The organism is Mycobacterium sp. Soil_C_30, assembly GCF_057656995.1.
Genome location: NZ_JBDGJH010000021.1, coordinates 1 through 57671, shown reverse-complemented (window position 1 = coordinate 57671; position 57671 = coordinate 1). Strand labels below are relative to the sequence as shown.

At 66.8% G+C, this 57671-nt stretch carries 50 protein-coding genes and 1 tRNA gene (1 of these 51 running past the window's edge); 33 read left to right on the top strand and 18 right to left on the bottom strand.

All coding sequences use genetic code 11. The features are described 5' to 3' along the window. Together AC3A6P_RS28645 and AC3A6P_RS28640 are read right to left on the bottom strand one after the other, a co-directional pair. Positions 1-664, bottom strand: partial view of an isochorismate synthase gene (locus AC3A6P_RS28645; protein WP_487695674.1) — the 5' portion only. The gene continues 446 nt to the left of window position 1, outside the view; 664 of the gene's 1110 nt are visible here — the first part of the coding sequence; its start codon is at positions 662-664; its stop codon lies beyond the left edge, outside the window. Next, a complete protein-coding gene (locus AC3A6P_RS28640) occupies positions 661-1269 on the bottom strand; it encodes an acid phosphatase (protein WP_487695672.1) in 609 nt (202 codons plus the stop codon). The genes AC3A6P_RS28645 and AC3A6P_RS28640 overlap by 4 nt, the downstream gene beginning before the upstream one ends. Before the next feature lie 103 nt (positions 1270-1372). Here AC3A6P_RS28640 and AC3A6P_RS28635 point away from each other — a divergent pair, with 103 nt between their 5' ends. Further along, positions 1373-2167 (top strand): ParA family protein, encoded by a 795-nt coding sequence (locus tag AC3A6P_RS28635; RefSeq protein ID WP_487695794.1) that lies wholly within the window; start codon positions 1373-1375, stop codon positions 2165-2167. 2 nt (positions 2168-2169) lie between these two features. Here the strand turns inward: AC3A6P_RS28635 and AC3A6P_RS28630 are convergent, their stop codons facing one another. Genes AC3A6P_RS28630 through AC3A6P_RS28620 form a run of 3 tightly spaced genes read right to left on the bottom strand, consistent with a single transcriptional unit; the run spans position 2170 to position 5646 of the window. Next, positions 2170-2862 (bottom strand): GAP family protein, encoded by a 693-nt coding sequence (locus tag AC3A6P_RS28630; protein WP_487695671.1) that lies wholly within the window; start codon positions 2860-2862, stop codon positions 2170-2172. Positions 2863-2877: 15 nt separating this feature from the next. After that, positions 2878-4104 carry an Rv3212 family protein gene (locus AC3A6P_RS28625; RefSeq protein WP_487695670.1) on the bottom strand — a complete coding sequence of 409 codons (1227 nt, stop codon included), beginning with the start codon at positions 4102-4104 and terminating at the stop codon, positions 2878-2880. A gap of 15 nt (positions 4105-4119) precedes the next feature. Further along, positions 4120-5646 carry a DEAD/DEAH box helicase gene (locus AC3A6P_RS28620; RefSeq protein ID WP_487695668.1) on the bottom strand — a complete coding sequence of 509 codons (1527 nt, stop codon included), beginning with the start codon at positions 5644-5646 and terminating at the stop codon, positions 4120-4122. 336 nt (positions 5647-5982) lie between these two features. On the opposite strand from AC3A6P_RS28620, the gene AC3A6P_RS28615 reads away from it, so the two are divergent. Then, on the top strand, positions 5983-6681 hold the full coding sequence (locus AC3A6P_RS28615; protein ID WP_487695793.1) for a ferritin-like fold-containing protein: 699 nt from the start codon (positions 5983-5985) through the stop codon (positions 6679-6681). Between the two features lie 6 nt (positions 6682-6687). On the opposite strand, the gene AC3A6P_RS28610 is transcribed toward AC3A6P_RS28615, so the two are convergent. Further along, entirely contained in the window at positions 6688-7512 is an 825-nt protein-coding gene (locus AC3A6P_RS28610) for a hypothetical protein (RefSeq protein ID WP_487695666.1), read from the bottom strand. Positions 7513-7749: 237 nt separating this feature from the next. Between AC3A6P_RS28610 and AC3A6P_RS28605 the strand changes: the two genes are divergently transcribed. Next, the gene (locus tag AC3A6P_RS28605) at positions 7750-8010 is read left to right on the top strand and encodes a DUF3107 domain-containing protein (RefSeq protein ID WP_487695665.1); all 261 of its coding nucleotides are present in this window, start codon (positions 7750-7752) and stop codon (positions 8008-8010) included. On the opposite strand, the gene fasR is transcribed toward AC3A6P_RS28605, so the two are convergent. After that, positions 7997-8683, bottom strand: a complete 687-nt coding sequence (gene fasR / locus AC3A6P_RS28600) for an HTH-type transcriptional activator FasR (RefSeq protein ID WP_487695663.1) — start codon at positions 8681-8683, stop codon at positions 7997-7999. The two genes, AC3A6P_RS28605 and fasR, sit on opposite strands and share 14 nt — an antisense overlap. A gap of 168 nt (positions 8684-8851) precedes the next feature. Between fasR and AC3A6P_RS28595 the strand changes: the two genes are divergently transcribed. From AC3A6P_RS28595 to AC3A6P_RS28585, 3 genes are all read left to right on the top strand, one after another. Beyond that, on the top strand, positions 8852-9895 hold the full coding sequence (locus AC3A6P_RS28595; protein ID WP_487695661.1) for a DUF3152 domain-containing protein: 1044 nt from the start codon (positions 8852-8854) through the stop codon (positions 9893-9895). Between the two features lie 165 nt (positions 9896-10060). Next, positions 10061-11236 carry an adenylyltransferase/sulfurtransferase MoeZ gene (gene moeZ, locus AC3A6P_RS28590; RefSeq protein WP_487695660.1) on the top strand — a complete coding sequence of 392 codons (1176 nt, stop codon included), beginning with the start codon at positions 10061-10063 and terminating at the stop codon, positions 11234-11236. Positions 11237-11502: 266 nt separating this feature from the next. After that, positions 11503-12357: a TIGR02569 family protein gene (locus tag AC3A6P_RS28585; RefSeq protein WP_487695658.1), complete on the top strand. Its 855-nt coding sequence runs from the start codon at positions 11503-11505 to the stop codon at positions 12355-12357. On the opposite strand, the gene AC3A6P_RS28580 is transcribed toward AC3A6P_RS28585, so the two are convergent. Beyond that, positions 12354-12650 (bottom strand): MGMT family protein, encoded by a 297-nt coding sequence (locus tag AC3A6P_RS28580; RefSeq protein WP_487695791.1) that lies wholly within the window; start codon positions 12648-12650, stop codon positions 12354-12356. The genes AC3A6P_RS28585 and AC3A6P_RS28580 overlap by 4 nt on opposite strands. Continuing rightward, the gene (locus AC3A6P_RS28575) at positions 12650-13426 is read right to left on the bottom strand and encodes an alpha/beta fold hydrolase (protein WP_487695657.1); all 777 of its coding nucleotides are present in this window, start codon (positions 13424-13426) and stop codon (positions 12650-12652) included. Before AC3A6P_RS28575 ends, AC3A6P_RS28580 begins: the two co-directional genes overlap by 1 nt. A 59-nt stretch (positions 13427-13485) precedes the next feature. Between AC3A6P_RS28575 and AC3A6P_RS28570 the strand changes: the two genes are divergently transcribed. Both AC3A6P_RS28570 and AC3A6P_RS28565 read left to right on the top strand, forming a co-directional pair. Next, complete coding sequence (locus tag AC3A6P_RS28570; protein WP_487695655.1) at positions 13486-16641, top strand: ATP-dependent helicase; 3156 nt, start codon at positions 13486-13488, stop codon at positions 16639-16641. Further along, positions 16641-19970, top strand: coding sequence for an ATP-dependent DNA helicase (locus AC3A6P_RS28565; RefSeq protein WP_487695654.1), 3330 nt, complete (start codon positions 16641-16643; stop codon positions 19968-19970). Before AC3A6P_RS28570 ends, AC3A6P_RS28565 begins: the two co-directional genes overlap by 1 nt. Here AC3A6P_RS28565 and AC3A6P_RS28560 read toward each other — a convergent pair. Next, entirely contained in the window at positions 19936-20334 is a 399-nt protein-coding gene (locus AC3A6P_RS28560; RefSeq protein WP_487695652.1) for a DoxX family protein, read from the bottom strand. The two genes, AC3A6P_RS28565 and AC3A6P_RS28560, sit on opposite strands and share 35 nt — an antisense overlap. A gap of 107 nt (positions 20335-20441) precedes the next feature. Here AC3A6P_RS28560 and AC3A6P_RS28555 point away from each other — a divergent pair, with 107 nt between their 5' ends. Together AC3A6P_RS28555 and nudC are read left to right on the top strand one after the other, a co-directional pair. Beyond that, positions 20442-21536: a potassium channel family protein gene (locus AC3A6P_RS28555; protein WP_487695651.1), complete on the top strand. Its 1095-nt coding sequence runs from the start codon at positions 20442-20444 to the stop codon at positions 21534-21536. After that, positions 21529-22461, top strand: a complete 933-nt coding sequence (nudC, locus tag AC3A6P_RS28550; RefSeq protein ID WP_487695650.1) for an NAD(+) diphosphatase — start codon at positions 21529-21531, stop codon at positions 22459-22461. Before AC3A6P_RS28555 ends, nudC begins: the two co-directional genes overlap by 8 nt. Here nudC and AC3A6P_RS28545 read toward each other — a convergent pair. Both AC3A6P_RS28545 and AC3A6P_RS28540 read right to left on the bottom strand, forming a co-directional pair. Then, complete coding sequence (locus AC3A6P_RS28545; protein ID WP_487695648.1) at positions 22430-24475, bottom strand: MFS transporter; 2046 nt, start codon at positions 24473-24475, stop codon at positions 22430-22432. The genes nudC and AC3A6P_RS28545 overlap by 32 nt on opposite strands. A 92-nt stretch (positions 24476-24567) precedes the next feature. Beyond that, positions 24568-24825, bottom strand: coding sequence for a mycoredoxin (locus AC3A6P_RS28540; protein WP_487695646.1), 258 nt, complete (start codon positions 24823-24825; stop codon positions 24568-24570). Between the two features lie 63 nt (positions 24826-24888). Here AC3A6P_RS28540 and AC3A6P_RS28535 point away from each other — a divergent pair, with 63 nt between their 5' ends. The 3 genes from AC3A6P_RS28535 (at position 24889) to AC3A6P_RS28525 (ending at position 27871) form a co-directional block, all read left to right on the top strand. Further along, the gene (locus AC3A6P_RS28535) at positions 24889-26985 is read left to right on the top strand and encodes an ATP-dependent DNA helicase UvrD2 (protein ID WP_487695645.1); all 2097 of its coding nucleotides are present in this window, start codon (positions 24889-24891) and stop codon (positions 26983-26985) included. A 241-nt stretch (positions 26986-27226) separates the two neighbouring features. Continuing rightward, complete coding sequence (locus tag AC3A6P_RS28530) at positions 27227-27454, top strand: hypothetical protein (RefSeq protein WP_487695643.1); 228 nt, start codon at positions 27227-27229, stop codon at positions 27452-27454. 147 nt (positions 27455-27601) lie between these two features. Then, complete coding sequence (locus AC3A6P_RS28525; RefSeq protein WP_487695642.1) at positions 27602-27871, top strand: WhiB family transcriptional regulator; 270 nt, start codon at positions 27602-27604, stop codon at positions 27869-27871. A 74-nt stretch (positions 27872-27945) separates the two neighbouring features. Here the strand turns inward: AC3A6P_RS28525 and AC3A6P_RS28520 are convergent, their stop codons facing one another. The 3 genes from AC3A6P_RS28520 to AC3A6P_RS28510 are packed head-to-tail and all read right to left on the bottom strand — an operon-like array spanning position 27946 to position 31600. Further along, positions 27946-29277, bottom strand: coding sequence for a macrolide-binding ATPase MABP-1 (locus AC3A6P_RS28520; RefSeq protein ID WP_487695641.1), 1332 nt, complete (start codon positions 29275-29277; stop codon positions 27946-27948). Between the two features lie 43 nt (positions 29278-29320). Beyond that, positions 29321-30157 (bottom strand): cyclodehydratase, encoded by an 837-nt coding sequence (locus AC3A6P_RS28515; protein WP_487695640.1) that lies wholly within the window; start codon positions 30155-30157, stop codon positions 29321-29323. Between the two features lie 36 nt (positions 30158-30193). Further along, entirely contained in the window at positions 30194-31600 is a 1407-nt protein-coding gene (locus AC3A6P_RS28510; RefSeq protein ID WP_487695638.1) for a zinc-dependent metalloprotease, read from the bottom strand. 133 nt (positions 31601-31733) lie between these two features. Between AC3A6P_RS28510 and AC3A6P_RS28505 the strand changes: the two genes are divergently transcribed. The 7 genes from AC3A6P_RS28505 (at position 31734) to AC3A6P_RS28475 (ending at position 42586) form a co-directional block, all read left to right on the top strand. Then, a complete protein-coding gene (locus AC3A6P_RS28505; protein ID WP_487695636.1) occupies positions 31734-32756 on the top strand; it encodes a YlbL family protein in 1023 nt (340 codons plus the stop codon). A gap of 91 nt (positions 32757-32847) precedes the next feature. Next, positions 32848-35868 (top strand): UPF0182 family protein, encoded by a 3021-nt coding sequence (locus tag AC3A6P_RS28500; protein WP_487695634.1) that lies wholly within the window; start codon positions 32848-32850, stop codon positions 35866-35868. Positions 35869-35972: 104 nt separating this feature from the next. After that, positions 35973-39389: an ATP-binding protein gene (locus AC3A6P_RS28495; RefSeq protein ID WP_487695633.1), complete on the top strand. Its 3417-nt coding sequence runs from the start codon at positions 35973-35975 to the stop codon at positions 39387-39389. A 118-nt stretch (positions 39390-39507) separates the two neighbouring features. After that, positions 39508-40905 carry an FAD-binding oxidoreductase gene (locus AC3A6P_RS28490; protein ID WP_487695632.1) on the top strand — a complete coding sequence of 466 codons (1398 nt, stop codon included), beginning with the start codon at positions 39508-39510 and terminating at the stop codon, positions 40903-40905. A gap of 119 nt (positions 40906-41024) precedes the next feature. Then, positions 41025-41098 (top strand) — tRNA-Met (locus tag AC3A6P_RS28485). Between the two features lie 705 nt (positions 41099-41803). Then, positions 41804-42061 carry a transposase gene (locus AC3A6P_RS28480; RefSeq protein WP_487695631.1) on the top strand — a complete coding sequence of 86 codons (258 nt, stop codon included), beginning with the start codon at positions 41804-41806 and terminating at the stop codon, positions 42059-42061. A 120-nt stretch (positions 42062-42181) separates the two neighbouring features. Beyond that, the gene (locus tag AC3A6P_RS28475) at positions 42182-42586 is read left to right on the top strand and encodes a hypothetical protein (protein WP_487695630.1); all 405 of its coding nucleotides are present in this window, start codon (positions 42182-42184) and stop codon (positions 42584-42586) included. Positions 42587-42646: 60 nt separating this feature from the next. On the opposite strand, the gene AC3A6P_RS28470 is transcribed toward AC3A6P_RS28475, so the two are convergent. After that, on the bottom strand, positions 42647-44362 hold the full coding sequence (locus AC3A6P_RS28470) for a phytoene desaturase family protein (protein WP_487695628.1): 1716 nt from the start codon (positions 44360-44362) through the stop codon (positions 42647-42649). Between the two features lie 197 nt (positions 44363-44559). On the opposite strand from AC3A6P_RS28470, the gene AC3A6P_RS28465 reads away from it, so the two are divergent. Both AC3A6P_RS28465 and AC3A6P_RS28460 read left to right on the top strand, forming a co-directional pair. Then, positions 44560-45093, top strand: coding sequence for a TetR/AcrR family transcriptional regulator (locus tag AC3A6P_RS28465; protein WP_487695626.1), 534 nt, complete (start codon positions 44560-44562; stop codon positions 45091-45093). 124 nt (positions 45094-45217) lie between these two features. Beyond that, positions 45218-46051 (top strand): shikimate dehydrogenase family protein, encoded by an 834-nt coding sequence (locus tag AC3A6P_RS28460; RefSeq protein WP_487695624.1) that lies wholly within the window; start codon positions 45218-45220, stop codon positions 46049-46051. A 37-nt stretch (positions 46052-46088) separates the two neighbouring features. On the opposite strand, the gene AC3A6P_RS28455 is transcribed toward AC3A6P_RS28460, so the two are convergent. Then, the gene (locus AC3A6P_RS28455) at positions 46089-46640 is read right to left on the bottom strand and encodes a P-loop nucleotide/nucleoside kinase family protein (protein ID WP_487695623.1); all 552 of its coding nucleotides are present in this window, start codon (positions 46638-46640) and stop codon (positions 46089-46091) included. Further along, positions 46637-47284: a bifunctional 4-hydroxy-2-oxoglutarate aldolase/2-dehydro-3-deoxy-phosphogluconate aldolase gene (eda, locus tag AC3A6P_RS28450; protein WP_487695621.1), complete on the bottom strand. Its 648-nt coding sequence runs from the start codon at positions 47282-47284 to the stop codon at positions 46637-46639. Before eda ends, AC3A6P_RS28455 begins: the two co-directional genes overlap by 4 nt. A 166-nt stretch (positions 47285-47450) precedes the next feature. Between eda and AC3A6P_RS28445 the strand changes: the two genes are divergently transcribed. From AC3A6P_RS28445 to AC3A6P_RS28395, 11 genes are all read left to right on the top strand, one after another. Beyond that, positions 47451-48431: a Gfo/Idh/MocA family protein gene (locus tag AC3A6P_RS28445; RefSeq protein WP_487695620.1), complete on the top strand. Its 981-nt coding sequence runs from the start codon at positions 47451-47453 to the stop codon at positions 48429-48431. Beyond that, on the top strand, positions 48424-49407 hold the full coding sequence (locus AC3A6P_RS28440; protein ID WP_487695618.1) for a LacI family DNA-binding transcriptional regulator: 984 nt from the start codon (positions 48424-48426) through the stop codon (positions 49405-49407). The genes AC3A6P_RS28445 and AC3A6P_RS28440 overlap by 8 nt, the downstream gene beginning before the upstream one ends. Then, positions 49404-49976, top strand: coding sequence for a VOC family protein (locus AC3A6P_RS28435; protein WP_487695616.1), 573 nt, complete (start codon positions 49404-49406; stop codon positions 49974-49976). The genes AC3A6P_RS28440 and AC3A6P_RS28435 overlap by 4 nt, the downstream gene beginning before the upstream one ends. A 2-nt stretch (positions 49977-49978) precedes the next feature. Further along, on the top strand, positions 49979-50881 hold the full coding sequence (locus tag AC3A6P_RS28430) for a sugar phosphate isomerase/epimerase family protein (RefSeq protein WP_487695789.1): 903 nt from the start codon (positions 49979-49981) through the stop codon (positions 50879-50881). Beyond that, entirely contained in the window at positions 50878-51879 is a 1002-nt protein-coding gene (locus tag AC3A6P_RS28425) for a Gfo/Idh/MocA family protein (protein ID WP_487695615.1), read from the top strand. Before AC3A6P_RS28430 ends, AC3A6P_RS28425 begins: the two co-directional genes overlap by 4 nt. 192 nt (positions 51880-52071) lie before the next feature. Then, positions 52072-52608: an MFS transporter gene (locus AC3A6P_RS28420; RefSeq protein ID WP_487695613.1), complete on the top strand. Its 537-nt coding sequence runs from the start codon at positions 52072-52074 to the stop codon at positions 52606-52608. A gap of 277 nt (positions 52609-52885) precedes the next feature. Beyond that, a complete protein-coding gene (locus AC3A6P_RS28415) occupies positions 52886-53563 on the top strand; it encodes an ABC transporter permease (protein ID WP_487695788.1) in 678 nt (225 codons plus the stop codon). 33 nt (positions 53564-53596) lie between these two features. Beyond that, complete coding sequence (locus AC3A6P_RS28410) at positions 53597-54649, top strand: ABC transporter substrate-binding protein (RefSeq protein ID WP_487695611.1); 1053 nt, start codon at positions 53597-53599, stop codon at positions 54647-54649. Next, positions 54643-55446: an ABC transporter ATP-binding protein gene (locus tag AC3A6P_RS28405; RefSeq protein WP_487695610.1), complete on the top strand. Its 804-nt coding sequence runs from the start codon at positions 54643-54645 to the stop codon at positions 55444-55446. Before AC3A6P_RS28410 ends, AC3A6P_RS28405 begins: the two co-directional genes overlap by 7 nt. Beyond that, a complete protein-coding gene (locus AC3A6P_RS28400; protein WP_487695608.1) occupies positions 55439-56401 on the top strand; it encodes a Gfo/Idh/MocA family protein in 963 nt (320 codons plus the stop codon). The genes AC3A6P_RS28405 and AC3A6P_RS28400 overlap by 8 nt, the downstream gene beginning before the upstream one ends. A 38-nt stretch (positions 56402-56439) precedes the next feature. After that, on the top strand, positions 56440-57462 hold the full coding sequence (locus tag AC3A6P_RS28395; protein WP_487695607.1) for an LLM class flavin-dependent oxidoreductase: 1023 nt from the start codon (positions 56440-56442) through the stop codon (positions 57460-57462). Positions 57463-57671 lie beyond the last annotated feature (209 nt).

Here is a 57671-nt window from a genome sequence, read left to right as displayed (position 1 = left end):
CCTCCACCACCAGTCGGTGCTCGTGCCGGTTCTTGCCTGACGCGGCCAGTGCCGCGCCGTTGGCGCGGTCGATGTCGGGGTCGGCCGAGCGGGGCGCCGAGCCGGCAAACGGCCTGCAGCGCACCTGATTTCCGAAACGGGCCACCAGCAGTTCCGGGCTGGCTCCCACCAACACCGTCCCGGCATGGGGCGCGCCAGCCGGTGCCAGGTCGGCCAGGTAGCCGTACGCCGCCGGGTCGGCGGCGCGCAGCCGGGTGAGCACCGCGCGGACGTCCCAGCCGGTGTCGGCCACCATGCGCAGGGCGCGGGCGAGCACCACTTTGTCGAGGGTCGACCCCGGTGCACGCAGCCGCCGGACCGCTTCGGCCACCCGGTCGCGGTGCGCCTGCGGTGACGGCACCGACTCGTCGACCCGGACACCGGTGGGCGCCGAGGACGGCCACTCGGGCAGCCCGTCGGTGAACACCACCCGTTCGGGGGTGTGCAACGCGGCCGGGTTGGATACGTCAAAAGGAAACGCGCCCAACACAATCTGTGCAGAACCGGTGCGCAGTGCGGCGTCGGCGGCGGCAACGTCGGCGTAGCCGGTGCGGATACCGTCGGCCAGTACCGTGCCGGTGGGGCCGGACAACACGAAGGAGGGATCGGTGAAACCCGGGCTCACGTCGCGACCGGTTCGCGGTGGGCGGTCAGGCCCAGCGATTTGAGTTGACGCAGGCCGTATTCGAATCCGCAGACAGCAACCGATGCGGGGCCGAACCCGTAGCGGGCCCCTTCCCGCAGCGGCTGTTCCACCCAGCGGGTCAGCACCGAGCGGGAGAAGTGGCCGTGGCCCACGAACACCACGTCCCGTTCGGCCATGTGCTCGAGCGCCAAGCTCACGGCCTGGTCGGCGCGCATGCTGACCTGATCGACGCTTTCGCCGCCGGGGCATCCGTAAGTCCACAGCAGCCACCCGGGCACATCCTTGCGGATGTCGTGGGTGGTGACGCCCTCGTAGTCGCCGTAGTTCCATTCCGACAGCAGCGGAGTGACTTCGTCGACCGTCAGACCGGCCAGCTCGGCGGTGTCGAGTGCGCGTTTGCGTGGGCTGGAGAACACCTTGGGGTTCTTCAGCCCCAGGTGGTCGAGGGCCCGCGCGGCCAGCGCGGCCTGCTCTCGGCCGTTGTCGGTGAGCTCCAGGTCGGTGGTGCTGGTGTGCTGCCCGGACAGCGACCATTCGGTTTCGCCGTGCCGAAGCAGGACCAGGCGATGCATGCCGACGCTCACGCTCGTCGATTCTGCCCCATGCCGACGCTTTTCCCGGAGATGGCGCCCTCCAAGTGACGGCCTCCAGGACGAGAGCCGTCTCACATGCCAGGATGGACCCGTGGTGACACATGTGTTGGCTGTGGCCAACCAAAAGGGCGGGGTGGCCAAGACCACAACGGTGGCGTCGCTGGGCGCGGCGATTGCCCAAAATGGTAAGCGGGTGTTGCTGGTCGATCTCGACCCGCAGGGCTGTTTGACGTTCTCGCTGGGGCAGGACCCGGACAAGCTGCCGGTATCGGTCCACGAGGTGCTGCTCGGCGACGTGGAACCGAACGCCGCCCTGGTGCAGACCGACGAAGGTATGACGCTGCTGCCGGCGAATATCGACCTGGCCGGTGCCGAGGCGATGCTGCTGATGAGGGCCGGCCGCGAGTACGCGCTCAAGCGGGCGCTCGCCAAGGTCAACGACGACTTCGACGTGGTGATCATCGACTGTCCTCCGTCACTGGGGGTGCTGACGCTCAACGGGCTCACCGCCGCCGACGAGGTGATCGTGCCGCTGCAGTGCGAGACGCTGGCGCACCGCGGAGTCGGCCAGTTCCTGCGCACCGTTACCGACGTGCAGCAGATCACAAACTCGGAGCTCAAGCTGCTGGGCGCGCTGCCCACCTTGTACGACTCGCGCACCACGCACAGCCGCGACGTGCTGCTGGATGTGGCCGACCGTTACGACCTGCCGGTGCTGGCTCCGCCGATCCCGCGGACCGTGCGGTTCGCCGAGGCCAGCGCGTCAGGGGCCTCGGTGATCGCGGGCCGCAAGAACAAGGGCGCCGTGGCGTACCGGGAGCTCGCCGATGCCCTGCTCAAACACTGGAAATCGGGCAAGAAGCTGGCCACCTTCACCCCGGAGCTCTGAGCTCACCACAGCGCACTGTGATGGATCACGGCGTCGACCAGGAGCGCGACGCCGGCGACCAGGAACAACGCACGCACACCGATCGGCCCGTAACGGGTGACGTTGCGCACCACCCAGCGCTGCGCCCGCTGGGCCTGCATGTTTCGGCTGGTCGACAACGCCAGCACCGACGCGCACGGCAACACCACGATGGAGCAGTAGCCGACCACCAGCAGCGGCCACAACATGGGCCGCGGGTCTGAGGCCACGATCATGGCCAGCCCGGTCAGGTAGGGGACAGCGGTCGGCGCCTGGCCCAGGCCGACGGCGGACCCGACGAAGCCGAGCAGGTAGGGCCGTCGCCGCATGGTGCCCAGGGCTCCCAACGCCCAGCCCGGCGCGGTGGTCTGGGCGGTCAGCGGGAAGAAGGCGAACGCGATCAACCCGATCCCGAGCAGCAGTTCGGCCCGGTAGCGCATGGTCGGGCTGATCTCGAGGTCGATGAGATCGGTCAGGAAGCTCAGCCCCAGCACCACGCAGATGCCGAAGGTGATCAGCACCCCGAAAACTCCGGTGATGTAGCTCAGCCCGCCGGGGACAGGGGAGCGGCGGTTCAACCGGCTGTCGTAGACGATCGCCGACACCGCGCCGATGTTGAGCACGTTGAGAGAATCCAGCAGCGCCAGGCCGCACAGAGCCAGAACGAGTGCAGTCATCGAGGAAAGGGCCCGCTACTCGCCGAGCGCCGCCAGGGTGCGGCCGCGTTGTTCCAGGATGGTGTTCCCGACGACGGCAGGCACGATGGCGGTATCAGCAGGTGGCCGATCAACGGCGAGGATGCTCTCCCGGGCGCCGGTGGCCGGGTCGTACACCCCGAGTCCGCCGGTGACGGGGACCAGGAGTTTCTCGGCCATCATGACGCCGGGTCCGAGCGGCACCACGGGACCGGATCTCTCGATGGTGTACCGGTATGCGATGTCGGTGTTGGAGAACACCATGACGGAGTCGCCGGTCCACCACGTGATCAGATCGCCGGTCTTGGACACCGATCCCTCGGGAAACGCGGACGACGGCGGCTTGGCCAGTGGGTAGTTGCCGATCTCGTTGCCGGTGTCATCGACCACCTGCACATGGGGTTCGGGAACCGGGATGTAGGCCGCGGTGGTGGATCCGGACACCGCCAGCACCTGCGCTCCGGAGTCCGCCAGGACACCGGGTTCGGGGACGTCGCGCACTTCGGGTTCGTCGTCCTCGTCGGACGCCCGCACCAGTGAGAGTTTCAGGTCGGTCTCGCCGGGGCAGAACCGCAACACCGACACCGCGTCGGTGCTGGAGGCTGCCGACAACAGCGCGCATCCGGCCCCGGTGCCCACGTGCACCGGTTTGACGCGGGCATCCACTTCGCCGAACCCGATCACCCGGACCATGTCCGAGCGCCAGAGTTCGAGTCTCGACCCACCCACCGACAGGATGGTGGTGCCGTCCGCGGAGAGGTCGACGTGGGGGCTGGCCACACCGGAACGTGCCGGGCCGCGCTCACCCGTCGAGGCGTCGACGGTGCTGACCTGTCCGCAGCCTCGGTCGTCGGGATACACCGCGACAGCGTAGTTGTAAACCCATGTGACGCCGCACAATTCGCGATCCCGCGCGTACGTCCAGCGCACCGCGCCGGTGGCCGGGTCACGCCCGTCCATCGTGGATCCGTCGCCGGTGACCACCGTGCCGGCGGCCACCACTGGGACGGTGGTGTGGGGACTGGGCGCAGTCCACAGCTCCTGCAATCGCGACGGCAGGACGGTTGCGGCGGCCGGTGCCGTCGACACGTTGTCGGCCGGTCGGCTGATGGTGGCTCTGGCGTCGCTCGTCCACCAGATGACACCTGCGGTGAGGATCACCGCCGCGGCGATGGCCACAGCGGCGATCACATCACCTCTGGTCCGGCGCTCGGGTCTGACCATGGCGGGCGCTGTGGGTCAGCCGGCGTTGACCGAAGCGTCAGTGGAGGTGGCGGTGTCCGCGGCCTTGCGCGGGCGACGCCGGCGACGGCGCCGCCCGGCGTGCGCGGAATCTCCGGTGGCCGACTCGGCCTCCGTGTCGGTGCCGGACTCGGCGACCTCGGCCTGCTGCTCGACGTGTCCGGTTGCGGTCTTGCCGGCCCGGGTCCGACGACGGCTGCGGGTACGGGTGCGCGGCTTGTCGTCCTCGCCGTCGCTGTCGGAGCGCTCCTTGCGTTCCGGACGCTTCGACGACACCTTCTGCGGGGTGCCGACGGTTCCGGTGGCGTCGCTGGGGATGTGCAGTTCCTCGTAGAGATGCGGCGAGCTGGAATAGGTCTCGGCAGGATCAGGAGTGTCCAGACCCAGCGCCTTGTCGATCAGCGTCCACCGCGCCAACTCATCCCAGTCGACCAGCGTGACGGCGATGCCGGTCTTACCGGCGCGGCCGGTACGGCCGATGCGGTGCACATACGCCTGCTCGTCGTCGGGAATCTGGTAGTTGATGACGTGCGTGATGTCGTCGATGTCGATACCGCGGGCCGCGACGTCGGTGGCCACCAGCACGTCGATGGCGCCGGTGCGGAAGGACTTGAGGGCCTTCTCGCGCGCAATCTGCCCGAGGTCGCCGTGCACGGCGCCGACCTTGAAACCGCGCTCGGCGAGTTCGTCGGACACCTTCTGGGCGGTGCGTTTGGTGCGCGTGAAGACCATGGTCGCGCCGCGGCCCTCGGCCTGCAGGATCCGCGTGACCATCTCCACCTTGTCGAGGGCGTGCGCGCGGTAGACGAACTGCTCGGTGCTGTCGTGGGTGGCCGCCGAATGCGGGGCCTCGGCCCGGATGTGCGTCGGCTGGTTCATGAACGTGCGGGCCAGCGTGATGATGGGGTCCGGCATGGTGGCCGAGAACAACATCGCCTGGCGGTTGTCGGGAGTCAGCCGCAGGATGCGCTCGATATCGGGCAAAAAGCCCAGGTCCAGCATCTCGTCGGCCTCGTCGAGGACGAGCACCGACAGGCCGCCGATCTGCAGGTGGCCCTGCTGGGCCAGATCCAGCAGGCGCCCGGGGGTGCCCACCACGACGTCGGCGCCCTTCTGCAGCGACTCGATCTGGGGTTCGTAGGGACGGCCACCGTAGATGGAGACGACCGACAGCGGCCTGGCCGTGTCTGTCCCGGGGCCCGCGTGAAGGTATTTGGCGGCGCCGGAGAGGTCGCCGTACACCTGGATGCAGAGCTCACGGGTGGGAACCACCACGAGAGCGCGCGGGGCGCCGGTCAGCGGGCGCTCGGTGTCGCTGGTGATCTTGTGCAGCAGCGGCACACCGAAGGCCAACGTCTTGCCCATGCCGGTGCGGGCCTGACCGATCAGGTCGTCGCCGGCCATGGCCATGGGGAGGGTGAGCTCCTGGATTGCGAACGGGTGGGATTTGCCCTGCTCATCGAGCGCGCGCACGATTTCGTCGCGAACGCCCAGGTCGGCGAAGGTTTTTGTGATGAGAGTCATACGGTAGGGGTGCAGCCTTTCAAAGTCTCGTCCGAGATCAGTGCTCGTTGGATCACGGCGTGTCGTCACGCGCGCACGAGTTCTGAGAGGAACGAGACCGGGCGCCGCGGGAAAACCACGAGCCGATTCGCTGGGCCCAGTGCGATGACAGTGGGTCACCGGGGTGGGCCAACTGCGTGCACGCACATTACCTAGGAGCGGCGAGAAAACACCGCTTCCTGTACCCATGGTAGCCGGTTACGCAAATAGTGCTGGTCGCCACGTCGGGAATCCGGTGGAAACCGTCTCCGGCGTGGCCGGCACTGTGTCACGAACTACAGTGTGCGCATGAGCTCGATGCAGCCCGCCACGGGTGCTGGTGACCTGGCGTCCAGCCCGCCGGCGCCGGGTTTGTCGGTCGATCATCCGGGGGTCAACGAACTGTTCGCGCTGCTCGCCTATGGCGAGGTGGCCGCGTTCTACCGCCTCTCCGAAGAGGCGCGGATGGCGCCCAACCTCAACGGCCGGATCAACATGGCGAGCATGGCCGCCGCCGAGATGGGCCATTACGAGCTGCTGCGCGACGCGCTGGAGCGCCGGGGTGTCGACGTGGTGCCCGCGATGTCGCGGTACGCGTCGGCGCTGGAGAACTATCACCGCCTGACGACGCCCAGCACGTGGCTCGAGGCGTTGGTCAAGACCTATGTCGGCGACGCCCTGGCCGCCGATTTCTATCTCGAGATCGCCGATGTGCTGCCGCATGAGATCGCCGAGGTGGTCCGTGGTGTCCTGTCCGAGACCGGGCATTCGCAGTTCGTCGTCGACGAGGTGCGTGCGGCGGTCGCGGCCAGCGATATGCAGCGCAGCAGGCTGGCGCTCTGGTCGCGTCGGCTGCTCGGCGAGGCCATCACGCAGGCGCAGTACGTCCTCGCCGACCGTGACGAGCTCGTCGACCTGGTGTTGTCCAGCACCGGTGGACTCGGGCAGATGGCGGATTTCTTCGAACGTCTGCAGCGCACGCATGCCGAGCGCATGACAGAGCTCGGACTGGCTTGACGCGGCCTAACCGGTGCAGGTCGCGATCATCGAGTTGTTGGTCTGCGCCACCAGGGTCGCGCCGGCTGCGTCGGTGATGGCGCAGTTCAACTGGCCTGTGATGCTGGTTGCGGTCACCGATTCGAAGTCCACGCCGGGCTCGAGCACCAGGGTCTTGCTCCACGGCAAGGCCACGTTGACATCGGTGCGCGGCAGGCCCTGCTCGTCGGTGTAGATGACGCTGACCAGATCGAACATCTGCTTGGTGCCGGTGACGGTGTAGGTCACGGTGCGCGGGTCCACCACCGGTGCCGGTGCTGGAGGGGCCGCTTCCGGGGCCAGCGGCGGTGCCACCTCGGGCGGCGGTGCGGCCACGGCCGACGGGGTGGTGGTGATGGTGACGACGGTCTCGGGGGACAGCTGCGGCGGCGGGGGCGCGGCCGGGCTCGGCGGAATGGTGGCGATGACGGTCCGGGGTGTGGTCGAGGTGGCCGGCGGCGTCTCGGTCTGGGCCGTCGGGGTGGCGCTGTCGCTGCGCGTCACCACCACGATGGCGATCACCGCGGCCAACAACACGGCGACCGCCAAGCCGGCGATCCACCGCCAGCGCAGGTCGCGCTCGTAGTACTCGTAGTCCTCGTCGTCATCGAACTCGTCGTCGTGCGCCCGCAGCGAGGAGCGGTACTCCTCGGTGCTGCGGTACCCGCCGCTGCTGTAGAAACCGCTGCCGTATCCAGGGTCATGGTCGCCGCTGTCGTAGCTGCTGATCCTGCGGGTGGGGGTGTCGTCGTGATCGTCGACATAGCTACTGCCCGTGCGGCCGCCCTGACCGCTCCAATACGGCTTGCTCATCGGGTCACCGCCAGTGCCATCCTTTTCACGCACGCCACATACGTCACTTGCTTACCAGCATCGTATCGGCGGGGATGCCCCTGTTGGCCTACGAAAGCGTATGGCCTTGATTGCGATTGGGTCACTATCGGAGCTGGTCGGCGGCCGCTTCGCTGACCGCGAACGCCGTGATGTGAAGCCGGGGCCGCGCGTCCACTAGCCTTCTTGACGTAACTGCTTCGAAGGAAAGGGTCCAGCGTGGAGGTCAAGATCGGTGTCACGGACAGCCCGCGCGAAATCGCGTTCGTCAGCGCGGAGACACCTGATGCGCTGGAGAAGCAGGTGACCAGCGCGTTGTCGCAGGGCGACGGTGTGGTGAGCCTCACCGACGAGAAGGGCCGGCGGTTCCTGATCCAGGCCTCGAAGATCACCTACGTGGAGCTCGGCGCCGCCGACAGCCGCCGCGTGGGCTTCGGAATCGGCAGCGGTCCGGTGACCCCGCCGGCTACGAGCGAGTAAGCGGCACGTGTGACAGACCGCCCCAGATGAACTGGACGGTGCCTTCGATGGCGTCTTCCCGGGAAATGGGGCGGTCATTGTCTACCCAGTAGCGCGCTGAGTCGACGCTGATGCTCACCAGTCCGACGGCGATCATGCGGGCCCGGTGCGGATCCAGGCCGGAGTCGTGGCTGATCAGATCGAACACCGCGTCGGTGCACGCCTCGGTGGCCACCTTGACCTGAGATGACACCTGCGGTTCGGTCACGTAGTCGTTCTCGAAGATCAGCCGGTAGCCCTGGCCGTCCTGCTCGATGAACTCGAAGAACGCCGCAACGGCGGCCCGGACGCGAAGCCGGTTGTCGGTGGTGGTGCGCAACGCCTGCCGCACGCTGGAGACCATGTTGTCGACGTGCTGGGCCAGCACCGCCAGATACAGCTCGAGCTTGCTGGAAAAGTGTTGGTAGAGAACCGGTTTGCTCACCCCGGCGCGGTCGGCGATCTCGTCCATGCCCGCCGCGTGGTACCCGCGGTCCACGAACACCTCACTGGCGGCAACCAGCAACTGGCCACGGCGCTCGTCCCGGGGGAGCCTGCTGCCGCGTCGGTTCGTGCCTGCTGACCCGCTCGTCGGTCGGTTCCCCTCGCCCGCGTTGGCGCCCCGCCGCTCGGTTCTGTTGGCGAGCTCGCTCATCAATTCCTCAATCTGATTTCGTGCAAGGCCGCATCGCGGGTGTTCCGCGAAGGCCCATCGCGACGACATTACTACCCGTTGCCGCTGAACCCACGAATCGATCGCCCGGCACGTCATCTCGGGCGCGCCGAGAACCGGCTGGGTGCACGTTTGTGCCATTCTTGGTCGGTGACCTTCGACCCAGGGCGTCGCGGGCCGAGTCGCGCGCCTGAGTTGCGTAGCGAGTGGCGGGAGCCCCTTCGCGCGCAACGCGACCCGCTGGCCGGGGATTCCGGGCGGGTCAGATCCAACCGCGACGAGCGGCAGCGCTGGCGCAAGCAGACCTGGCTCGGCCGGTTCGTGTCCACCTATGGATGGCGCGCGTATGCACTGCCCATTCTGATGGTGGTGACCGTGCTGGTGGTCTACCAGACCATCACCGGGGCCGAAACCGAAGCGCCCGCCGCCGTCGAGGAACCCGTGCAGGGCCCACCGACCATCGGGGTGGAATCCACCGCCATCATCGGAGCGCCGCCCAAAGGACTCACGCAGTTCGACGCCAACCTGCCCACCGGGATCCTGCCGGCGGGCGGACCCTTCACTGAGGCGGGTGCCAACACCTGGCACGTCGTACCCGGGGTGGAACCGCAGGTGGGGCAGGGCACCGCGAAGGTGTTCACCTATACCGTCGAGATCGAGGACGGGCTGGACACCACGTCGTTCGGCGGCGACGACGGCTTCGCGCAGATGGTCAGCCAAACGCTGTCGAATCCGAAGAGCTGGGTGCACAACCCGCAGTTCGCGTTCATCCGCAGCGACGGCAGCACACCCCCCGATTTCCGGGTCTCGCTCACGTCACCGATGACGATCCGGCAGGGCTGCGGCTACGAGATCCAGATCGAGACGTCCTGTTTCAACCCGGCCTACAGCGCCGTCGCCGGCGCCGCCCCGGAGCCGCGGGTGTTCATCAACGAGGCCCGCTGGGTGCGCGGCGCGGTGCCTTTCCAGGGTGACGTGGGGTCCTACCGTCAGTATCTGATCAATCACGAGGTCGGCCACGCGATCGGCTACCAGCAGCACGAAGCGTGTCCCGGCAACGGCGATCTGGCGCCGATCATGATGCAGCAGACCTTCTCGACGGCGAACAACGACAACGCCCTGTTCGACCCGGGGCAGATCCCGGCCAATGGATTGACGTGCCGGTTCAACCCCTGGCCGTATCCGATCGCCTGATCCCGCCGAAACCGACACACGGGCCCGAAAGATCGAGTGCGATCGGGCGGAACGCCGGTTTCGACGCATCACCGGACTGTCGGGAAGCTGCCAGGGGCGATTACGGTTGTTCCTAGGACTCGACACGAGTCGGGCGCATCATCCATGCAATCGAGGAGAACAACGGTGTCGTCGTTACCGCCGCTGGTAGCGCCAGCAGCCGAGCTGACCCGCGACGAGGTCGCGCGCTACAGCAGGCATCTCATCATTCCCGACCTGGGTGTCGACGGACAGAAGCGGCTGAAGAACGCCCGGGTGCTCGTCATCGGCGCCGGTGGCCTCGGTTCGCCGACGCTGCTCTACCTCGCCGCCGCGGGTGTGGGCACCATCGGCATTGTCGAATTCGACGTGGTTGACGAGTCGAATCTGCAGCGCCAGATCATCCACGGCCAGTCCGACATCGGCCGGTCCAAGGCGCAGAGCGCCCGGGATTCGGTGCGCGAGATCAATCCGCTCGTCGAGGTGCGCCTGCACGAGTTGCGTCTGGAACCCGAGAACGCGGTCAATCTGTTCAAGCAGTACGACCTGATCCTCGATGGCACCGACAACTTCGCCACGCGGTACCTGGTCAACGACGCCGCGGTCCTGGCCGGTAAGCCCTACGTCTGGGGCTCGATCTACCGGTTCGAAGGCCAGGTCTCGGTGTTCTGGGAGGACGCGCCGGACGGCCTGGGGCTGAACTACCGCGACCTGTACCCCGAACCGCCACCACCCGGAATGGTGCCGTCGTGCGCCGAGGGCGGCGTGCTCGGCATCCTGTGTGCGTCGATCGCGTCGGTCATGGGCACCGAGGCCATCAAGCTGATCACCGGTATCGGTGACACGCTGCTGGGCCGGCTGATGGTGTACGACGCACTCGACATGACCTATCGCACCATCAAGATCCGCAAGGATCCGGCGACGCCGAAGATCACTGAACTGATCGACTACGAGGCGTTCTGTGGTGTGGTCTCCGATGCCGCCGCCGATGCCGCTGCGGGCTCGACGATCACTCCGCGTGAGCTTCGAGAGCTGCTGGACTCGGGCAAGAACATCGCCCTGATCGACGTCCGCGAACCGGTAGAGTGGGATATCAACCACATCCAGGGTGCGGAGTTGGTGCCCAAGTCGGCCATCGAGGCAGGCGACGGGCTGGCCAAGCTGCCGCACGACCGCACGCCGGTGTTGTACTGCAAGACCGGTGTTCGTTCGGCGGAGGCGCTGGCGGTGATCAAGAAGGCCGGGTTCTCCGACGCGCTGCATCTGCAGGGTGGAATCGCGGCGTGGGCAAAACAAATCGAGCCCGACATGGTGACGTACTGACGTAAGTGGCGCTCTGGGACGCACGGTGTGCCTTGGCCGGCCGGCGGCGCAGTGACGTACTTACGTGAGTGGCGCTCTGGGACGCACGGTGTGCCTTGCCCGGCCGGCGGCGCAGTGACGTACTGACGTAAGTGGCGCTCTGGGACGCACGGTGTGCTTGGCCGGCCGGCGGCGCAGTGACGTACTGACGGAGATCACTGCGACACAACACGGCACACGCTGATCAGCGACCCGGTTAGCCGGGTCGGCGACGATAGGCTGACGCCATGACTGTCGATGCGCCGCCGGATCATGTGTTGGCGGCGTTCGGGCTCGGGGGAGTTCGGCCAACGCCGCTGGGTTCGAGCTGGGAAGGTGGCTGGCGCTGCGGCGAAGTGGTGCTCTCCATGGTCGCCGACCACGCACGTGCGGCATGGTCGGCCAAAGTGCGCGAGACGCTGTTCGTCGACGGAGTCCGCCTGGCCCGGCCCGTGCGTTCGACCGATGGCCGGTACGTGGTGTCCGGCTGGCGTGGCGACACCTTCGTCGCGGGCACTCCGGAACCACGGCATGACGAAGTGGTGTCGGCGGCGGTGCGTCTGCACGAAGCCACGGCCACGCTGGAGCGTCCGCGATTCCTGACACAACCGCCGGTGGCGCCGTGGGCCGATGTCGACGTGTTCATCGCCGCGGACCGCGCCGCGTGGGAAGAACGCCCGCTGCACTCCTTGCCCGCCGGTGCGCGGGTGTCGCCGGGCTCGGCGGACGGACAGCGGTCGGTCGACCTCATCAATCAGCTGGCGACACTGCGCAAGCCGACGAAGAGCCCGAACCAGCTGGTGCACGGGGATCTGTACGGCACGGTGCTGTTCGCCGGTACCGCTGCGCCGGGGATCACCGACATCACCCCGTATTGGCGCCCGACGTCATGGGCGGCCGGCGTCGCCGTCGTCGACGCACTGGCCTGGGGGGAAGCCGACGACGGTCTGATCGAACGCTGGAATGCCTTGCCCGAATGGCCGCAGATGTTGTTGCGGGCATTGATGTTCCGTCTTGCGGTACACGCACTGCATCCGCGGTCGACGGCGGCCGCGTTCCCCGGGTTGGCCCGCACCGCGGCACTGGTTCGCCTGGCGCTCTAGAACACGTGACGTACGTCGGCCAACGGGATGCGCCCGTCGGTCGCCAACACTCCCTCGGCGCGCAGCAGTTCGAGTTGGCGGGTGGCCAGATGCGGGGCCGGCCGGCCCGAACTCCTGATCACGCGGTGCCAGGGCAGATCCGAGGAATCGGTGCGCATGATCCACGCGACGATGCGTGGACTGGAAAGCTCAGCGGCAGAGGCGATGTCACCGTAGGTGGACACCCGGCCCGCCGGGATGGCCGCCACCAGCGCGCGTACCCGCTCCACCTGGTCGTCGGTGATCGGCGCCATCATCTACGGCCCAGGATGCTGCGGATGACTGCGGCGGTCTGCTCGGGTTTGGCCTGGGCCACCATGTGATCGCAGTCCAGGTCCACCAATTCGAAGTCGTCACCCAAGCGCTCCTGCAGACCGGTGAGCAGCGCACCGGTGACGTACGGCGGTGACGTCCGGGTGGCGCGCACCACGATGGTCGGAGTTCCCTTCTGAGGCAGCGACATCGGCCGCGCCAGCTCACTCCAGTAGGACATCATCGCCGGAACCCCGATGCGCCAGCCCACCCGGCCGTTGGGCAGGTCCACCAGGTGCTCGTCGAGCTCGGCGTCGAGTTGGGCATCGTCGACGTCGCCCCACGAACCCGAGCGCTTCTCGTTGCGGGCTTCCGCCCTGTCGGTGTAGTCGGGTGAGGCGAACATCGAGTCGGCGATCTCGCGCATCCAGTCTCCGTCGAGCCCCACCGCCGGATCCAGGAGCACCAGCCCGGCGACCAGTTCGGGCCGGGTGGCGGCCAGGTGCAGTGCAATGGCGCCGCCGAACGAGTGGCCCACCACCACAACAGGTTCGGCGAGTGCTGCAGCCAGCGCAGCGGCGTTGGCGTCGATGGTCCAGGGCGCCCGCCACGGTGAGCGCCCGTGGCCGAGCAGGTCCGGAGCCGCCACCGCCACCTCAGGCAGATGCCGGGTGGCCAGGTGCTCCCAGCGACGACCGTGACCGGTCAAGCCGTGGATGGCCAGGACCTGGGGGGCGGTGGCGGGCCCGTAGCGGTGAAGGTGTAGTTCTGCGCTCACAGCTCTAGATGGTGCCAGCTCGCACCGACTTGTCCGACCCCCGTGGTGTCATTCCGGTCATGACCACACCGACCTCGACCGCGCGGCTGCACAGCGTCACCCGGTGGCCCACCCAGGCCTCGGCACTGTTCGATCCGCAGTGCGGCGGGGTGGTCCGGGTGCTCGGAGGTGCGGGCACCGGCAAGAGCAGCCTGTTGATGGACACCGCGGTGGCACGGATTTCTGCGGGCGCCGACACCGAATCGGTGCTGCTGCTCACCGGTTCCGGCCGTCCGGGCGCCCGGGCCAGAGCCGCCCTCACCTCGGCGTTGCTCGCTGCCGGCGCCGATGAGCAGCACCAGTCGGTGGTGCGCCAGCCGCTGGTGCGGTCGGTGCACGCCTACGCGTTCGCGGTGTTGCGTCTGGCCGCGCAGCGCGCCGGTGACCCACCGCCGCGCCTGATCACCAGCGCCGAGCAGGACGGCATCATCCGGGAGCTGCTGGAAGGAGACATCGAAGACGGTGCGCAATGGTGGCCACCGCAGTTGCGCGCCGCACTGGGCACCGCCGGTTTCGCCACCGAGCTGCGTGATCTGTTGGCGCGCTGCGCTGAACGTGGCATCGACCCGCAGCAGCTGCAGCGGCTGGGCCGCGCGTCGCGCCGCCCGGAATGGACTGCGGCAGGCAAGTTCGCGCAGCAGTACGAGCAGGTGATGCTGCTGCGTTCGGCGGTGGGCATGGCCGCGCCCCAGGCCACCGTTCCCGCGTTGGGTGCCGCTGAACTCGTCGGTGCGGCGCTGGAGGCTTTCGCCACCGACCCTGACCTGCTGGCCGCCGAACACGCCCGCATCGGCACTCTGCTTGTCGACGACGCGCAACATCTGGACCCGCAAGCCGCGCGTCTGGTGCGCGCCTTGGCCTCCGGGGTGGGGCTCACGGTCCTCGCCGGCGATCCCAACCAGGCGGTTTTCGGGTTCCGGGGCGCCGACCCGGCGCTGCTGTTGGCCGGCGATTCGCCCGCCATCATCCTCGAGACCAGCCACCGGTGCGCACCGGCCATCGCGGCGGCGGTCAGTGCTGTGGCGGCCCAGTTACCGGGAGCGGGGCCCGCGCGGGCCATCGCCGGCAGCGGCGCTGAACCGGGTTCGGTCACCACGCGGTTGGCGGCCTCCGAGCACGCCGAGGCGGGGCTGATCGCCGACACCCTGCGGCGCGCACACCTGGTGGACGGCATCGCGTGGTCGCAGATGGCGGTGATCGTGCGTTCGGTACCGCGCGCGGCGGGCTTGCCGCGGATCCTGATGGCCGCAGGGGTGCCGGTCGCGGCCCCGTCCAGCCACGCTCCGTTGCCGGACAACGCGATCGTGCGGGCGTTGTTGACGGCCTTGGTGGCCGGATCCGACGGACTCACCGGCGAGCGTGCGCAATTCCTGCTGACCGGACCGATCGGCCGGGTCGATCCAGTGTCGTTGCGCCAGTTGAGGCGGACGTTGCGCAGGCTCGGTGGAGACGCGACGGCGGACTTCGGTGAGCTGCTCGCCACCGCGTTGCGCGACGGCGTTCCCGCCGGGCTCGCGCCGGCCCACGCCCGCCCGCTGCGCCGGGTTGCTGCGGTGCTCCAGGCAGTGTCGGGTGGGCATGGCCAGGATCCGCGTTCAGTGCTGTGGGAAGCGTGGCACCGGTCCGGCCTGCAACGGCGGTTGCTGACCCTCAGTGAACGCGGCGGCCCCGGCGGCGCCCGGGCAGAACGCGATCTCGATCACGTGACCGAGCTGTTCGCCGTCACCGACGGCTATGTGTCCCGGACCGCGGGCGCGTCGCTGGCCGGCCTGGTCGATCATGTTGAAGGCCTGGGTCTTCCGGTCCGCACTCCCGAGCCCGTCGAGACGCCCGAAGCGGTCACCATCGTCAGTCCGCACCAGGCGATCGGCGGTGAATGGGACCTCGTCATCGTGGCGGGGCTGCAGGAAGGTCTGTGGCCCAACACCGTTCCGCGCGGCGGGATCCTGGGCACCCAGCGGCTACTGGACACCCTCGACGGGCTCGGCGCGGAGGTCTCGGCCACAGCACCGCTGGTTGCCGAGGAGCGGCGGCTGCTGATCACCGCGATGGGTCGGGCCCGGCGCCGGTTGGTCGTCACCGCGGTCGAAGGTGATGGCGCGGACTCCGACGGCCTGGCCATCCCGTCGCCGTTCTTCACCGACATCGCCGCATTCGGCGCCGGTGAGGACACCGCGGCGCCGCCCCCGGAGCCCGTGGTGGCGCCGCGGGTGTTGTCGGCACCCGCGGTGGTCGGGCAACTGCGTGCGGTGGTCTGCGCTCCCGACGGTGTGGTCGACGAGCAGCTGCGTACCCGGGCTGCGGCGCAGCTCGCCCGTCTGGCCAGGGCGGGGGTGCCCGGTGCGGACCCCGGACGCTGGTACGGCATGACGCCGGTGAGCACCGACGCTCCGCTGTGGAGCGGTGACGGCCACACCGTCACGCTGTCGCCCTCCACGCTGCAGACCCTGCAGGACTGCCCGCTGCGGTGGCTGCTGGAACGCCACGGGGGTAGTGACGCTCGTGAATTGCGTTCCACCATAGGCACTCTCGTGCACGCCTTGGTCGCCCAGCCCAACCGCACCGAGGCGCAGCTCACGGCCGATCTCGATGCCATCTGGCAGCAACTGCCGTTCGAGGCTCAGTGGTTCGCCCGCAATGAGTTGGCACGGCACCGGGAAATGGTGAGCGCCTTCACCCAGTGGCACGCCGACACCCGTCATGAACTGACCGAGGTCGGGGTCGAGGTGGATGTCGACGGTGTGGTGGTCAACCCCGGTGACGACGGACCGGGTGTGCGGGTGCGTGGTCGTGTCGACCGATTGGAGCGTGATGCCGAAGGCCGGCTGGTGGTGGTCGACGTCAAGACCGGCAAGACGCCTGTGAGCAAGGATGACGCGCAGCGGCATGCGCAGCTCGCGTTGTATCAGCTCGCCATCGCCGAGGGGGTGCTACCCGACGGCGCACAGCCCGGGGGAGCGCGTCTGGTCTATGTCGGTAAGTCCAGCTCCGGCGGCGCCACCGAGCGCAGCCAGGACCCGATGACACCGCAGAGTCGTGAAGAATGGCGGACCCAGATCCGCCAGGCCGCGGCCGCGACTGCGGGTCCGCAGTATGTTGCACGGGTCAACGACGGGTGCGGGCACTGCCCGGTGCGCTCGTTCTGCCCGGCCCACAACGGTGGACAGGAGTCCTGATGACGGTGTCGTCGCCGGTCGGCGTCCGGTTCAGTCCCGCCGAACTCGCTGCTGCCCTGGGCCTTCCGCAACCCACCGACGAGCAAGCCGCGGTCATCTCGGCGGCTCCTGGCCCGCTGGTGGTCATCGCGGGTGCCGGTGCCGGTAAGACCGAAACCATGGCGGCCCGGGTGGTGTGGCTGGTCGCCAACGGCTTCGCCGAACCGGGTCAGGTGCTGGGCCTGACCTTCACCCGCAAGGCGGCCGGTCAACTGCTGCGCCGGGTCCGCTCCCGGCTGAGCCGGCTGGCCGGAACCGGTTTGGCCACAGTCGAATCCGCTGAACCCGTCACCGTCAGCACCTACCACGCCTTCGCCGGTACGCTGCTGCGCGAGCACGGTCTGCTGTTGCCGGTGGAACCCGACAGCCGGTTGTTGTCCGAGACCGAGCTGTGGCAGCTGGCCTACGACGTGGTGTGCAGTCATCCCGGTGACCTGGACACCGGCAAGACTCCGGCCGCGGTGACGGCGATGGTGCTGCGGTTGTCCGGCCAGCTGGCCGAGCACCTGGTCAACACGGACCAGCTGCGCGACACCCACCTCGAGCTCGAGCGACTGGTGCACACGCTGCCCGCGGCGCCGTACCAGCGTGACCGGGGCCCCAGTCAGTGGCTGTTGCGTCTGCTGGCCGCCCAGACCGACCGGGCCGAGCTGGTACCCCTGATCGAGGCGCTGCACGATAGGTTGCGGGCCGAGAAAGCCATGGATTTCGGAATGCAGATGTCTGCCGCGGCCCGGTTGGCATCGGAGCACCCGCAGGTCGGGGTGCAGCTGCGGCAGCGCTTCCGCGTCGTGCTGCTCGACGAATACCAGGACACCGGCCATGCCCAGCGAGTGGCGCTGTCCGGATTGTTCGGTGGTGGCGCCGACGACGGTCTCGCGCTGACCGCGGTCGGGGACCCCATCCAGTCGATCTACGGATGGCGTGGCGCCTCGGCCACGAATCTGCCGCGGTTCACCACCGATTTCCCGTACGCCGACGGCACCCCGGCGCCGTCGCTCGAACTGCGGACCAGTTGGCGTAACCCGCCGAGCACCCTGCGGGTGGCCAACGCGATTTCTGCTGAAGCCCGGCGCCGTTCGGTGGCGGTGCGGGAGCTGCGCGCGCGACCCGGCGCCGACGAGGGCACGGTGCGGTGCGCACTGTTCGCCGATGTGGAGGTCGAACGAGATTGGGTGGCTGACCAGATCGCGGCGCGGTATCAGGCGGCGGCCGATCTGGGCGCACCCCCGCCCACGGCCGCGGTGCTGGTTCGCCGCAACGCCGATGCGGTTCCGATGGCCACCGCGCTGCGCGCCCGCGGCGTGCCGGTCGAGGTGGTGGGACTGGCCGGTCTGCTGGCGATCGACGAAGTCGCCGACGTAGTGGCGATGTTGCGACTCATCGCAGATCCGGTCGCCGGTGCGGCGGCGATGCGGGTGCTGACCGGGCCGCGCTGGCGGCTGGGCGCCAGCGATATCGCCGCGCTGTGGCGCCGGGCCCGCCAGCTCGACGCGGGGCCGCGGTCGGCCGCCACCTCAGCACCGGAGGGCCCGCAAGCCGTTGTCGCGCAGGCCTCACCCGAGGCTGACACCGCCTGCCTCGCCGACGCCATCTGCGACCCCGGCCCCGCCGAGGCCTACTCGGCGGCGGGGTTCCAGCGCATCTGCGCGCTCGGGGACGAGCTGACGACACTGCGGGCCCACCTCGGTTATTCGGTGTCGGACCTGGTGGCCGAGGTGCGCCGCATCACCTGCATCGACATCGAGGCCCGGGCGGTGCCCACCGGCGGTGACGGATGGTCGGGCGCCGAACAGCTCGACGCTTTCGCCGGCGTCGTCGATGCCTATGCGGCCCGCGGGGCCACCGGTGCGGGTAATGACATCGCGGGCCTCCTGGCGTATCTGGACGTGGCCCAGGAGGTCGAGAACGGTCTGGCTCCGGCCGAGGTCACGGTGGCCGCCGACCGGGTGCAGATCCTGACGGTGCATGCAGCCAAAGGACTGGAGTGGGAGGTCGTCGCGGTGCCGCACCTGGCGGGTCGGGTCTTCCCCTCCACCGCGGCGCGCAGCACCTGGCTCACCGACGCCGGTGAACTGCCGCCGCTGCTGCGCGGTGACCGGGCGGGCCTGGGTGAGCATGGTGTCCCGGTGCTGGACACCTCGACGGTGACGGACCGAAAGCAGTTGTCCGATACGGTGACTGAACACCGTAAGCAGCTCGATCAGCGCCGGGTCGACGAGGAACGCCGGTTGCTGTACGTGGCGATCACCCGCGCCGAGGACACCCTGCTGCTGTCCGGGCACCACTGGGGCGCCACCGAAAGCAAGCCTCGCGGCCCTTCGGACTTCCTGGTCGAGTTGAAAGACATCATCGAGGCCGCCGCCGCTGATGGTGCACCCTGTGGTGTGGTCGAGCACTGGGCGCCGGCCCCGTCCGAGGGTGAGTCGAACCCCTTGCGCGACAAGGTGATCGAAGCGGTGTGGCCGGCAGACCCGGCTTCGCTGCGCCGGGGAGACATCGAGCGGGGAGCGGCGCTGGTCCAGGCCGCCCTACGCGGTGACGGTCCAGCCGCCGACGAGGACGACGCCTGGTCGGCCGATGTCGATGCACTCCTGGCAGAACGCGAGCGTGCTCCCGAAGAGCCCAGCACGACGCTGCCCGGCCAGCTCTCGGTCAGCAACCTCGTGGAGCTGGGACGTGACCGGGCCGCCGCACTTCGCCGGTTCCACCGCCGGCTGCCGGTACGGCCCGACCCGAACGCGTTGCTCGGGACCGCTTTTCACGATTGGGTGCAACGGTTCTACGGCGCTGAGCGGCTCTTCGACCTGGAGGATCTGCCCGGTGCGGTCGACGGTGAGATGGCTGCCGCCGAGGCCGAGGAACTCGCCGAACTCCAGGCGGCCTTCATGGCTTCGCAGTGGGCGGCCCGGACCCCGGTCGACGTCGAGGTGCCGTTCGAGATGGCGCTCGGCGAGCACGTGGTGCGAGGACGCATCGATGCCGTCTTCGCCGACAAGGACGGCGGCGTGACGGTGCTGGATTGGAAGACCGGTGCGCCACCGGCGGGAGAGGACGCCCAGCGGCAGGCCGCCATTCAGCTCGGCGTGTACCGGTTGGCGGTCGCGGCGTTGCACGGCTGCCCGGAGTCCTCGGTGCGGGCGGTGTTCCACTATGTCCGCAGCGGCCGAACCGTCACTCCGGACGTGCTGCCCGGGCGCGAGGAGCTGAGTGCGTTGCTGGCCGGGCCCGGGTCGGAACCCGGGCCCGGCGAGGTCAGGATTCCCGTCGGATCTTCAGGGCCTGAGTGATCATCGGGAACTGCAGCGGCAGTCTGGCGATGGCGAGCAGCCGCATCGGCCAGGGCTTGTCCCACCACAGCCGCACCATGTTGATGTTCCCGGGGTACACCCCGAGGAACAGCACCACGGCGGCCAGCGCACCCAGGCGGCGGGTGCTCGGCGGGATCAGCAGCGCCGCCGTGCCCACCTCGGCCACCCCGGAGGCGTAGGTGTAGAACCGGGGGCTGCCCGGCAGCTCGGTGGGAATGATGGAATCGAACGGTTTGGGAGCCACGAAGTGCAGCACCCCGATACCGGTCAGCATCGCTGCCATCCGGTAGGCGCGGTTCTGGTTTGCCTTGCCGGCGGTGCTCTCGAGGGTGTTCGACGTCATGATGTCTCCAGTCTCATGGTTACATGATGTCGTGCGCCGGGATGACCCGATGAGAGAGCCGGATTTCGGTCCGGAAATTCCTGTATCGGACGCGAAGATAGGGCACCGTGGCCAAAAATAGGTTGCGGCGCAGGCTTCGACGACTCGACGAGGCGCTGACGGCCAGGCCGGATGCCGAGCTGGTCGAGTATCTCCACATCCCGGAGAACTTCGTCAGCCCGGCCCGCAGGATCTTCATGCGCGTTCTCTACGCGCTGGGAGCGCTGTTCGCCGCGGTGCTCATCGTCTACCTCGACCGCGACGGGTACCGCGATATCGAAAGCGCGCCTGTCCCGGGCGGTCTGTCGTTCCTGGACTGCCTGTACTACGCCACGGTGTCCCTGTCGACCACGGGCTACGGCGATATCACCCCGGTCACCGAGACAGCGCGGCTGGTCAACGTCCTGGTGATCACGCCGCTGCGGGTCGCCTTCCTGATCGTGCTGATCGGCACCACCGTCGAGACCCTCACCGCCGCGTCACGCCAAGCCCTCAAAATCCAGCGTTGGAGGAACTCCGTGCGCAATCACACCATCGTCATCGGCTACGGAACCAAGGGCAAGACCGCGGTCACCGCGATGGTCGGTGACAATGTCAAACCCGGCGACATCGTGGTGGTCGACACCGACCAGGCGTCGCTGGACCGGGCCAGCCAGGCTGGTTTGGTCACCGTCCGCGGTGACGCCAACCGGTCCGACGTGCTGCGACTGGCCGGCGCCCAGCATGCCGCGGCCATCATCGTGGCCACCAACAGTGATCCGACGGCGGTGCTGGTCACCCTCACTGCCCGTGAGCTGGCGCCCAACGCCAAGATCATCGCCTCGATCCGGGAGTCGGAGAATCAGCACCTGCTGCAGCAGTCCGGTGCGGACTCGGTGGTGGTGTCCTCGGAGACGGCCGGCCGGCTGCTCGGTATCGCCACCACCACCCCCAACGTGGTGGAGCTCATCGAAGATCTGTTGACCCCGGACGCCGGTTTCGCAATCGCCGAGCGCGAGGTCGAACCCAAGGAGGTCGGCGGCTCACCACGCCACCTCAAGGACATCGTGTTGGGCGTGGTGCGTGACGGCAAGCTCAAGCAGGTCAGCGATCCGGAGGTGGACGCCATCGAGGCGACAGACAGGCTGTTGTACGTGCGCAACGCAGAGGAAGACCGTGGCTGACTTCCAACTCCGGAACGTTCCACTGCTGTCCCGGGTCGGTGCGGATCGCTCCGACCAGTTGCGTACCGACATCGACGCCGGCGTCGCGGGCTGGCCGGAGGCCGCGGTCCTGCGCGTCGACGGCCGCGGCCAGGTTCTGATCGCCGACGGGCGCGTGGTGCTGAGCTCCACTGCCGGACTGGGTGACACCCCGCCGGAGGATGCGGTGTTCCTGGGCCGCATCGAGGGCGGCCGTCACGTGTGGGCCATGCGCGCCGAACTCGCCCCACCGGATGACGGCTCTGATGCCCATGTGCTCGATTTGCGCCGCGCCGGAACGGTTTTCGACGATGTCAGTTCTCAGCTGGTGGCCTCGGCCACGGCGCTGCTCAACTGGCATGACAGTGCCCGCTTCAGTGCCATCGACGGATCACCCACCAAGGCGATCAAGGGTGGATGGTCACGGGTCAACACGATCACCGGCCACGAGGAGTTCCCCCGCATCGACCCGGCGGTCATCTGCCTGGTGCACGACGGTGCCGACCGCGTGGTCTTGGCCCGGCAGACGGTGTGGCCCGACCGGATGTTCTCGCTGCTGGCGGGTTTCGTCGAAGCGGGGGAGTCGTTCGAGACCTGCGTTACTCGGGAGATCGCCGAAGAGGTGGGCCTCACCGTGCGCGATGTGCGCTATCTGGGCAGCCAGCCCTGGCCGTTTCCGCGGTCACTCATGGTGGGCTTCCACGCCGTCGGCGATCCGGACCAGCCGTTCGCCTTCAACGACGGCGAGATCGCCGAGGCGCACTGGTTCACCCGCGACGAGGTCCGGGCGGCGCTGGAGATCGGCGACTGGAGCAGTGCCGCCGCTTCGCAGTCGAGATTGCTTCTGCCCGGCTCGATTTCGATCGCCCGGGAGATCATCGAGTCCTGGGCCTGGGCGCAGGACTGATCGGCTGCCGTGGCCGGTTCCACTGACCGTGCGGGACGGTGACGAGCGGGCGGGTGGCCGCTTCTGCCGGCGCGTGCCGGATCGCCGGGCGCAGCGGGCGTAGCCGTTCGGTGTCCGGTTCGCCGCGGTGCGGACGGTCATTGCGCCGAGCCTGCTGGATGCCGTGGTTGAGTCGGCCCAGGTAGCCGCTCAGCGCGGCGACGTCGCCGTCATCCCAGCCGGCGGTGACGCGCTGCAGACCCGCGACGTGGTAGGCCCGCTGACCCCGCACCCGGCGCCGGCCGGCCTCCGTCAGCGTGAACCGCGCGATATCATCGGCATCCGCGACGGTGTGCACCAGTCCGTCGCGCACCAGCCCCGAGATCCTGCGCCCGAACACGGCCGGGTCCAGCCCGAAGGTCGCCGCAAGCTGCGCCAGTGTCATGGGACCGCCGTCGTCGATCCGCCGGAGCACCAGATAGGACACCCGGTCGAGCCAGGTGTGTCGCGACGATGAGGGCGCCGCGGACAGCAGCTCAGCGGCGGACGGCTGGGTCACCGACGCCAGTGCCTGCTCCAGGTCCTGGACCCGTGGCCGCACCGGTGTGACGAGGTGGGCCGCGGCCGGCTCTTCTCGGCGCTCGGCGGGAATGGCCATCGCGATGAATGCGCCCACCACGGCGGCGCCGGCGGCGATGAACAGGGCGGTACGGAATCCGGCCAGTGACGGCAGCGCGTGGCCGGCGAAAGTGACGGTCATCCCGGCCAGGACCGCGCTGAGCACCGCGCTGGAGGTCGAGGTGCCCAGTGACCGCGCCAGGGTGTTGAGGCCGTTGGCGGCGGCGGTCTCCGACACGGGCACGGCACCGTTGATCAGCGCCGGCAGCGCCGCGAAGGCGAACCCGACACCGAAGCTGACGACGACACTGAACGTGAGAATGCCGGCCGCGCTGCCCAGCAGTTGGGTGCCCAGCAGGTATCCGCTGCCGATGATCGCCGATCCGGTGACCAGAACGAATTTGGCGCCCCGGCGCGCGATGATCATCGCGGCCAACGGTGCCGACACCATCATCACCAACCCACCCGGCGCCATCCACAGCCCGGCGCTGACCATGGATTGCCCCAAGCCGTAACCGGTTTCGCTGGGCATCTGCAGGATCTGCGGCCCCACCAACGTCATGGCGAACATGCCGAACCCGACGGCGATCGAGGCGAGGTTGGTCAGCAGCACGGGTTTGCGCACCGTGGTGCGGATGTCCACCAGCGGCGAGGAGGTGTGCAACTGCCAGCGGACGAACACGGCGAAGACAAAGACGGACGCGACGAGAAGTCCCAGGGTGGTCGCACTGGTCCACCCCCAGGCCGCGCCCTTGGACAGGGGGAGCAGCAACAGCACCAGACCGGCGGCCAGGCCCAGGGCGCCGAGCGGGTCGAACCGGTCACGAGAGGTGGCCGGGATGTGGGGGACCAGCGCGGCGAACAGCACACCGGACGCGGCGCCCAGTGCTGCGGCGCACCAGAACAGGGCGTGCCAGCTGAAGTGTTCGGCGATCACGGCCGACAGCGGCAATCCGAGCGCACCGCCAACGCCCAACGAGGCACTCATCAAGCCCATGGCGCTGCCCACTCGTTCTGCCGGCAGTGAGGCACGCAGGACGCTGATGCCGAGCGGGATGATCGGTGCGCCGAACCCCTGCAGCCCACGACCGATGATCAGCGGGACAAGGGAACTGGTGGTGGCCGCGATCACCGATCCGCACGTGAGCGCGACGGCGCAGGCGATCAGGACCGGCTTGGGCCCGAACATGTCGCCGAGTCGGCCGAGCGTCGGTGTGGCGATGGCGCCGGTCAACAGGGTGGCCGTGATCGCCCACGATGCGTTGGCCGCGCTGGTGTTCAACAACGTCGGCAGCTGCGGCACCAGCGGGATGACCAGCGTCTGCATCATCGAGACCGCGATGCCGGCGGCCGCCAGGACGGCGATCAGTACGCCGGGCTGCGAGGTGCGCGCAGACACACCAGATTGGTAAGACATGCTAAGCACTTTAGATCGTTAGAAGTGCTATGCAAAAGCATCCCAGGTGTAACTCTGGTCACGCAACGGGACGTCGGGCAGCGCCCGGAGCATCACCCCACGGAGAGCTCGGCGATCTTGCCTTCGACGTCCCGGATGCTGGGGTTGGTCATCGTCGACCCGTCGGAGAACTTCACCGTGGGCACGGTCTGATTGCCGTTGTTCACCGACTGCACGAACTTCGCGGCCTCCGGCTCGAGTTCGATGTCCACCTCGGTGTAACCGATGCCCTTGGCCTTCAAGGCGGTCTTGAGGCGCTTGCAGTATCCACACCAGGTGGTGGAGTACATGGTGAGTTCGGTAGCGGTCATGAATCAATCTTGCCTGAGGGCGTGGTGGAGAACTTGTCCGACTCCGCTGCGATGATGAATCCCATGCCGACCGAGAGCGTCCTGACCGCGGGTCTCGACGACGAACAACGCGAGGCCGTGCTGGCCGGGCGCGGGCCGGTCTGTGTGCTGGCCGGCGCAGGCACCGGCAAAACCCGCACCATCACCCACCGCATCGCGCATCTCGTCGGCGCCGGACACGTCGCCGCCAGCCAGGTTCTCGCGGTGACGTTCACCTCCCGCGCCGCGGGCGAGATGCGCAGCCGGTTGCGCGGGCTCGACGCCGACGCACAGACCGGAGCCCGCGTCGGATCGGTGCAGGCGCTGACCTTCCACGCCGCCGCCCGGCGGCAGCTGTCCTACTTCTGGCCGCGGGTGGTCGGCTCCACCGGCTGGCAGCTGCTCGACAGCAAGTTCTCCGTGGTCGCCCAGGCCGCCAATCGCGCCAAGATGCAGGCCAGCACCGAAGACGTCCGCGACCTGGCAGGGGAGATCGAATGGGCGAAGGCATCGCTGATCACCCCTGAGCAGTACGCCGCCGCGGTGGCCGAGACCGGCCGTGACATCCCCAAGGACGCGGGCCGTATCGCCGCGGTGTACGCCGGGTACGAGTCGCTCAAGGCCCGCGGTGAAGTGGCGCTGCTGGATTTCGACGACCTGCTGCTGCACACCGCCGCGGCCATCGAGAACGATGCGGCCGTGGCCGCCGAATTCCGGGACCGGTACCGCTGCTTCGTGGTCGACGAGTACCAGGACGTCACCCCTCTGCAGCAGCGGGTGCTGTCGGCCTGGCTGGGTGAACGTGATGACCTGACGGTGGTCGGGGACGCCAACCAGACCATCTACTCGTTCACCGGCGCCTCACCGCGTTATCTGCTCGACTTCTCTCGCCGCTTTCCCGACGCCACCGTGGTGCGCCTCGAACGTGACTACCGCTCCACGCCGCAGGTGGTCGAGCTGGCCAACCGGGTCATTGCCGACGCCCGCGGGCGGGTGGCCGGCAGCAGGCTGCACCTGGTGGGTCAACGCCCCCCAGGGCCACGCCCGGCGCTGCGCGAGTACCCCGACGAGGTGGCTGAGGCCACCGCCGTCGCCCGCGCCATCAAGGGCCTCATCGAATCGGGTACGGAGGCAGCCGAAATCGCGGTCCTCTACCGGATCAACGCCCAGTCCGAGGTCTACGAAGAGGCGCTGACGGAAGCGGGCATCGCCTTCCAGGTCCGCGGTGGGGAAGGTTTCTTCAGCCGCCAGGAGATCCGCCAGGCTCTGGTGGCGTTGCAGCGGGCCGCCGAGCGGGGCAGTGCCGACGATGACCTGCCCACCGTGGTCCGCGCGCTGCTCGAGCCGCTCGGTCTCACCGCCGAACCGCCGGGTGGTACCAGCGCCCGGGAACGGTGGGAGGCGTTGACCGCGCTGGCCGAGTTGGTCGACGAAGAGGTGGCCACCCGCCCGGAGCTGGACCTGACGGCATTGGTCGCCGAACTACGGATACGCGCCGACGCGCGCCATCCACCCGTGGTGCAGGGCGTCACCCTGGCGTCGCTGCACGCGGCGAAGGGCCTGGAGTGGGACGCGGTGTTCCTGGTCGGCCTGGCCGACGGCACTCTGCCGATCTCGCACGCACTGTCGCACGGTCCTGACAGCGAGGCCGTGGAAGAGGAACGTCGTCTGCTCTACGTCGGGGTCACCCGGGCGAGAGTCCATTTGACCCTCAGCTGGGCGCTGTCGCGGACCCCGGGTGGCCGGCAGAACCGGCGGCCGTCGCGCTTCCTGGCCAGCATCGCCCCGAAGCCGCCGGCGGACCGATCCGGTGGGCAACGCCGGCAACGCGGGCCGGCCAAGCGCTGCCGGGTGTGCAACGCCGAGCTGAACACGCCGGCCGCAATCATGTTGCGTCGCTGCGAAACCTGCGCCTCCGACATCGATGACGAACTGCTGGGGCAGCTCAAGGATTGGCGTTCACGAACCGCCAAGGAACAGAAGGTGCCCGCGTTCGTGGTGTTCAGCGACAACACGCTGATCGCCATCGCCGAAACGCTGCCCACCGATGACGCTGCGCTGGTGGCCATTCCCGGTATCGGGGCGCGCAAGCTCGAACAATACGGCGCGGATCTGCTGGAGTTGGTGCGCGCGCGGGTGTGACGCAGTGTTCACCCCTGCAGAAGCAACTGCGGCGCAGAGGCTTTCCCTGTGTGGGGGCGGTATCGACGGCCCTGGCCAAAGACTGCGCAGGCGCGGGACGCAAATCGGTGGCGGAATCTTGTTCATGCAGGTCAGAAAATTGCTTGTGCTGACATGCGGGCACCGTTTAGCCTCAAACGCATACGACCCACGGCCGTGAAGTGGCCTGCGTACCGCAAGTGCAAGGAAGGAGGGAGCCCCGATGAATGACTTCATGACGTTCGGCGCAGTAGGCAGCATTGCCGGTTCGGCGCGTGCGGCTGGGGCTCCCGGTGTCTTCCTGTCCAGCGGGAAAGCACCCGCGGTGATGACGGGTCGGCATCGCGCCCCCGCGGCTCACGCCGCCTGGGCGGTCGACGCCATTGCGCCGCAGCGCAAGCGCCGCACCGCCGCCGCGACAGACGCGTCCGTGGATCGAGGTTTCATCTAGAAGCCCGACGCAGCAGCCCAATGGCCACGGACCCGAAGTCAACCGGATCCGTGGCCATGAGTGTTTCCGGGGACCGAATCCCCGAGCACCTGGTCCGGATCTCGAAGCAGAGACGAAAGCCACGAGACCAGGAAGCAGGTGAAGGACATGTCAGCCCTGACAGTCCGAAAGGAAACTGTGCCGGTGCTGCCGTGCCATATCGGTGACCCCGATCTGTGGTTCGCCGAAACCCCCGCCGATCTGGAGCGCGCCAAGCTTCTGTGCGCGGAGTGCCCGATCCGCCGGCAGTGCCTGGCCGCGGCGCTGGAACGCGAAGAGCCGTGGGGTGTTTGGGGCGGTGAGATCGTCGAGCGCGGCTCGATTGTCGCCCGCAAGCGGCCGCGCGGCCGTCCGCGCAAGGATTCCTACGCGGCCTGACGGCCACCCGCCGACACCGCCGTTTGGGCGCAGACCAGTTTTGCGTGCCCGAACGGCGGTGTCGGCGGACTCGGTCAGTCCGGGTTCGCGAAGCCGGGCACCAGCTCGGTGGCGATCTTGCGCACCGGTACATGCGCATCGAGCTGACAGGAGATCGCCACGATGGAGGCGATCACCCGCATCGGGATGGCCAGCTTGGCCGGGATGTCCATCTGCCGGGCGGTCCTGATCTGACCGGCGGCGCGGTCGAGGTCCACCGCGGCCATCTTCTGCAGCCACTTGCGGTTGTAGTGGAAGACGTCGACCTGCAGCGGTTGCACGTACTGCTTGAGCATGTCGTCGATATCGGCGATGGAGACCTTCTCACCCTTCTGGATGAAGCCGATCTTCTCCATGGTTGGCAGTAGTTCGTCGTAGTTCTTGTCCACCGCGTAGCGCAGCAGCTGGCCCAGTTCGGGCGGCATTCCGCCGGGCAGCGGCGCCACGGCACCGAAGTCGATGACACCCATCTTGTCGCCGGGCAGCAGCATGAAGTTGCCGGGGTGCGCGTCGCCGTGCATCATCTCCAGCCGGCGCGGGGCATCGTCGGTGAGCTCAAAAAGCCGGTAGCCCATCAGATCTCGCTGATCCTGGGTGCCGTTGCGGATGATCTGGGCCAGCGGGATGCCCTCGATCCATTCGGCGATGACGACCTTCGGCGCGCTGGCGATGACGGCCGGCACCACAAAATGCGGGTGGTCCTTGTACGCCTTGGCGAACGCGCGCTGGTTGTCGGCTTCGAGCCGGTAGTCCAGTTCCATCTCGGTGCGCTCGATCAGCTCGTCGACCACGCCTTGGACGTCGGCGCCGGGGGAGAGCTGCTTGAAAATCGACACCATGCGCCGCATGGTCTTCAGGTCGGCGCGCAGGGCCTCGTCGGCGCCCGGGTACTGGATCTTGACGGCGACCTCTCGCCCGTCGGACCACACGCCCTTGTGTACCTGGCCGATGCTGGCCGAGGCGATGGGCTGATCGTCGAACGAGGTGAAACGCTCACGCCATTTGGTGCCCAGCTGGGCGTCGAGCACCCGATGCACCTTGGCCGCCGGCAGCGGCGGGGCGTCCTTCTGCAGTTTGGTCAGCGCCTCGCGGTAGGGCTCGCCGAACTGCTCGGGCACGGCGGCTTCCATCACCGACAGGGCCTGTCCGACCTTCATGGCGCCGCCCTTGAGCTCACCCAGCACGGTGAACAGCTGATTGGCGGCCTTCTCCATCAATTCGGCGTTGACTTCGTCTTTCGACTTGCCGGTGAGCCGCTTGCCGACGCCGAGCGCGGCCCGGCCGGCGAAGCCCACCGGTAACGTCGCCAGCTTCGCATTGCGAGCGGCCCGTCCACGTTTGATGTCTGCCACCTCACCATCATCCATGACCGGGCGGCGCCGACACGCACCGATGTGGCAACCGGTGATGTCAGCAATGACACAGCGGGTGCCGAGGCCAGTGCCGCGTCGCAATCGAGCTGGTGGATGCGTCGAATTCCAGAGTCGTCGACAGGGTGGCAGGGGCGCGGACAGGTTCGCCGCGCACGGCGCCCAGCACGGTGTCGATCTGACCCAGCGCCAGTGCCGCCGTGGCCAGCACGGTGGCCCGGTCGGCGGACCCCACGGTGTCGCGCAACTGGGCTGCCACCGCGGGCCAGGCGGCGTCGCGGTCACTGCGGTGCAGATCGGCACAGCCCAAGCAGCTCGTCAGCCCGGGAAGCACCATAGGACCCACCAGTCCCACCCCGTCACGAACGCGGACCTGCAGGTGGGGGATTCGAGCGTCATGCAGGTCACGCAGAAGCCGCGGCTCGACGCCCAGGAAATCGGTCAGCACCACCAGGTCGGTGCCATCGGGTTGCACCACCGCGTGCGCGTGGCTGCTCTGCCGGATCCGGGTGCTGGTACAGCGCAGCGCGTCGACGATCAGATCGGCCAGCGGCCCGCGGCCGTGCACCCGGATCGCCGGGGCACGACCCGGCTGCGCGGTCCGGCTCGGCCGCGCCACCCCGGCGCTGATCAACGCGGCGATCAGGAGGTCGAGTTCGTCGGCGCCGACGTCACCGTGAAGCGCCGCTTCCCTGGCCAGGTCGTCCATTCCGGCATTGGCCTGCATCCTGCGCAGCACGGCGGCCAGCGCGGCCGCCGACAATCCGCCGGGCGGCCGCACCATCACCGCCCGACGTGGATCCCAGCCCACCTGAACGGTGCCGTCGGGACGCAGCAGCACCGGCATCGCCGGATCAAGGCTGTATCGCGCGACCATGGCGCCGACTGTGACACGGCGCGCCAGGTTGCGTTTTTACTTGTCCACAGGGGGATCGTCTGAATCGTCCTGGCCCCGCCCCAATTCCTTCTCGAACTCGGCGATGGCCTTGTCGATGTCGATCCCGCTGGTGTCACCGCCGATCACACGGTCGATGAAGCCGGCCGGCTCGTCGAGATCCTCGGAGTTGGGCAGCAGATCCGGGTGCTGCCACACGGCGTCGCGCGCGTCGCCGCCGGCGGCCTCGGTGAGCCGCTCCCACAACACTGCCGCCTCACGCAGCTTGCGGGGCCGCAGCTCCAGGCCCACCAACGTGGCGAAGGTCTGCTCGGCCGGTCCGCCGGTGGCCCGGCGTCGGCGCAGGGTCTCCGACAGGGCCGACGCACCCGGAATGCGATCACCCAGCGCGGCCGCGACAACCGTCTGCACCCAGCCCTCGATCAGGGCGAGCAGCGTCTCCAGCCGCTCCAACGCCGCCGTCTGCTCCGGGGTGGCCTTCGGCTCGAAGATGCCCTGGTTGAGCAGCTGTTCCATGGCGGCGGGGTCAGCCATGGCCGCCGGGTTGAACCCCTGGGCCAGCTCCTCGATTCCGCTCATGTCGATCTCGATGCCCTTGGCGTAGGCCTCGACATTGCTCAGCAGCTGGCTGGCCAGCCACGGCACGTGGGTGAACAACCGGTGATGGGCGGCTTCACGGGCGGCCAGGAACGTCAGGATCTCGGCGCGCGGTTGCTCGAGGCCCGACGAAAACTCCTCGACGGCCTCGGGCATCAGCGCCGCCACGCCCTTGGGACCCAGCGGCAGCCCGATATCGGTGGAGGTCAACACCTCCTTGGACAGCTTGCCGAGCGCCTGTCCGAGCTGGGAGCCGAAGGCCATGCCGCCCATCTGCGAGATCATCGACAGCAGCGGACCCGCCATGCTCTTGGCTTCCTCTGGCAGCGCCGACGCCCACATGGTGGAGATCTGCTGGGCCACCGGATCGCACAGCCGTTTCCAGGTGTCGATGGTGTTGTCGATCCAGTCGGTGGCCGTCCAGGCGACCGACTTGGAGGTACCGGCGGGCAGCGCCGTCACCCCGTCGAGCCACAGGTCGGCCAGGTGCACCGCATCGGCGATCGCCTTGGTGGTCTGTTCCGGTACCGGCGCGACGAACCCGATGGAATTCGACGCCAACTGCCGGGCCAGGTCGTAGTTGACCGGGCCGCCACCGGTGCCGCCCATCCCCGCGCCGCCGGCGGAGAACATCTGGCCCAGGCGGGTGAAGATCTGGCCCAGGTCGTTCATGTTGAAGTCGCCGCCGCCCGCGCCGAAGCCGAACGGATCCGACGGGTTGGGCCCGGAGTTCGGGTCCTTCCGCTTGTCGGGGTCCTTGTCGGGATCCTTGCTTTCGCCGGATGAAAAGCCAAAGGGCAGGTCAGCCATGACTCCAACGGTACTCACCACACCGCGGGGTTGCGCGCACCCGGTTCACGCTCTCGGTGAACCAGCGTGTGACTTGGGCGCGGTGGTAACCGCTGAGCGGTTGCGAGCGCGCCCAAATCCCCGTATTCGAACGTCGCCTACTCTTGCGGGCGTGAACAGGCGGATCATGACGCTGTTGGTGGCGCTGGTGCCGATAGTCGCCTTCGGCGTACTGCTGGCCGTCGTGACGGTGCCGTATGTCTCCTTGGGACCCGGCCCGACGTTCGACACCCTCGGTGAGTTCGACGGCAAGCAGGTGGTCGACATCGAGGGCACCGAAACCAAGCCCACCTCAGGGCATCTGAACATGACGACGGTCTCCCAGCGTGACGGCCTGACCCTCGGGCACGCGCTGAGCCTCTGGATGTCGGGTCGGGAACAGCTGGTGCCGCGCGATCTGGTGTACCCGCCGGACAAGACCCGTGAGCAGGTTCAGGAAGCCAACACCGCCGACTTCAAGCAGTCCGAGGACAGCGCCGAATACGCTGCGCTGGGCTACCTCGACTACGCCCCGGCCCTGACGGTCGCGACGGTCAACGACCCGGGCCCCGCGATGGGGAAGCTCCAAGAAGGCGATGCGATCGACGCCGTCAACGGCAGGCCGGTCGCCAACACCGACGAATTCACCCGTTTGCTGGAAAACACCAAGCCCGGCGACGAAATCGTTGTCGACTACCGCCGGAAGAACTCTCCCGCCGGCACCACCACGATCACTCTCGGCGAGCATCCCGACAAGGACTCCGGTCTGGTCGGCGTCTCGGTGTTGACCGTGCCGTGGGCGCCATTCACCATCGACTTCAACCTCGCAAATATCGGTGGCCCGTCGGCAGGCCTGATGTTCAGCCTGGCCGTCATCGACAAGCTCACCACCGGTGACCTCAATGGATCGAAGTTCATCGCGGGCACCGGGAGCATCGACATCGACGGCGAGGTCGGTCCCATCGGGGGGATCACCCACAAGATGCTGGCCGCCCATGAAGCCGGTGCCACCGTATTCCTCGTGCCGGCCGACAACTGCGAGGAGGCCAAGTCCGACCCGCAGGACGGCCTGGAGATGGTGCGGGTGGAAAACCTCGAAGGGGCGGTGAACGCGCTCGAAGTGCTTTCAGCCGGTGGCGAACCGCCTCGTTGCTGACGCCGATCCGACGTTTGCCCCAACGGCGTTAAGTACAGTTGGGGCCGTCACAGTACACCTGTCACCACCATGACCACCAGGGAGTTAACACGTGGGTATGCGGCCCGCCGCGCGGATGCCGAAGCTGACTCGGCGCAGCCGGATTCTGATCGCCATCGCCTTGGTGGCAGTGGTGCTGCTGCTGGTCGGCCCTCGGCTGGTCGACGGATACGTCGACTGGTTGTGGTTCGGCGAGCTCGGCTATCGCTCGGTGTTCACCACCGTCCTGTTGACACGGGTCGCGGTGTTCGTGGTGGTCTCACTGGTGGTCGGTGCCATCGTGTTCGCGGGCCTGGCGCTCGCGTATCGATCGCGCCCGGTGTTCGCGCCGACCGCCGGACCCAATGATCCGGTGGCGCGGTACCGCACCGCAGTATTGGCGCGGCTGAAGCTCATCGGGATCGGCATGCCCGTCGTCATCGGGTTCCTGTCCGGTCTGATCGCGCAGAGCTACTGGGTACGCATCCAGATGTTCCTGCACGGTGGCGAATTCGGCGTCACCGATCCGCAGTTCGGCCTCGACCTCGGCTTCTACGCCTTCGATCTGCCGTTCTATCGGCTGGTGCTGTCCTATGTGATGGTCGCCCTGTTCTTGGCGCTCATCGCGAACCTGCTCGGCCACTACATCTTCGGCGGCATCCGGTTGGCCGGACGCGCCGGGGCGCTGAGCAAGCCGGCGCGCATCCAGCTGATCACCCTCGTCGGTGTCCTGGTACTGCTGAAGGCCTTCGCCTACTGGCTGGACCGGTACGAGCTGCTCAGCCACACCCGTGGTGGCAAGCCCTTCACCGGCGCCGGCTACACCGATATCAACGCGGTGCTGCCCGCCAAACTGATCCTGCTGGCCATCGCGGTCATCTGCGCCGCGGCGGTGTTCTCCGCCCTGGTGTTGCGTGACCTGCGCATCCCGGCGATCGGCCTGGTGCTGCTGCTGCTGAGCTCCATCGTCATCGGTGCCGGCTGGCCCTTGGTGGTCGAGCAGATCAGCGTCAAACCCAATGCGGCGCAGAAGGAAAGCGAGTACATCGCCCGCTCCATCACCGCCACCCGAGACGCCTACGGGTTGACCGATCGGACCGTCACCTACCGCGACTACAGCGGCAACGCCGACACCTCCGCCCAGCAGGTGGCCGCCGACCGGGCCACCACGTCGAACATCCGGCTGCTCGATCCCACCATCGTCAGCCCGGCGTTCACCCAGTTCCAGCAGGGCAAGAACTTCTACAGCTTCCCCGAGCAGCTGTCGATGGACCGCTACACCGGTGAGGACGGCACGCTGCGCGACTACGTGGTCGCCGCCCGCGAGCTCAACCCCGAGCGCCTGATCGACAACCAGCGCGACTGGATCAACCGGCACACCGTGTACACCCACGGCAACGGGTTCATCGCCTCGCCGGCCAACACGGTCCGCGGTATCGCCAACGATCCCAACCAGAACGGCGGCTACCCGGAGTTCCTGGCCAGCGTCGTGGGTGGCAACGGCTCGGTGGTGTCGCCCGGACCCGCGCAGCTCGATCAGCCACGCATCTACTACGGTCCCGTCATCGCCTCGGCACCCGCCGATTACGCGATTGTCGGCAGCAACGGCGGCCCGGCTCGCGAGTACGACTACGAGACCAACACCGACACCCGCAACTACACCTATACGGGCGCCGGCGGCGTGCCGATCAGCAACTGGTTCGCCCGGTCGGTGTTCGCGGCCAAGTTCGCCGAGCGCAACTTCCTGTTCTCCAGCGTCATCAACGAGAACAGCAAGATCCTGTTCAATCGCGACCCCGCTGAGCGCGTCGAGGCGGTGGCGCCGTGGCTGACCACCGACACCAGCGTGTACCCGGCGATCGTGAACAAGAAGATGGTGTGGATCGTCGACGGCTACACCACGCTGGACAACTATCCGTACTCGGAGCTGACCTCACTGTCGAGTGCCACGGCCGATTCCAACGAGGCCGCCGCCAACCGGCTGCTGCCCGACAAGCAGGTCTCCTATATCCGTAACTCGGTGAAGGCCACCGTCGACGCCTATGACGGCACTGTAACCCTGTACGCCCAGGACGAGACCGACCCGGTGCTGCAGGCGTGGATGAAGGTGTTCCCGGACACCGTCAAGCCCAGGTCCGATATCAGCGAGGAGCTGGCCCAGCATCTGCGCTACCCCGAGGATCTGTTCAAGGTGCAGCGCCAGCTGTTGGCCAAGTACCACGTCGACGACCCGGTGACGTTCTTCTCGACCTCCGATTTCTGGGACGTGCCGCTGGACCCGAACCCCACGGCCAGCAGCTACCAGCCGCCGTACTACATCGTCGCGAAAAACGTTGCCGAGAACGACAATTCGGCCTCGTTCCAGCTGACCAGTGCCATGAACCGGTTCCGCCGCGACTTCCTGGCGGCCTACATCAGTGCGTCGTCGGATCCGGCGAACTACGGCCAGATCACGGTGCTGACCATTCCTGGCCAGGTCAACGGTCCGAAGTTGGCGTTCAACGCCATCAGTACCGATACCGCGGTCAGCCAGGACCTCGGTGTCATCGGCCGCGACAACCAGAACCGCATCCGGTGGGGCAACCTGCTGACGCTGCCGGTGGGCCAGGGCGGTCTGCTCTATGTCGCGCCGATCTACGCCTCGCCGGGCGCCAGTGACGCCGCCTCGTCGTACCCGCGCCTCATCCGGGTGGCGATGATGTACAACGACAAGGTGGGTTACGGGCCGACGGTCCGCGACGCGCTCGACGAGATCTTCGGTGCGGGCGCCGGTGCCACTGCCACCGGTCCGGCCCCGACGCCGGGTGCCGCGGTGCCGGCCAACGCGCCGGGTGACTCGCCGCCGCCGAATGCCCAGCAGTCGGTCGAGCCGCCTGCCGCCCAGCCCGAGGTGCCCACTCCGGTGGCCGCCACGCCGCCGGCACCCAGTGGCCAACCGGTCACGTTGTCGCCGGCCAAGGCCGCTGCGCTGAGTGAGGTGCAGACCGCACTCGACGGTATGCAGGAGGCGCAGACCAGTGGCAACTTCGCCGAGTTCGGTGAAGCGCTGCAGCGCCTCGACGACGCGATGAACAAGTACCGCCAAACCCGCTGACCCCTTCTAGGCCGAGCGCGCGTGTTTGTACGGCGACATTCCGTCGAATCCGTACAAACACGCGCGTTCGTGCGGGTCTTGACAGGCGTCTTTAGACTCCACCCGTGCACTATCGGTTGCTCGGTCCACTGCAGGTGGCGCACGCCGACAACCTCATCGACATCGGCTCGCCCAAACAACGCGCGGTGCTCGCTGTCCTGCTGATCGCCCAGGGCCGGGTGGTGTCCACCGATCGGCTCATCGATGCGGTCTGGGGTGACGACGCACCCGGCAGCGCGCTGGCCAGCCTGCAGGCCTATATCTCCAATCTGCGCAAGGCTTTGCGGATGGGGGAGGGGGCGGCCTCGCCGATCGTGCGGCAGGCACCCGGCTACTACCTCGACGCCGAACACACCGATCTGAGTGCCTTCGTCGACGGCTGCGCCGCCTCCCGCGCCGCCATCGAGGCCGGCGACTGGCGCACAGCACTGACCGCGGCCGACGAGGCCCTGGCGTTGTGGCGGGGCCCGCTGCTCGCCGACATGCGCGACCAGCCCTGGGTGCATGAGGAAGCCGGCCGCGTCGAGGACCTGCGCGCCGAATGCCAGGAACACCGCGTGACGGCACTGCTGGCGCTCGGGCGGGTCCCCGATGCGGCAACCCAGGCCGCCCAGTTGCGGGCGGCGGACCCGTTTCGTGACCGCGGTGCCTGGCTGCAGATGCTCGCGCTCTACCGCTCCGGGCGCACCGCGGAGGCGCTGGACGTCTTCGGTTCGCACGCACAGCTTCTCGACGACGAGCTTGGGCTGGAGCCCGGGCCCGAGTTGCGGGAGCTGCAGACTTCGATCCTGCGGCAAGCTCCCGAACTGGCGGCCTGGCCGCGGTCCCCGGAGTGGACCGGCGCAGGCAGCGTCCCGGCCCCAGCCCTGTCGTCTACCCCCGCACCCGAGGTGCCGGCGTCCGGGCTGATCGGTCGTACCCGCGAATTGGCCGCAGTGACACGGTTGCTCGACGACATGACCGGGGGAGCCACCCGCTGGCTGGTGCTCACCGGACCCCCGGGAATCGGCAAGACCCGCCTGGCCGAAGAAGCGGCCGCCCGTGGCGGTCGCCGTGGCGCCGACGTGGTGTGGGTCGGCTGCCCGGACGAGCGCGGAACTCCGGCGTGGTGGCCGATGCGCCAGTTGGTGCGGGCATTGGGCGCCGACGCCGACCAGGTGCTGCAGGTGCCCGCGGAGGTCGACTCCGATACCGCGCGGTTTCACGTCTACGAACGTATTCAGACTCTGCTGGAACGGGTTTCGCGATCACAGCCTCTGGTGGTGGTGATCGACGACGCGCAGTGGGCCGACCCCACCTCGGCGAGTTGCCTGGCCTATGTGGCCGGCGCGCTGCGTGATCACCCGATCCTGGTGGTCGTGACGGTCCGCGATGTCGACCACGGTCCTGAACTGTCCCGCTTCCTGGCGACGGCGGCCCGCGGCGACGGTAACCGGCATCTGGAAGTGCCTGCGCTGGACCGCGATGAGGTTAAAGCACTGGCGAACCAGGTGGCCGAGGACAGTCTGACCGACTCCGAGACGGCGGTGCTGGCCGACCGGACCGGCGGCAACCCGTTCTTCGTCTCCGAATACGCCCGGCTGCCCCGCGCCGAACGTGCGGGCACCGAGATCCCCGGCGCCATTCGCTCCGTGCTCGATCGCCGCCTTGCCGGTCTGGATCCCGCTGTGCTGCAAGTACTCCGGGCTGCCGCCGTGATCGGTGACGTGGTCGAATTCGCGGTTCTGGCTGCGACCACCCGGCTGGACTTCGACACCCTGGCCGACTACCTCGACGACGCCGCCGACGAGCGGATCGTGGTGCCCGCCCATGACGGTGAGGGCTACGCTTTCGCCCACGGATTGCTGCGCACCCAGCTGCTGGCGGACCTCCCCGCACTGCGCCGCCAGCGCCTGCACGCCAAGGTGGCCGAAGTGCTCGCCCACGGCGTCGTCGACGATGCGTTGACCCGCCGAGCCCAGCATCTGGTGGCCGCCTTGCCGCTCGTCGAGCCGGCTCAGGTGGTGCAGGCGTGCCGGCTTGCGGCGGAACAGGCAACGCAGCGTTGGAGTTCGGAGACCGCCGCCCGCTGGTGGCAGGCCGCCCTCGACGCCTATGACCTGCTGCCGGCGGCAGAGCGCAGCGACGCCGAGCGCGACGCGTTGACCGTGGCGATGCTGGGTGCGCTGGCGCGGGCCGGACGCGGGCAGACGGTACTCGAGACGGTGCAGCGGCACATCCTGGAAGCGTTGCGCACCGGCCGCACCGCCACCGCCGGGCGGCTGGCCAGCGCGCTGCTGCGGGTCAGCGGTGGCTGGCCGTGGCTGGCTCCCGGCGTGGATCCCGGTCCGCTGCTGGCGGTGCTCAATCAGGCGGCCGAGCTGGCAGCCGGTGATCCGGCGGCCGAGGCCCGGATTCGGGCCGCGCTGGCCGTCGGGCATTGTTATCACCCGGATGCCTCGGTGGCCGCGGCCCATTTGGCGCGTTCCCGGGAACTCGCCGACGCCACCGGTGACGCCGAGATCCTTGCCGACGCCCTGATGGGTTCGCTGATCACCTACTCCGGCGTGGCACCGCTGAGCGCCCAGACACTCGAATGGGTCGAACAACTGATAACTCTGCAACACAGGGGAATTCGTGAGGACACCGTGATCGCGCACTCGGTGGCGACCATGGCCGCCATCAACCTCGGCGACATCGACGGGGCGGTGGAGCATCTGCGGGCCGGTATCGACGGTAGCGAGGAATTGCAGCTGCCGGTGCTGCGCGCCCAGCTTCGGTGGACAGAGGCGGTGATCGCACTGTGGCGCGGCGATTTCGCCGAAACCGAACGCCACCACACCATTGCGGCGTCGGTGCATGAACAGACAGAACTCTACGAAGCCGGCAGCGGGATGCTGGCGGCGGCTTCACTGATCCGGGAGAGGGGCCGCATCCCCGAGACCGGGCTGCTGTCGCGGGACGTGCCGGACACCGGCGGTGAGGACATGGTGGCGGTGGTCCGGGTGGCGCTGGAGACAGTACGCGACGGTGACCCAGCCGTCGCCGAAGACCTTTTGCACCACGGTCTTTCCGGGACCCACACCCACAACTGGATGTCGCTGGGCAACTACGTGCTGCTGGCGCACCTGTGTGCTGACCACGAGATGACCGACTACGCGCGGGCTTTGCTCGAGGTGCTCGGATCGTTCCGCGACCGGATCGCGGTGATCGGTCAGGTGGGTCTGGCCGGCACCGTCGCCTACGCCACGGCGCGCCTGCACAACCTGCTCGGTGATGTGGGCGCCGCCCAGAGGGATCTGGCGACGGCGGTGGGTATCGCGGAACGGACCGGCGGAGCACCCACCCTGTTACGGTGCCGACTGCTGGAGCTCGAGATGGACGACGACGCCGAGGTGAGCGTGCGGGCGCGTGCGTTGGAGCGTGACGCGCGCCGGCTCGGCATGCTGGGTCTGGCCGACGAGGCGCGGCAGCTGGCGGAGACCACGGCAGCAGCCGGCTGACCAGCGCTGATCTGCTTGGAAACCGGGCGCCCGCAGCCGCCAAGTTTTCGCCAAGAGAAGGCCAAGGGCGGTGCGTGAGGTTTGTCTCACTGAACCACCCTGCTCGAAAGGATCCAGCATGACCGTCACCGACCTGACTGGTGAGCAACTCGACGACCAGACCGTGGCCGCGCTGCGCGCCCGCATCGCCGGCAGCGTTGCGCTGCCCCACGACGCCGGCTATCAGCGCGTCACCCCGTGGAACGTGGCGGTGCCGATCCGTCCCGCGGCTGCGGTGTTCGCGGCCAACGCCCAGGATGTCGCCGAGGCAGTGCAGTTCGCCGCCGCACGAGGGCTCACGGTTGCCGTGCAGTCGACCGGGCATGGCGCGCTGCCCATCGGGCCCACGACGCTGCTGGTACACACCGGCGATCTGTCCGGCTGTCATGTCGATGCCCTCAACCGCACCGCCTATGTGGGGGCCGGCGTGAAGTGGCAGCAGGTGCTCGACGCCGCCACCCCGTACGGGCTGGCCCCGGCGTGCGGATCCGCGCCCGGTGTCGGTGTGGTGGGGTTCCTGACCGGCGGTGGTATCGGACCACTGGTGCGCAGCATCGGACTGTCCTCCGATCACGTGCGCGGGTTCGAGCTGGTGACCGGTAGCGGCGAAATCCTCTGGGTGACACCACAACAGCACGCGGAGATCTTCTGGGGTCTGCGCGGCAGCAAGGCTACACTCGGCATCGTCACCGCCGTCGAGATCGACCTGTTGCCGATCGCCGAGTTCTACGGCGGCGCCTTGTTCTTCGACGGCGCCGACGCTGCGGCGGTGCTGCACGCCTGGCAGGGCTGGTGCTTGTCGCTGCCGGAAAGCGTCACGACGTCGGTTGCGCTGCAGCAACTTCCACCTCTGCCGGAGGTGCCGGCGCCGCTGGCCGGGAAGTTCACCCTGGCGGTACGGGTCGTCGCCCTCGGTGATGTGGCCGAGGCCGAGCGACTGCTGGCGCCCATGCGGGCGGTGGCCACGCCGCTGATCGATGCGGTGACGGTGATGCCGTACGCGGCCATCGGGGCGGTGCACGCCGATCCGCCCAATCCGATGCCGGTGCACGAGGATCACGCGCTGCTGCGGGAGCTGACACCCGAGACGGTGGACGCGTTGCTGGCCGTCGCGGGACCGGATTCCGGGTCGGTGCAGGCGATCGTCGAGGTGCGCCAGCTCGGGGGCGTGATGGCCCGTCCCGCGCCGCACCGCAGCGCGTTCTGCCATCGTGATGCCGGTTTTGCGCTCGCCACCATCGGTGCGCTGGCCCCGGAGATCGCCGATCTGGTGCCCGGCCACGCTGCCCGGGTCATCGAGGCTGTGGCGCCGTGGTCCACCGGCGGCGCTCTGCCGAACTTCGCGCCCGCCACCGACGCGGCCCGATTGGCCCGCTGCTACGACGAGGACACGCTGTACTGGCTGGCGGCCCTCGCTGAGCGCTATGACCCGGCCGGGGTCTTGCGCGTCGGCCAGGTGGCCCGCTACCCGCTGTAATCTCGGTCACTACGGACGCGCGGGTCAGTCGCATGGGCCTGCGCGTTCGCACGAAAAAAGGACTCTGACCATACGATTTGGAGCTCCGGGGCGAGATCAGTAACCTAGTGTTCACCCGACGCGGGGTGGAGCAGCTCGGTAGCTCGCTGGGCTCATAACCCAGAGGTCGCAGGTTCGAATCCTGTCCCCGCTACTAGGTAAAACGGCCCTCGGAGATCTCTCCGGGGGCCGTTTTCATGGGGTTTGTGAACGTTCGCAGTGCTAACGAACGCCGCCGGTAGAAATCGCCCGGGGTTAGCGTGCCGCGACGCAGAGTGTATTTCGCGTGATTTGTTCATTCAGGAATCTCCAGGGGTACGACGCGGGGTCCATCCTCGAAAGGCTCGCGTTCACTCTCGAACTCTGTCACCGGGCTTTGACCTAGGGTCTAGCCACCGCGACTGCGCTACACGCTGAGAGACGCTGGGGATCCGCGCGCAGACCCACAGATGTTCACTCACACTGTGCGGCGCGGGGCTCTAGAGGTGATCAAAGTTCAAAACCCAGACGCTCGGGTCGAGGATAACCTCGGCGCAGCGATGAGCGGGTTACACCTGACGGTTGGTAATACGGATGTCCTTCGGGTGTGGAGTGGAAGTCGTGGCCAGGTTCGCTTACCAACTAGTGAGCATGGTCGTGAGTTCTTAGAGCAGATGCCCAGTGATGCCCTGCTGTTTTGCCCGGATTGGCGAAGCGCCGGACGTAAAGGCCTGTCGCACAATCCTGCTCCGGGAGCACCACGGCGACGCGTTAAGTCAGCTGAGGCTGGTGACACCTCTTGGCATAGATAAGGGAGCAGTTGCAATCGACTGGCAGGACTCAAGGGTCTGCTGCACGAATAGGTGACATCTGAGTTGGCTTGCCCGGGGCGGGCGAGCCGGAAGGATCTAATTGTGCCCAGGCCCGACCCCGTGAGTTCCGGGACGATGTCGTCCGGGTCGCTCGCAACCGCGATAACGGTGTGACGATCGAGCAGATCGCCACTGATTTCGGTGTGCATCCGATGACCTTGCACAAGTGGATGCGCCAAGCCGATATCGACCAAGGCGCCAAGCCGGGCAAGAGCACCGGCGAGTCAGCTGAGCTGCGTGAGGCGCGGCGCGGATCAAGCTGTTAGAGCAGGAGAATGAAGTCCTGCGCCGGGTCACGGCGTATCTGTCACAGGCCAATCTGCCGGGAACGGGCTCTACCCGCTCGAAAGTGAGCTCGCCGCTGACGGGATCTCCGTCGCGGTGACGTGCCGGGTACTCAAGCTCGCTCGCCAGCCGTACTACCGCTGGCGGGCGACCCCATCACCGACGCCGAAATTATCGAGGCTTACCGCGCCAATGCCCTATTTGACGCCCACAATGACGACCCGGAGTTCGGCTACCGCCACCTGATCGACGAGGCCCGCGACGCCGGCGAGTCGATGGCCGAGCGCACCGCCTGGCGAATCTGCTCGCAGAATCGGTTGTGGAGCGTGTTCGGGAAGAAGCGCGGTAAGAACGGTAAGGTTGGCCCGCCCGTGCACGATGATCTTGTCGAGCGCGATTTCACCGCTGGCGGTCCAAATCGGGTGTGGCTCAGCGATATCACCGAGCATCGCACCGATGAAGGCAAGCGCTATCTCTGTGCGATCAAGGACGTGTTCTCCTACTAGATCGACTTCCGGATGAAGTCTCGGCTGGCCACCATAAGTCAGCGCGAAAAATGCGCGCGGTCAGGTGGCGTGCAGCGACCGGGTGGTGGTGAACGGGTCGAAGTCCTTGTCCCATATACGAAGAACTGAGGAGTCGGCGAGCGTGCCGCCGCAGCGAATCTCTTCTACCAGGTCACGTCCGAGGATGTTGCCTGCGGCGTGCACGCCGCTGAGCATTGATCCGACCGTGCCTGGGCCCCATGCGGTACTGGTGCCGACGGTGTACAACCCGTGGATGGGTGTCCTGTCGTTGGGGCGCAGTGGTCCGATCTGCGACAGTCGCAGTTGCAGTCCGAATGGAGCACCGCCGGTGTTGTTCACGAAGCGGGTTTGCGTTGCGGGAGTTCCCAACTCAGCGAGTTTGACCTTGTACGCCGAGCCTGGGAATGCCTGTTCCATGCGTTCCAGCATTCCGTCGAGGACGATCTTCTTCACTTCGTTGTAGGTGCGGTCATTGCGATACTCACCGGAGGCGACATCGTATCCGCTGTATCCCCACAGCATTGGGCTGGCGGGGGTGATCGTCTGGACCTCGATGGTGGCGTGGCCCGGCGGGGCCGCTCGATGGTTCGAGGGATCCCGTCGCGACGACGATTGTACGAACATGGGCTGGCGCTGTGCCATGTCGCGGGCCCACTGATCACCGGAGGTGTAGCCATGGCCGTTCATCACGGTGTGACTGAAGCGGGCCAACGACCGGTATGAATTGGCGTCCGTCCATCCGGGGATCGCGAAGTAGTTGCTGTTGGGAGTGTCGGAGAGATCGATCTCGACTCCGAAGAAGCCGTTGATCAATGGCTGGGACATCTTCCAGTGGATCACCCGCTGCCTGAGGATGCGTGGAAGATGTTGCAGACCAACGAGATCCTCGTAGGTCTTGATGATGTCGGCGTCCGACACCACCACGGGAGCCTGGATCAGTTCGCCGTCGCTCAGGCGCACGGCGCTCACGCGTCGGTCGGACACGACGATCTCGGCGACCTCGCTGTTGGTGCGGATCGTCCCGCTGTGGGCGGTCACTACTGCGGCGAAGCCTGCGGCGAGCATCTGTCCGCCGCCCTTCGGGTAGTACGAACCCGTGCCCACGTAATCCTGGAAGAACGCCGCCATCGCCGCGGTGGGCAACACCGTCGGACTGCACGCGAGGGCGCCGCACTGCACCGACAGGGCAAGCGCCATGCGCGGTGAGGCTCCGCAGGCTGCGAGGGTCGCCGTGTAAGGAATGGCCATGAACGGTGCCGCTCGGCCGGCGCGGCCGGCCCACCGTGCCAGACCGGCGGTGGTGTGTATGTCGTTGCGGTCGTGCGCTTCGCCGATTCGACGGAGTATGCCGTGGAATCGGCGTACCGCTTTGTGCTCGCCCGGGAAGGCATGGAGCAGGTTGCTCAGGTAGGCGTCCCACCCGACAGGTGTCGCTAACTCGAAGCCGGGGGCGATGATGCGGTCGAACCCTCCGCTGTCCATGGGTAGCCACTCGATGCGGTCGTCGATGCCGATGCCGATGCCGCGCATCATCGCCTCGACGATCCCGCCGGGCCCGCAGTGGCTGACGTAGTGCACGCCGCAGTCGAACTCCCATTGGCCGCGCCGGGCGAAGACGTGCGAGGAGCCGCCCAGTGTGGTGTAGCGCTCCAGGAGCAAGACCTTCTGTCCTGCGGCGGCTAGGTATGCCGCTGCCGACAGCCCTCCCAGACCCGCTCCGACCACGACCGCGTCCCACTGTGCCCGTGGCGTCATGGGTGACCTTCCGTGTAGGGCAACTGCGCGCCCGCCCGCAACTACACCGATCGGTCTAGCGTCGAGAGGACTGTAATATACCGTTCGTTCTAGTGGCAAGTGATGACGCCGGTTCTTGCCGCTGTGGGAGGTAGTCAGAATCGGGGGAAGGCCTCGCGGTGAGCGCTCGAGACAGATTGGTGTACACCGTTATTGATTTGATTCGGCGCCACGGTGTGGCGGGAACTGGGGTAGCCGAGATCCTCAAGCAGGGTCATGTGTCCCGCCGGTCCATCTACCTGAACTTCCCGGATGGCAAGTCAGGTTTGGTCGCCGAAGCCACCCGGGTTGCCAGTGATTTCATCGACGGACAGATCGCCACGTACGTGGAATTGCCGACGCCCCAGGATGCGCTGGCTGCCTTCATCGCCGAGTGGAAGAGTGTCGTTGCCGGCAGCGATTTCACCGCTGGCTGCCCCGTCGCTGCGGCGGGATTGTCGCGTTCCTCGTCCCCGGCAGTCGCCGACCTCGCGGGTGAGGCCTTTACCAGGTGGCAGACCACACTGAGCGTGTCGCTTCTCGGCCACGGCCTCGACGAGGCAACGGCGCTGACCCTGTCGAACACGATCCTGGCGGCGGTGGAGGGCGCTGTGCTCATGTCGGTGGCTCAGAAATCCGTCACCGCGCTCGACGACGTCGGAGCGCACCTGGCAGTACTCATCGACCATCACCTCGATGCGGCGGCACAGTAACCAATGGGCGACCGGGGAAGCGGCGCGTTCCAAAAGTGACATTCGATAGGTTCGCCTGCCGGTACGCTCGTCGCGGTGTCGTGTTCACCGCCTACCTGGCTGAGAGCGGAAAAAGTTCTGCATCGTGATCTCGGGTAAAACGCCGTTGATTGCTCACCTCGGTTTTCCGACGGAGACATTCAAATCGCCGATGATCTACAACCCGTTCTTCGAGAAGGCCGGCATTGATGCGGTGGTGGTTGCGATGGGCGTGCGGGCCGTTGACTTCCCAAGTTTCCTGCGAGAGTTGACCAAGCTCACCAATATTCGTGGTGCGTTGGTGACGATGCCGCACAAGAGGATGGCGATCGAGCTCGCCGACGAGGTGAGCCCGACGGCTCGGATCGCGGGCGCGGCCAACGTCTTGCGGAAGCGCGAGGGCGAAAGTCTGGTCGCCGACCTGTTCGACGGTGAGGGCTTCGTGAGAGGTGTTCCCCGCAAGGGCCGTGAACTTGCACAGACTAGTGCCTTGATCATCGGTGCAGGCGGAGTCGGGTCAGCGATAGCGGCGTCACTGGCGGCGGCGGGCGTGACGGGGATGGGCCTGGTCGATGCGATGGATGGTGCGGCCGAGTCTCTCGGCGGTCGAGTGTCTGAACACTATCCCGAGCTCGCCGTGCGCACGGGGTCAGCCGATCCGACTGGTTACGACCTCGTCGTGAATGCCACACCGCTTGGTATGAACGACGGCGATCCGCTGCCGATCGACATGAGCCTGCTCGCCTCGACTACCTTCGTCGGCGAGGTGGTGATGAAGTCGGAGGTGACACCGTTTCTGCGGGCCGCTCGGGAACGCGGCTGTGAGACTCAGGTGGGTGTGGACATGTTGTTCGAACAGGTGCCGGCGAACTTAGAGTTTCTCGGTTTCGGTACGGCTACACCGGATGAAGTGCGTGAGGTCGCGCAGATCGAGTATTAGTCGGACGCAGAGTCTTTGGCGTACGGAGCGGTGTCGCTCACGGCGTTGGTTCAGACCCGACGTCGTCGTTCGAAAACTCCGTCAGACGCACGTCGATCCATGAGCACGGGCGCGCACCGTGCTCGGCCCAGTACTCATCCCAGTGGGCAAGCTTCCAGCGATCCCGTTCCAGGCCACGCTCGCGCAGGCGGTGTTGCAGCGTTGTGGGTGAGACACGAACACGGACCACTTCGACGTCGACGGGCGGCCAGTCGAACCGACGCGCGGACTCGCGGATGAAGTCGGGGTCATCGAGGTACGGACTGAACGGTGCGTCGAGGACCACCGATCGACCGATGCGGAGGTTGTCGCCGGCGACATCGAGGAGTGAGTCGTACTCGAGGGGCAGTATGTGTGTGCGGTAGAAGGGGTTCGACTCTCGATCGCCCGGGTCGTAGCCGGCTGCTACCAACGCAGCTTCGACGAAGCGGGCGCTCATCGCGTCCTTGTCGAGGTAGACCGCCCGGTGCCGGACGGCGAGGCGCTGTGCGACCGTCGACTTGCCGGAACCGGCGCTACCTATGACGGCGATCAGCCTCGGTTGACTCACCGGCGCGCGTCTCGTACGGCGGCGAGGAAGTCGCGGGCCGCCGTGGTCACCCGGGTGTAGTCGCCGTCGGGTTGCCAGGCCTTGGTGACCGCGCTACCGACGCCGACGCCGACGACTCCCGCGGCGAACCACTCCGCGACGTTCCCCACGGTGACTCCGCCAGCGGGCATGATCGGTAGGTGCGAGAAAGGTGCGAGCACAGCCTTGGTGTAGGGAATGCCCGCGCCCTCGGTCGGGAACAGCTTGAGAATGTCTGCCCCAGCCTCGGCGGATTCCAGCAGTTCCGTCGGGGTGAACGCCCCACTGATCGTCGGAACCTGGTATCGGTTTGCGACGCGGATCATCTCGCGGTTGAGCTGCGGGCTGACCAGGAACTTCGCCCCGGCCCGGATGCACTCGTAGGCTGCGTGCCCGTCTAGGACGGTTCCCGCGCCCACCGCGACCTGCTCTGAGTCGTACTGGTGGGCCAGTCGGCGGATGAGATCGACCGCTCCAGGAACGGACAGCGTGATCTCCAGCGCGCGGAAGCCGCCTTCGACCGCGGCATGCGCGACGCGCTCGGCGGTGTCGGCATCGGGTAGCCGGACGATGAGGACTGCGCCGGATTCATCGATTGTCCGCAGTGTCTCGAGCTTGGCAGGCATGTGAACCCCTCAGTTCGAAGATGTGATTGACAACACTCTCTCACTCTCGTAGCTTGAAATGCAACCGGTCGCAGCAACCGGTCTCATTTTGGAACGGAGCGATCATGTGCCCACTCAAAGAGCAGCTCAAGGGCACTTTCCGCGTCCCCGGTCGGCTGGTGTCGTGGTGAGTCGCGCACGGGCCGTCGTCTTCGGAGCTTCGCACTGGCACGTTCCGCTGTATGCCGCAGCGATCGCCGCGGTGCACACCGTCGTTGGGGTCTGCGACGACGACCCCAACCGGGTGCGTGAGTTAGCTGAGCTGTGGGGTTGTCCCGTCGACACCGACTGGCGGCAATTGCTCGACATACCGCACGTAGAACTCGCGTATGTCTTCAGCCCGCACGACCAGATGGCCGAGATTTGCCTAGCGCTGATCGCACGCGGCATTCCGTTTGTGGTCGAGAAGCCGCTCGGCACTTCGCTGGGCGAGCTGCAGGAGGTGAGGCGCGCCGCTGAGGAAGCGCGGGTCCCGGCCACGGTGCCGTTGATCCAGCGTGGTGGTCCGGTGGACAACTGGCTCGCCAAAGCTGGGCGACCGATTTACCAGCGACTCTCGTTCATCGCCGGGCCGCCGGAGCGCTACGACCGCAATGGCAATTCGTGGATGCGTGACCCTGAGAGGGCCGGCGGCGGTTGCCTTGCAAACCTGGGCCCGCACTTCGCCGACCTCTTTCTTCAGCGCACTGGCAATACGACCGCCACTGTCAGCGCGACGCTGTCGTCGGCCATGCACGTGGGGGAAGTAGAAGATCACGCGACTCTGGTGTTGACGACGCCGGACGGCCGGGAGGCCATCGTCGAGGTGGGGTACGCGTTCCCGCACTCGAAGCTCCAGCGCTATTGCAGCTATTCCTCCGCGGGCGATGCGGGATTCGCTGCCGTCGAATCCGATGGCTCGGCCTCGTACACGGCACTCGATGGTCGTACGTCGCGCACCGTTTTCGACGTGGATAGTGACCCGTTGTACGACCCGTTCGTGAGAAAGGTCGCGCGCACACTGCGCGAAGGGTTTCGCGGATTGCCGTCCTTGGGCGAACTCGAGGATGTCATGCGAATCATCTGGCATGTCTACGAGACCGAGCGAGAAGGATTACGCCATGGCTAATCACAGCATCGACGCCGTCGCCAAAGCGGCCGGTGTGCACCGTTCGACGGTGTCGCGCGCCTTCTCGCGACCAGAAGCAGTCAAGGCCGAGACCCGGGACCATATTCTGCGTGTCGCGCAGGAAATCGGCTACACGATGAATCCCCTCGCCCAGGCATTGAGTCGGAAGACGAGCACCTTCGTTCCGCTGATCGTGCCCAACGTCACCAACCCCTTCTTCGCTGAACTCGCCGATGCAATGACGCAGGCTGCGGGCGACCGTGGCTACCAGCTGGTGCTCTGTGTCACCAACGGCGATGCTGGGCAGACCGCCGGCTATCTGACTGCGATGCAAGCGCTGTACGCGCCGTTCGGCATCGTCGCGCCGTCGACGCGCGTAGACCTCGACGCGCTGGGTAGCTTCGACTTCGGGCAGCGCGTGGTCGTCATCGACCGGGTGGACGAGCACGCGACCGTGCCGAGCGTTACCGTCGACAACCGTCGCGGCATTGAACTCGCGTTCGAGCATCTGCGCGACCTAGGCCACCTGCGGATCGGTTACGTCTCAGGGATATCCGGTTCGCACACAGCCCACGAACGCATGGATGCCTATCGCGACCTGGCCGGCGGTGACCCGGTGGTTCTCGACGGCGGCGCCGATACCGAAGCGGGGGAGCGAGCGGGAGCACAATTCGTCGCCATGACCAACCGGCCCACCGCGATCATCGCTGCGAACGACATGACCGCTTTCGGAGTGATCTCTGCCCTCGCCGCTCGAGGTCTGCGGGTCCCTGAGGATGTTTCGGTTATTGGTTTCGACGGGCTAAGCCTGGGCGGGCGTTTCAACCCCGGGTTGACCACGATCCGGCAGCCGATCGCCGACATGGGCAGTATTGCAATGGATCTGGCTGAGAAGGCAGCAGGCGGATCGGTCGAGCATGTCGTACTGACACCGGAGCTGCTGGTGCGGGCTTCTACGGCAGGGCTGCACGCATGACATCGCATACCGCCGGGCAGCTGCCCCGCGTCCCTGGCCTCCAGTACGCCGATCACGCTGCATTCACCGTTCCCGACCTCGACGAGGCCGTCCGGTTCTTCGTCGAAGCGCTGGGTGCCCAAGAGTTGTACCGCTCGACCCGCGGGCCCGACCCCGTTTTCATGCCAGAGAACTTTGACGTACCGCAGGATGCGGCTTTGACTCTGGCGATGCTGCGGATGCCGCCGAACCTGAACGTGGAGTTGTTCCAGTGGAACAGCTCCGACCGCCGCGCCGAGCACCCCCGGCACAGTGACGCTGGCGGACACCACCTCTGCTTCGTGGTCGACGACGTGGACGCGGCACTGCGCGTCCTTGCCACCATTCCCGGCGTGCGCCTGCTCGGCGACCGCAAGGAGGTGGGCGGCGACAGCCCACGCGTCGCAGGCAATCGGTGGAGCTACTTCCTCACGCCGTGGGGACTGCTGATGGAGCTCGTCGACCGCTCCAGGATCGCCGACCCGCCAGCTCTGGTCGGTCCCCCTGACTGGCTCCGGGCTGCCAATGACACCACCAGGAAGGACCAGTGACCATGCGTCTCGCAGGCCATACCCTCGGAACCCCGGAACGGACAGTCCCGGAGGCGCTCGCGCTCTTCGCGGCCGCCGGGCTCGACGCCGCTGAGGTGATCTATCAGGACGACTATCGCTCGGGACTGCCCCTGAAAGACCGGCGCGCAGCCGAGGAGGCCCGGCGGGCGGCCGATGACACGGGGATCCCCATCATCGGATTGACGCCGTACACCACGGGAATCAACGCTGTCGAGGACGGCCCCTGGCGGACGGCGATCGACGAGTTCCGCGGTGCAATCGAGATCGCCCAGCTCGTGGGCGCCGACCGACTCCGGGTGTATGCGGGGTCGTGGCATCCGGGCGACCACAACCACGCAGCACATTGGGACCGGCTCGTTGAGGCGCTCCGCACGCTGGCGCCCGAGGCGTCAGCGGCGGGGGTACGCCTCTGCGTCGAAAACCATTTCGGGACAATGACGCAATCGGCGGCCCAGACGGCGCGACTGGTGCGCGAGGTGGACCACGATGCGGTACGGGTTCTCTATGACCAGGCCAACCTGACGTTCGCCCACGACGAGCCCTACGACGAAGCGCTGCGTATTCAGGGAGATCTGGTCGGTCACGTGCACGTCAAGGATCTCGTCTTCACCGACCCCGACGCGCCGTTCCGCGCCACTGAGACTGCGCGGGTGTCGGCCTCCGAGCGAGCGGTGCGCTCGCGCGTCATCGGCGACGGCGTGGTGCCCTGGGCGGATATCCTGTCGGCTCTGGCTGCCCTCGGCTATGACGACGTTCTTTCCCTCGAATACGAATATCGTTGGCACCCAGATGATTTACCTGATCCAAGCATCGGCTTCCCGCGAGCTGCGCTAACGCTGCGCGGCATTCTCTCTCCCAAGGCCGTTGCGGAGGGTGCGCGATGAACGCGCCGGCAAAGACGCGGGTCGGAGTCATCGGCGCGGGCAACATCGCCACCATCGCGCAGCTGCCGACTCTGGTCAAACGGGATGACGTCGAGTTGGCTGCTCTTGTCTCGCGCCGCTCGGACCCCGGGCCGTTGATGCGCCGCTGGGGTTTTGGCGCAGGGTATACGACGGTCGAGCAGATGCTCGCGGCCGAGGACCTGGACGCGGTGTTCGTGTTGACCCCGCGCTCGGAGCACGCCCACGCTGTCGAGGCCTGCTTGCGCCGCGATGTCGACGTTTTCTGCGAAAAGCCGCTCGCGCCGTCCGTCGACGAGGCGCAGCGCCTGGCTGACCTCGCCGACGAACGAGGCCGCATCCTGATGGTCGACTTCAATCGTCGCTTCGCGCCCGTCTACGTGGCTGGGCGAGAAGTTTTCGGTGCGATGGGAGCCACGTTCTGCATCGCTCAGAAGAACCGGCCCGGGTCGGAGTACCGGGCTACGTTCGAGAACGCCATCCATATGGTCGACTTGCTGCGCTGGTACTGCGGCGGCGAAGCCGTCGGGGTGACCGCGCACGCCGCGGGCGACGATCCATGGGAGGAAGACGGCACCGCAGCCATGGTCCGCTTCGACTCTGGCGCTACCGGTGTGTTGATGGCAGCGCGCACCGCCGGTGCGTGGAGCGAGAAGCTCGACGCCTATGGCTCTGGGCGCTCCGCCGAAGTGCGTGCGCCAGAGTCTGTCTCGATCACCGTCGACGGCAGGACCACCAGCCGCGAACTCAGCGCGGAGGCGTTCGGCTGGGCCACTGCCACCGAGACCCTCGGCTTCGCCGAAGCCGTGTACCACTTCCTCGATCGGATCGTCGACCGACAGCCGCCGTTGACGTCTGCGCGCGACGCGATTGCGACGCAGCGGCTGCTCGACCAAATCCTAGAAGCCGCGGGGCTTCCGACACGAGAACAACCTGGCCGCCATTGGGCGAGTCATGCAACAAATGCGGTCCAACGATGAGCGCTGACCGCAGCCTCGTCGAATAGTCATCGGCCCATCATCAGTCGCCCCGAAGGAGGTCATCGGGACCAAGCCTGACACGTCACGTCAGATCTGGTGAAACACCCTGCATGAAACTTGATTTGGCATGCCCGCAGTCAGCTGCCCGCGAAGAGTGCTCGACCGCCCAACACCCGTTAGTGAGGATAGCTCATGATCAGCTCTGAAGATGCCGTCGGCGCTTCGAATAGCTCGAGTTCCCCCAAGACGCCCGAACACACACGACGCCCCGTCAACATGCTCGCCGGCACAGTCGGCCACTTCGTGGAGTGGTACGACTGGTACATCTACGGCCTTCTGGCAGCGGTGTTCTCGTCTCAGATCTTCCCCAGCGACTCGGCGTTCGCATCCCTGATGGCAGCCCTTCTGACCTACGCGATCGGTTTCGTCGTTCGTCCACTGAGCGGAATCATCATCTCCCCGCTCGCCGACCGCTTCGGCCGACGGTTTGTCTTGACGCTGTGCGTCTCCGGCATGGCGGTCGGCTCTCTGATCATCGCCCTCACACCGCCTTTGGTTATCGTCGCTATCTGCCTGGTCGTCTACACCACACTCCCGGAGACCGGCAACCGCGGTGACCGCGGCACCGTAGCGCCTGCCGACACCGAAGTTCTCGAGGGCGAGCACCTGCTCTTGAGCAGATCGCCGGCCAACAGCGAGCCGACGCGATCACCGCAGGTGTTCGCTTGAGTGCGAATACCTCTGGCAGAACAAGACTTACCGGGTCCTTTAGAGGATTCCGGCGCGGGGCGTCGATCTTGTGATCGATGCTGCGCACTGCAATACAGACGACCTCAACGACCGGAGACTCACGATGAGCGCCAGAACTACTATCGCTGCCAAAGCGCCCGACGCCCGAACCGCTACAGCGCCGCCACGGCCGAGCGGTCGAACATCTGTAGCGACCCGTGTAGGACTTCCCGCCGCTGCTTTCGCGGTTTCGGTTGCCCTGTGGCATCTGGTCGTGATGCTCTTCGACATACCGCAGTACATTCTCCCGTCCCCGGTGCAGGTTTTCGATCGGTTCTTCGCGCAACTGCCGCTGCTGTGGGATAACGCTCTCGTGACCGGATCTGAGGTGCTGGCAGGTTTCTTACTTGCCGCGGTGGTCAGCGTGCCACTTGCGTACCTGATTGCCTCGGTGCGCATGGTCGAGATCGCTCTCTACCCTTTGATTGTCGTACTGCAGACCATCCCCAAGATCGCGGTTGCGCCGCTTTTCATAGTGTGGTTCGGGGTCGGAATGCTGCCCAAGATCCTGCTGACGTTCCTGCTGTGTTTCTTCCCTATTTTGGTCGATACGCTCACGGGTTTCAAAGCGCTCGATCCACGGCTTCTCTACATCACGCGCTCCATGGGAGCCTCGCGCACGCAGACCTTTAGATGTGTGCGATTGCCAGCAGCGATGCCGTTCATTTTTTCCGGCCTGAAGGTGGCCGTCGTACTTGCTGTGACCGGGGCTGTGGTCGCGGAGTTCGTCGGCTCAAACTCGGGTTTGGGTTTCCTCTTGCTGCGCGCATCCGCCAACCTCGACACCCCGCTCATTTTCGCAGTCCTGGTGGTCCTGAGCATCTTAGGCCTGGTGTTCGCGTACGCAGTCGAGTTCGCCGAACGCATGGTCACACCCTGGCAGCACACGCACTAACTTCAATTCACCTGTCCAACAAGGAGGATGGCAATGTCCAAGAACGGTCCGAGGAACAGCAAAACCGCATTCGTCGCCGCATTGCTGGGCGTCGCTGGATTGACCGCAGCGGGATGTGCAAGCAGCGACACCGCCCCGGCGACCGGCGCAGAGTCCGGTGACACCGAACTGACGCCTGTAACGCTGACCTTGAATTACCTTGCGGGAGGACCAAACGCTGGATTCATGGTCGCCGCCGAGAAGGGTTACTACCGCGACGCTGGCCTAGAGGTGACGATTCAGGAAGGGCAGGGGTCCGCTTCGACGGCAGCGCTTGTGGCCGCGGGCAACTCGCAGTTCGGCTATACCGACGCCCCGTCCGCGATGGCGGTCGCCTCGCAGGACGGCGATCTCTCCATCATCGGACCTATTCTTCAAACAAACGGATTCTCAGTGATGTCGCTGGCCGAGGCCAACATCACGGATGCGTCAGCCTTGGCCGGCAAGACCGTGGCCCTGCAGCCGGGGACGGCACAGGCCAGCCTTTTCGATGCGGTCCTGGCCGCCAATGAGGTGCCACAGTCGGAGGTGACAATCACCAATATTGATCCCTCTGCGCTGGTGGGTTCGCTTATCCAAGGCAACGTTGACGCCATCACCGCCGGCGCCGACAGCCAGGGCGTCCAGTTGCGCCAGCAGGGAGCAGACATCAACGAGCTGATGTACCGCGACATCGGAGTCGGCACCGTTGGTCTATCGATGGTCACCCAAGGGGCCTACGCAGAACAGAACCCAGACACGGTCCGCAAGTTCGTCGAGGCGTCACTGAAGGGCTGGGATGATGCACGGAACAACGTCGACGAGGCGGCCGAGATCGTGTCTGAGCGGTTTCCCGCTGGCGCGGTCAAAGACTCAATAGTTGCTCAGCTCGAGGTCGATAAGACGCTTCTGTGTTCGGAAGGATCGCCAGGCTTAGGCGAGGTGACCAAAGCTCACTGGGACAAGACTTATGAACTCCTGGTCGAGCATCTGAACTTGCCCACGACCCACCCTATTGAGCACTACTACACAAACGAGTATCTACCGGAGGAGCTTCCGTCATGCTGACAGTAGACAGCGGCGCCGGAACCAGGGGCGTGTCGATCATTGGTCAAGCAGTATCCAAACAGTTCTCAACGAAGGAAGGTGTGAACACCGCGCTACAACCGACCGATTTCGAAATCGCGCCAGGGGAGTTCGTCAGCGTCGTCGGTCCGTCTGGGTGCGGCAAAAGCACCCTAATGCTGATGGTTGCCGGCCTGCTCGACCCAACGTCTGGGTCGGTCCTGATAAACGGAGAGCCGCTTAACGACGCGCTCACTGACGTCGGGATCGTCTTCCAAGACGATCTGCTGCTCGACTTTCGGACGGCCCGCGACAACATCCTGCTGCAGGGCAAGATCCGCAAACTTCCCCGTGCAGAACAGGAGCAGCGGACCGACGAATTAATGCGACAGCTGGGCATTGACCACGCCCAGAACCGTTACCCGAATCAACTGTCAGGCGGAATGCGACAACGGGTTTCGATCGCACGTGCGTTGGTGCACGACCCATCCGTTTTGTTGATGGACGAACCGTTCGGCGCTCTGGACGCTCTGACCCGTACTCAGATGAGAGTGGACCTCGAGGCGCTCTGGATGGAGCGACCGAAAAGTGTTCTCTTCATCACGCACTCAGTCGAGGAAGCTGTCGGGCTATCGGACCGGGTAGTTGTCATGGGACCGTCACCTGGTCGAATCGTCGAGTCATTCGACATCGACATTCCGCGCCCGCGTCCAGTCCGAGTGGGAGATGAGGCTGCGTTCGCCTCCTACTCGACCCGAATCTACGACATCTTCAAAAAGCTCGGCGTATTGCATGACTGACCCCGCGTCGGTGCGGCTCGGGTTGGTTGGCGCGGGTGCCATTGGCCAGTTGGCTCACCTGCCGGTTCTGACTGGCGAGCCAGGTGTCACTATCGCCGGGCTGGTCACGGAGAACATGGATCACACCGAAGCTAACGTTCGGCGCTGGCCAATCGAGCATGCGTACGAATCCCTTGATGACATGATTCGCCTTGCGCGACTTCATGCCGTACTGGTTTTGACCCCCAAGCATGTTCACCGCGAATACGTTGAGCAAGCGTTAGCCGCCGGACTCGACGTTTATTGCGAGAAGCCGATGGCAACCACGCTTCACGACGCTCGGGCCATGTTGGCGGCCGCTGACCGGTCCGATGGCCTGTTCATGGTGGGTCTGAACCGCCGCTATAGCGAGGTGTACCGGCTTGCCCGTGCGCAGTTTGTAGCGTCGCCACCGCGCTTCATCGTTGGGCAGAAGCATCGAGCCGAGTCCGAGTATCGGGCCACGCTTGAAAACGGCATCCACATGCTGGACCTTTTGCGCTGGTTCTGTGGTGAAGCAGAAGACGTGCAGGCACACTCCTGGGCCCCGGACCCCTACCGCGAAGACGGAGTGTCTGCATTGATCCGCTTCGACACCGGCGCCACCGCATTGTTCTCAGCAGTCCGGTGTGCCGGAGAGTGGGACGAGCGCTTGGAGATCTACGGGGACGCAACGACTGTTCGGGTCATAGCACCCGATTCAGTGACCACCATTCGCAATCACGCCGCCTCGACCGTCACGATGCGAAGCCGTGCCGCCGGCTTTGTCGACATTACCCGCAGCGCGGGCTTTGCGGACTGCCTACAGCACTTCCTGGACTGCATCCGCACACGACGTGCACCGCTCACCGACGGCCGGGAGGCCTACCGCTCTCAAGAACTCATGGAGCAGGTGCTGGCGGCTGCCGGACTGCCCACGAAGGATCAATCCGCCTGACTCGCATTGAAAGCTGTTTTTACAACGAAAGGGAAACAATGACCGCCACACTCAAGGTTGGCATCTACCTGCCCAGCTTCGGCTATTCCACCAACGATGGATTCGATCACGCAGAACGCCTGCGGCAGTGGTGTATTCGTGCTGAGGAACTCGGCTTTGACTCCATCTGGGTTACCGACCATATGCTCCGCGCGCGAAACATGTATGCCTATACCTGGATTGAACCGATGACGACCATGGCCTTCGCCGCGGCTGTCACGAAGAGCATCCCGTTAGGCACCGGGGTGCTGCTTCTTCCGCTGCGCCACCCAGTTCTGCTGGCCAAAACGATCGCCAGCATTCAGCAGATGTCAAACAATCGATTCATCCTCGGTGCCGGCACAGGGTGGTACCCGCCGGAGATGTTCTCGATGGGCACCAAGCCCAAGGAGCGGGGAGCCCGCACCGACGAGGTCCTCGACATATGCCGCAGGCTCCTCTCCGGTGAAGAGCTCACTTACCAGGGCAAATTTTACGAACTATCGCAAGTGTTGATCGAGCCGTCGCCTGCTCCGTTGCCGGTCTGGGTAGGCGGTGGTAGCCAGGTGACTGGTGAGCAATCGGTCGAGAAACCGGTTCTTCACCCAAATGTCAAGCGTCGGATTGTCGCGGCCGACGGATGGTTCTCCCGCCCTAGCGCACAACCTGAACAGGTGGCAGACGACTGGCGACTGGTGCACGCGGCTCTGGAGGAAGCCGGTCGCAACCCCGACGACATGATCATCGCGCATGGCCAGTGGCTGCATCTGACTGAAGAAGACAGCCCAGTGGCCGCGCGGCGGATCCAGCACGAGATGGCGGCGGAGGTGCTTGGCGATGGTCGCGACACCGAGCACTTGGAACGGTCCTACATGTTCGGAACTTTGGACGAGGTGGTGGCACAGTGCCAGGCGCGTGTGGACGTCGGGGTCGAGCATCTCATCATTCACCCCTACACCGACGACCCCGACCAACTCGAGCTTTGGGGCAAAGAGCTGTTGCCCGTCCTTAAGACCATGAAAGTGCAGCGCCCGAAGCTGTGATCTCGGGCCTTCAACATGTAGACCACCGCTGTTTTGCCACGGAAGGTCTACCGGTTGTGGAGCAGCCCGGCTGGGCATGGGCCCGCAGCGCGCAGAAGTGGATGGGGTTTTGATGAGATCCGGCCCGTACAACACTTTCCTGCCGAGTCCGGCCTTTCCTACCCGTGAGTCCGAGGCTGCGAGGCCCAGTTCAGCGGCGATGCGCCGGG

What these genes read in the sequence shown, in the direction of transcription:
- AC3A6P_RS28630 (WP_487695671.1), bottom strand. Translation starts at nt 2,862, where the DNA reads ATGACTGCACTCGTTCTGGCTCTGTGCGGCCTGGCGCTGCTGGATTCT.
- AC3A6P_RS28625 (WP_487695670.1), bottom strand. Translation starts at nt 4,104, where the DNA reads ATGGTCAGACCCGAGCGCCGGACCAGAGGTGATGTGATCGCCGCTGTG.
- AC3A6P_RS28620 (WP_487695668.1), bottom strand. Translation starts at nt 5,646, where the DNA reads ATGACTCTCATCACAAAAACCTTCGCCGACCTGGGCGTTCGCGACGAA.
- AC3A6P_RS28615 (WP_487695793.1), top strand. Translation starts at nt 5,983, where the DNA reads ATGCAGCCCGCCACGGGTGCTGGTGACCTGGCGTCCAGCCCGCCGGCG.
- AC3A6P_RS28610 (WP_487695666.1), bottom strand. Translation starts at nt 7,512, where the DNA reads ATGAGCAAGCCGTATTGGAGCGGTCAGGGCGGCCGCACGGGCAGTAGC.
- fasR (WP_487695663.1), bottom strand. Translation starts at nt 8,683, where the DNA reads ATGAGCGAGCTCGCCAACAGAACCGAGCGGCGGGGCGCCAACGCGGGC.
- AC3A6P_RS28585 (WP_487695658.1), top strand. Translation starts at nt 11,503, where the DNA reads ATGACTGTCGATGCGCCGCCGGATCATGTGTTGGCGGCGTTCGGGCTC.
- AC3A6P_RS28580 (WP_487695791.1), bottom strand. Translation starts at nt 12,650, where the DNA reads ATGGCGCCGATCACCGACGACCAGGTGGAGCGGGTACGCGCGCTGGTG.
- AC3A6P_RS28570 (WP_487695655.1), top strand. Translation starts at nt 13,486, where the DNA reads ATGACCACACCGACCTCGACCGCGCGGCTGCACAGCGTCACCCGGTGG.
- AC3A6P_RS28565 (WP_487695654.1), top strand. Translation starts at nt 16,641, where the DNA reads ATGACGGTGTCGTCGCCGGTCGGCGTCCGGTTCAGTCCCGCCGAACTC.
- AC3A6P_RS28560 (WP_487695652.1), bottom strand. Translation starts at nt 20,334, where the DNA reads ATGACGTCGAACACCCTCGAGAGCACCGCCGGCAAGGCAAACCAGAAC.
- AC3A6P_RS28545 (WP_487695648.1), bottom strand. Translation starts at nt 24,475, where the DNA reads ATGTCTTACCAATCTGGTGTGTCTGCGCGCACCTCGCAGCCCGGCGTA.
- AC3A6P_RS28540 (WP_487695646.1), bottom strand. Translation starts at nt 24,825, where the DNA reads ATGACCGCTACCGAACTCACCATGTACTCCACCACCTGGTGTGGATAC.
- AC3A6P_RS28535 (WP_487695645.1), top strand. Translation starts at nt 24,889, where the DNA reads ATGCCGACCGAGAGCGTCCTGACCGCGGGTCTCGACGACGAACAACGC.
- AC3A6P_RS28530 (WP_487695643.1), top strand. Translation starts at nt 27,227, where the DNA reads ATGAATGACTTCATGACGTTCGGCGCAGTAGGCAGCATTGCCGGTTCG.
- AC3A6P_RS28525 (WP_487695642.1), top strand. Translation starts at nt 27,602, where the DNA reads ATGTCAGCCCTGACAGTCCGAAAGGAAACTGTGCCGGTGCTGCCGTGC.
- AC3A6P_RS28520 (WP_487695641.1), bottom strand. Translation starts at nt 29,277, where the DNA reads ATGGATGATGGTGAGGTGGCAGACATCAAACGTGGACGGGCCGCTCGC.
- AC3A6P_RS28515 (WP_487695640.1), bottom strand. Translation starts at nt 30,157, where the DNA reads ATGGTCGCGCGATACAGCCTTGATCCGGCGATGCCGGTGCTGCTGCGT.
- AC3A6P_RS28490 (WP_487695632.1), top strand. Translation starts at nt 39,508, where the DNA reads ATGACCGTCACCGACCTGACTGGTGAGCAACTCGACGACCAGACCGTG.
- AC3A6P_RS28470 (WP_487695628.1), bottom strand. Translation starts at nt 44,362, where the DNA reads ATGACGCCACGGGCACAGTGGGACGCGGTCGTGGTCGGAGCGGGTCTG.
- eda (WP_487695621.1), bottom strand. Translation starts at nt 47,284, where the DNA reads ATGCCTGCCAAGCTCGAGACACTGCGGACAATCGATGAATCCGGCGCA.
- AC3A6P_RS28440 (WP_487695618.1), top strand. Translation starts at nt 48,424, where the DNA reads ATGGCTAATCACAGCATCGACGCCGTCGCCAAAGCGGCCGGTGTGCAC.
- AC3A6P_RS28435 (WP_487695616.1), top strand. Translation starts at nt 49,404, where the DNA reads ATGACATCGCATACCGCCGGGCAGCTGCCCCGCGTCCCTGGCCTCCAG.
- AC3A6P_RS28430 (WP_487695789.1), top strand. Translation starts at nt 49,979, where the DNA reads ATGCGTCTCGCAGGCCATACCCTCGGAACCCCGGAACGGACAGTCCCG.
- AC3A6P_RS28425 (WP_487695615.1), top strand. Translation starts at nt 50,878, where the DNA reads ATGAACGCGCCGGCAAAGACGCGGGTCGGAGTCATCGGCGCGGGCAAC.
- AC3A6P_RS28420 (WP_487695613.1), top strand. Translation starts at nt 52,072, where the DNA reads ATGATCAGCTCTGAAGATGCCGTCGGCGCTTCGAATAGCTCGAGTTCC.
- AC3A6P_RS28415 (WP_487695788.1), top strand. Translation starts at nt 52,886, where the DNA reads ATGCTCTTCGACATACCGCAGTACATTCTCCCGTCCCCGGTGCAGGTT.
- AC3A6P_RS28410 (WP_487695611.1), top strand. Translation starts at nt 53,597, where the DNA reads ATGTCCAAGAACGGTCCGAGGAACAGCAAAACCGCATTCGTCGCCGCA.
- AC3A6P_RS28405 (WP_487695610.1), top strand. Translation starts at nt 54,643, where the DNA reads ATGCTGACAGTAGACAGCGGCGCCGGAACCAGGGGCGTGTCGATCATT.
- AC3A6P_RS28400 (WP_487695608.1), top strand. Translation starts at nt 55,439, where the DNA reads ATGACTGACCCCGCGTCGGTGCGGCTCGGGTTGGTTGGCGCGGGTGCC.
- AC3A6P_RS28395 (WP_487695607.1), top strand. Translation starts at nt 56,440, where the DNA reads ATGACCGCCACACTCAAGGTTGGCATCTACCTGCCCAGCTTCGGCTAT.